At 61.7% G+C, this 57671-nt stretch carries 42 protein-coding genes (2 of these 42 cut by a window edge); 21 read left to right on the forward strand and 21 right to left on the reverse strand.

The features are described from left to right. Positions 1-2751: the 3' portion of an FG-GAP repeat protein gene (locus tag HYT87_10180; protein MBI2060127.1), read on the forward strand. Its footprint begins 1212 nt before the window's first position; the window shows 2751 of its 3963 coding nt (coding positions 1213-3963); the start codon falls outside the window, past its left edge; the stop codon is at positions 2749-2751. 1896 nt (positions 2752-4647) lie between these two features. Continuing rightward, positions 4648-7725: an RCC1 repeat-containing protein gene (locus HYT87_10185; protein MBI2060128.1), complete on the forward strand. Its 3078-nt coding sequence runs from the start codon at positions 4648-4650 to the stop codon at positions 7723-7725. A 177-nt stretch (positions 7726-7902) separates the two neighbouring features. On the opposite strand, the gene HYT87_10190 is transcribed toward HYT87_10185, so the two are convergent. After that, entirely contained in the window at positions 7903-8157 is a 255-nt protein-coding gene (locus HYT87_10190; GenBank protein MBI2060129.1) for a hypothetical protein, read from the reverse strand. On the opposite strand from HYT87_10190, the gene HYT87_10195 reads away from it, so the two are divergent. The 3 genes from HYT87_10195 to HYT87_10205 are packed head-to-tail and all read left to right on the forward strand — an operon-like array spanning position 8156 to position 10250. Beyond that, the gene (locus HYT87_10195; protein MBI2060130.1) at positions 8156-8479 is read left to right on the forward strand and encodes a hypothetical protein; all 324 of its coding nucleotides are present in this window, start codon (positions 8156-8158) and stop codon (positions 8477-8479) included. The two genes, HYT87_10190 and HYT87_10195, sit on opposite strands and share 2 nt — an antisense overlap. Further along, positions 8469-8654 carry a hypothetical protein gene (locus HYT87_10200; protein ID MBI2060131.1) on the forward strand — a complete coding sequence of 62 codons (186 nt, stop codon included), beginning with the start codon at positions 8469-8471 and terminating at the stop codon, positions 8652-8654. Before HYT87_10195 ends, HYT87_10200 begins: the two co-directional genes overlap by 11 nt. 54 nt (positions 8655-8708) lie before the next feature. Further along, on the forward strand, positions 8709-10250 hold the full coding sequence (locus HYT87_10205; GenBank protein MBI2060132.1) for a hypothetical protein: 1542 nt from the start codon (positions 8709-8711) through the stop codon (positions 10248-10250). A gap of 337 nt (positions 10251-10587) precedes the next feature. Here HYT87_10205 and HYT87_10210 read toward each other — a convergent pair whose 3' ends face one another. Then, the gene (locus tag HYT87_10210) at positions 10588-11538 is read right to left on the reverse strand and encodes a hypothetical protein (protein MBI2060133.1); all 951 of its coding nucleotides are present in this window, start codon (positions 11536-11538) and stop codon (positions 10588-10590) included. Between the two features lie 65 nt (positions 11539-11603). Here HYT87_10210 and HYT87_10215 point away from each other — a divergent pair, with 65 nt between their 5' ends. Together HYT87_10215 and HYT87_10220 are read left to right on the forward strand one after the other, a co-directional pair. After that, positions 11604-11792 carry a redoxin domain-containing protein gene (locus HYT87_10215; GenBank protein MBI2060134.1) on the forward strand — a complete coding sequence of 63 codons (189 nt, stop codon included), beginning with the start codon at positions 11604-11606 and terminating at the stop codon, positions 11790-11792. 30 nt (positions 11793-11822) lie between these two features. Beyond that, complete coding sequence (locus tag HYT87_10220; protein MBI2060135.1) at positions 11823-12101, forward strand: peroxiredoxin; 279 nt, start codon at positions 11823-11825, stop codon at positions 12099-12101. A 118-nt stretch (positions 12102-12219) separates the two neighbouring features. On the opposite strand, the gene HYT87_10225 is transcribed toward HYT87_10220, so the two are convergent. The 5 genes from HYT87_10225 to HYT87_10245 all read right to left on the reverse strand — a co-directional run bounded on the left by HYT87_10225 (position 12220) and on the right by HYT87_10245 (position 14775). Continuing rightward, on the reverse strand, positions 12220-12651 hold the full coding sequence (locus HYT87_10225; GenBank protein ID MBI2060136.1) for a hypothetical protein: 432 nt from the start codon (positions 12649-12651) through the stop codon (positions 12220-12222). Next, on the reverse strand, positions 12648-12875 hold the full coding sequence (locus tag HYT87_10230) for a hypothetical protein (GenBank protein MBI2060137.1): 228 nt from the start codon (positions 12873-12875) through the stop codon (positions 12648-12650). The genes HYT87_10225 and HYT87_10230 overlap by 4 nt, the downstream gene beginning before the upstream one ends. Positions 12876-12879: 4 nt before the next feature. After that, on the reverse strand, positions 12880-13089 hold the full coding sequence (locus HYT87_10235) for a hypothetical protein (GenBank protein ID MBI2060138.1): 210 nt from the start codon (positions 13087-13089) through the stop codon (positions 12880-12882). Positions 13090-13168: 79 nt separating this feature from the next. After that, the gene (locus HYT87_10240; protein MBI2060139.1) at positions 13169-13354 is read right to left on the reverse strand and encodes a hypothetical protein; all 186 of its coding nucleotides are present in this window, start codon (positions 13352-13354) and stop codon (positions 13169-13171) included. A 557-nt stretch (positions 13355-13911) separates the two neighbouring features. After that, positions 13912-14775, reverse strand: coding sequence for a 3-hydroxybutyryl-CoA dehydrogenase (locus HYT87_10245; GenBank protein ID MBI2060140.1), 864 nt, complete (start codon positions 14773-14775; stop codon positions 13912-13914). Between the two features lie 271 nt (positions 14776-15046). Between HYT87_10245 and HYT87_10250 the strand changes: the two genes are divergently transcribed. The 5 genes from HYT87_10250 to HYT87_10270 all read left to right on the forward strand — a co-directional run bounded on the left by HYT87_10250 (position 15047) and on the right by HYT87_10270 (position 22478). Next, complete coding sequence (locus HYT87_10250) at positions 15047-15469, forward strand: hypothetical protein (protein ID MBI2060141.1); 423 nt, start codon at positions 15047-15049, stop codon at positions 15467-15469. Between the two features lie 95 nt (positions 15470-15564). Beyond that, complete coding sequence (locus HYT87_10255) at positions 15565-18216, forward strand: fibronectin type III domain-containing protein (GenBank protein ID MBI2060142.1); 2652 nt, start codon at positions 15565-15567, stop codon at positions 18214-18216. Beyond that, positions 18186-19178 (forward strand): hypothetical protein, encoded by a 993-nt coding sequence (locus tag HYT87_10260; GenBank protein MBI2060143.1) that lies wholly within the window; start codon positions 18186-18188, stop codon positions 19176-19178. The genes HYT87_10255 and HYT87_10260 overlap by 31 nt, the downstream gene beginning before the upstream one ends. 17 nt (positions 19179-19195) lie before the next feature. Then, complete coding sequence (locus tag HYT87_10265) at positions 19196-21511, forward strand: carboxypeptidase regulatory-like domain-containing protein (GenBank protein ID MBI2060144.1); 2316 nt, start codon at positions 19196-19198, stop codon at positions 21509-21511. 58 nt (positions 21512-21569) lie between these two features. Then, on the forward strand, positions 21570-22478 hold the full coding sequence (locus HYT87_10270) for a LytR C-terminal domain-containing protein (GenBank protein MBI2060145.1): 909 nt from the start codon (positions 21570-21572) through the stop codon (positions 22476-22478). A gap of 104 nt (positions 22479-22582) precedes the next feature. On the opposite strand, the gene HYT87_10275 is transcribed toward HYT87_10270, so the two are convergent. From HYT87_10275 to HYT87_10290, 4 genes are all read right to left on the reverse strand, one after another. Further along, positions 22583-23629 (reverse strand): hypothetical protein, encoded by a 1047-nt coding sequence (locus HYT87_10275; GenBank protein MBI2060146.1) that lies wholly within the window; start codon positions 23627-23629, stop codon positions 22583-22585. A 441-nt stretch (positions 23630-24070) separates the two neighbouring features. After that, positions 24071-24274, reverse strand: a complete 204-nt coding sequence (locus HYT87_10280) for a hypothetical protein (GenBank protein MBI2060147.1) — start codon at positions 24272-24274, stop codon at positions 24071-24073. A gap of 191 nt (positions 24275-24465) precedes the next feature. Further along, the gene (locus HYT87_10285) at positions 24466-27069 is read right to left on the reverse strand and encodes a GAF domain-containing protein (protein ID MBI2060148.1); all 2604 of its coding nucleotides are present in this window, start codon (positions 27067-27069) and stop codon (positions 24466-24468) included. Positions 27070-27081: 12 nt separating this feature from the next. Then, a complete protein-coding gene (locus HYT87_10290; protein MBI2060149.1) occupies positions 27082-28101 on the reverse strand; it encodes a response regulator in 1020 nt (339 codons plus the stop codon). Between the two features lie 372 nt (positions 28102-28473). Between HYT87_10290 and HYT87_10295 the strand changes: the two genes are divergently transcribed. Next, positions 28474-29079, forward strand: coding sequence for a hypothetical protein (locus HYT87_10295; protein ID MBI2060150.1), 606 nt, complete (start codon positions 28474-28476; stop codon positions 29077-29079). Positions 29080-29085: 6 nt separating this feature from the next. On the opposite strand, the gene HYT87_10300 is transcribed toward HYT87_10295, so the two are convergent. Beyond that, positions 29086-31503 carry an RCC1 repeat-containing protein gene (locus HYT87_10300; GenBank protein ID MBI2060151.1) on the reverse strand — a complete coding sequence of 806 codons (2418 nt, stop codon included), beginning with the start codon at positions 31501-31503 and terminating at the stop codon, positions 29086-29088. Between the two features lie 3151 nt (positions 31504-34654). Next, entirely contained in the window at positions 34655-34864 is a 210-nt protein-coding gene (locus HYT87_10305; protein MBI2060152.1) for a hypothetical protein, read from the reverse strand. A gap of 572 nt (positions 34865-35436) precedes the next feature. Between HYT87_10305 and HYT87_10310 the strand changes: the two genes are divergently transcribed. Together HYT87_10310 and HYT87_10315 are read left to right on the forward strand one after the other, a co-directional pair. Beyond that, on the forward strand, positions 35437-40806 hold the full coding sequence (locus HYT87_10310) for a sigma 54-interacting transcriptional regulator (GenBank protein ID MBI2060153.1): 5370 nt from the start codon (positions 35437-35439) through the stop codon (positions 40804-40806). 104 nt (positions 40807-40910) lie between these two features. Next, positions 40911-42023 carry an IS110 family transposase gene (locus HYT87_10315; GenBank protein MBI2060154.1) on the forward strand — a complete coding sequence of 371 codons (1113 nt, stop codon included), beginning with the start codon at positions 40911-40913 and terminating at the stop codon, positions 42021-42023. A 507-nt stretch (positions 42024-42530) separates the two neighbouring features. Here HYT87_10315 and HYT87_10320 read toward each other — a convergent pair. From HYT87_10320 to HYT87_10335, 4 genes are all read right to left on the reverse strand, one after another. Continuing rightward, a complete protein-coding gene (locus tag HYT87_10320) occupies positions 42531-43946 on the reverse strand; it encodes a sigma-54-dependent Fis family transcriptional regulator (GenBank protein MBI2060155.1) in 1416 nt (471 codons plus the stop codon). A gap of 236 nt (positions 43947-44182) precedes the next feature. Further along, entirely contained in the window at positions 44183-44746 is a 564-nt protein-coding gene (efp, locus tag HYT87_10325; GenBank protein ID MBI2060156.1) for an elongation factor P, read from the reverse strand. A gap of 134 nt (positions 44747-44880) precedes the next feature. Beyond that, positions 44881-45273, reverse strand: coding sequence for a hypothetical protein (locus HYT87_10330; GenBank protein ID MBI2060157.1), 393 nt, complete (start codon positions 45271-45273; stop codon positions 44881-44883). Between the two features lie 206 nt (positions 45274-45479). Next, positions 45480-46718: a serine/threonine protein kinase gene (locus HYT87_10335; protein MBI2060158.1), complete on the reverse strand. Its 1239-nt coding sequence runs from the start codon at positions 46716-46718 to the stop codon at positions 45480-45482. 277 nt (positions 46719-46995) lie between these two features. Here HYT87_10335 and HYT87_10340 point away from each other — a divergent pair, with 277 nt between their 5' ends. Further along, entirely contained in the window at positions 46996-47391 is a 396-nt protein-coding gene (locus HYT87_10340) for a hypothetical protein (GenBank protein MBI2060159.1), read from the forward strand. Here the strand turns inward: HYT87_10340 and HYT87_10345 are convergent, their stop codons facing one another. Together HYT87_10345 and HYT87_10350 are read right to left on the reverse strand one after the other, a co-directional pair. After that, a complete protein-coding gene (locus HYT87_10345; protein ID MBI2060160.1) occupies positions 47392-48936 on the reverse strand; it encodes an MFS transporter in 1545 nt (514 codons plus the stop codon). Between the two features lie 71 nt (positions 48937-49007). Next, the gene (locus HYT87_10350) at positions 49008-49640 is read right to left on the reverse strand and encodes a hypothetical protein (protein ID MBI2060161.1); all 633 of its coding nucleotides are present in this window, start codon (positions 49638-49640) and stop codon (positions 49008-49010) included. A 116-nt stretch (positions 49641-49756) separates the two neighbouring features. Here HYT87_10350 and HYT87_10355 point away from each other — a divergent pair, with 116 nt between their 5' ends. Further along, positions 49757-49987, forward strand: coding sequence for a hypothetical protein (locus tag HYT87_10355; protein MBI2060162.1), 231 nt, complete (start codon positions 49757-49759; stop codon positions 49985-49987). Positions 49988-50119: 132 nt separating this feature from the next. After that, entirely contained in the window at positions 50120-51667 is a 1548-nt protein-coding gene (locus HYT87_10360; GenBank protein ID MBI2060163.1) for a fused MFS/spermidine synthase, read from the forward strand. Positions 51668-51670: 3 nt separating this feature from the next. Here HYT87_10360 and HYT87_10365 read toward each other — a convergent pair whose 3' ends face one another. Then, complete coding sequence (locus HYT87_10365; protein MBI2060164.1) at positions 51671-52168, reverse strand: hypothetical protein; 498 nt, start codon at positions 52166-52168, stop codon at positions 51671-51673. A 432-nt stretch (positions 52169-52600) separates the two neighbouring features. On the opposite strand from HYT87_10365, the gene HYT87_10370 reads away from it, so the two are divergent. Continuing rightward, positions 52601-53953 (forward strand): hypothetical protein, encoded by a 1353-nt coding sequence (locus HYT87_10370; protein ID MBI2060165.1) that lies wholly within the window; start codon positions 52601-52603, stop codon positions 53951-53953. A 43-nt stretch (positions 53954-53996) separates the two neighbouring features. Further along, positions 53997-55172: a hypothetical protein gene (locus tag HYT87_10375; protein MBI2060166.1), complete on the forward strand. Its 1176-nt coding sequence runs from the start codon at positions 53997-53999 to the stop codon at positions 55170-55172. A gap of 126 nt (positions 55173-55298) precedes the next feature. On the opposite strand, the gene HYT87_10380 is transcribed toward HYT87_10375, so the two are convergent. Further along, a complete protein-coding gene (locus HYT87_10380) occupies positions 55299-56363 on the reverse strand; it encodes a hypothetical protein (GenBank protein MBI2060167.1) in 1065 nt (354 codons plus the stop codon). Between the two features lie 300 nt (positions 56364-56663). Between HYT87_10380 and HYT87_10385 the strand changes: the two genes are divergently transcribed. Then, positions 56664-57671 carry the 5' portion of a hypothetical protein gene (locus tag HYT87_10385; GenBank protein ID MBI2060168.1) on the forward strand. Its footprint extends 1095 nt past the window's final position, so 1008 of the gene's 2103 nt are visible here — the first part of the coding sequence; its start codon is at positions 56664-56666; its stop codon lies beyond the right edge, outside the window.

Genomic DNA, 57671 nt, shown 5'->3' on the forward strand with positions numbered 1-57671 from the left:
GTCGAACGTCGAACATCGAACAAGCCGTTCACCTTCATGTTCACATGCACCGAGGAAATCTGCGTCTATTCGTGCGCCTTGGACGGGGCGGCTCTTGCGATTTGCGCCTCACCCTTCACGGTCTCGTCGCTTGCCGACGGGGCCCACACGCTTTCCGTCCGGGCGAGCGATCCCATGGGCAACTCCGACGCAACCCCCGCCACATTCACATGGACCGTCGACACCACGCCGCCGGAGACCGCGCTGAGCGCCGTAGCGGGGCCTTCAGGCTCCGCTACGAGCGTGGCGAGCGGCGCGTTACTGAACAAGACCGAGATCACCTTTACCTTCTCCTGCTCCGATACGAGCAACGGGCAACGGGCAACGGGCAACGAGGCATGCACCTTCCAATGCTCTCTCGACTCCGCTCCATTCTCCCCCTGCTCATCGCCCACAACCCTCAACTCACAACCCGAAGGTGCCCACACCTTCAGCGTCCGCGCCGTCGATCCCGCGGGCAACGTTGACTCCACACCGGCAGAATTCACGTGGACGCTCGACACCGCCCCCCCGTCCGGCGTGTCCGTCTCCATTAACTCCGGGGCCACAAGTTCGACTTCGCTCTCGGTAAGCCTGTCCCTCTCGGCCGGCGGCGCGGAAGAGATGCAAATCGCCGCGGACGGGACGCCCGATACCGAGCCATTTGAGAAATACTCGGCCACCAAGGCCGTTATCCTTCCTGCCGGCGACGGCACAAGGATCGTCAAGGTCGTTTTCAGGGACGCCGCGGGCAATACCGCAACCGCGCAAGACGATATTCTCATGGATGCCGGCCCCCCCGGGTTCGGGGGGATAGCGTCTGCGACGGTCAACTGCTCGGACCGGATCGATCTCGCGTGGACGGCGGCGACGGACGCCGTGACTGCGTCGTCAAGCATCGTCTATGAGATCTGTCGAAACACCGTGTCAGGAGCATGCAGCTCCACATGGACCGCGACGTACACAACGGCCGCGGGAGCGACGACTTTCACGGCGACCGGTCTTGCACAAGGGACTCCCTACTTCTTCGTCGTCCGGGCGCGCGACCAGTTGGCCAACGTCAGCGCCAATACCGAGCAAGCATCCGCCACCACTTCTACTCTCTCCACACCGGCGCTGCTCAGGCCGATGGCCGACACGTACACGGGCACGAACAAGAAGCCGACCTTCACATGGACGACCGCGAACTGCGCGGACCAGTACGAACTCCAAGCAGACGACACATCGAATTATTCGAGCGCCTTGGAAATCAACGAGACATCCCTTGCGTCGGCAACCTTCACCCCCATATCGAACATGCCGACTTCCCTCGTTCAGCCCGTCGGCACTCGCTACTGGTGGCGCGTGAGGGCCAAGGACAACCAAGGCAACGTGTCCGGGTGGAGTTCGGCGAGAATTGTGAACGTGGGCCGGTTCGAGAACGATTTCAACGGCGACGGGTATGCGGACTGGATCGTCGGCGCCTACGGGCACGACGCGGGCGCAGGGGCCGGGGCAAACCGCGGCCGGGCGTACGTCTACCTCGGCGGGGGAACGCTGGACGGCACGGCGGATCTCACGCTCAGCGGCGATGAAAACAACGCGCGCTACGGCTTCTCCGTGTCGGGGGCAGGCGACGTGAACGGTGATGGATACGCGGACTGGATCGTCGGCGCCTACCTCCACGACGCCGGCGGAACAGACCGGGGACGCGCCTACCTCTACCTGGGTGGAAGCGGACTCGATGGGACGCCCGATCTCATGCTCAGTGGCGACGAGAACAGTGCCCAGTTCGGAATCATCGTAGCGCCTGCCGGAGACGTGAACGGAGACGGGTATGCCGACTGGCTTGTTGGAGCCTCCGGGCACGACGCGGGAGGCACGGATCGAGGCCGCGCCTACCTCTACCTCGGGGGAAGCGCCTTGGACGGCACGGCCGATCTCACGCTCAACGGCGACGAGAACAGCGCCAATCTCGGGATCTCGGCCTCCACGGCCGGCGACATCAATGGCGACGGGTATGCGGACTGGCTGGTCGGCGCCTACTTGCACGACGCGGGGGGCACGGATCGGGGGCGCACTTACCTCTACCTCGGGGCAAGCGGTTTGGACGGCACGGCCGATCTGACATTTTCCGGCGACGAAAACAGCGCGAAGCTGGGCAACTGGGTTGCCACGGCCGGCGACGCCGACAACGACGGCTACGCGGACTGGCTGGTTGCCGCCTACCAGCATGACGCGGGGGCCGGAGCCGCCGCCGACCGGGGTCGAATCTATGTCTACCTTGGAGGAACGTCGCCTGACAGCTCCGCCGATTTGATTCTAAGCGGCGATGAGAACAGCGCCGAATTCGGCGTGACCGCAGCGTCGGCAGGAGATGCAAACGGCGACGGTTTCAGCGAGTGGATAGTTGGAGCATGGGCCCATGACGCCGGAGCCGGGGCCGCGGCGGACCGGGGACGCGCCTACGTGTTTCTCGGCGGCGCCTCGCTGGATGGCACGGCCGATCTTGTGCTGAGCGGCAACGAGAACGGCGCGTCGCTCGGCGATTCCGTCGCCTCGGTTGGAGACGCCAATGCGGACGGAAAGGCCGACTGGCTCGTCGGCGCCGACGGGCACGATGCGGGAGGCGGCGCGAGCGCCGACCGTGGACAGGCATACGTGTACCTCGGGGCGAATCCGCTCGACGGCACTTCCGACCTCACCCTGAGCGGCGATGAAGACCTGGCCTCCTTCGGCCTCTCGGTGTTCTAGATGACAACGTGTCATTGCGCTGCTATCCGCCGACCGGCGGAGCCGCGGCAATCTCGCGTGAAGCTTCCACTACTCCTCTTCCTCTCGTGCGCCCTGTTGCCGACATTGCTTTCCTGCAACCGCAGGGTTCCGGATGAGGACAGGGGCAGCCCCGTTACCCTCACAATTCCCCTGGCGCCGGAGCAGGCCGTGTTCCTAAGCGGCGTGTTGGACGATGTGGCCGCTGATGTCGTCCTGAACGACGAGACCGTCGCCACCGGCATTCGTGGCGGCATCGGAAGTGATGCTCAGCCTGGCGTCCGCGGGGGCATCCGCGGCATCGCTCTTCGACGGGCTCATGGCAAACGTGAAACCGCTCGTGCCGATCCCGTCGAAGCAAGACGCCAAGCGGACGATGAAGGCGCTTTTACTTTCGCCATCACCTTTTTCCTTCCCCCCAACTCGCCACTGGCCACCAGCGACTCCCCACTTCCCCTCACCTGCCGCCTGCGTTCGATCGCAAACCCCGACCTCGTCTACCTCGAAACCAAGACGGTTCTGGAATGGGCTGCGGACAACGGGCAGCCGGAGACCGGCGACGCATTTGGGATCGACCTGCCCGACGACGATGGCGACGGCGTTTCCAACCTCGTGGAGGTCGCCTCCTCGTTCACCCTGAGCGTCGTCGAAGGGGGCGCTTCGACGGGCTCAACACGAGCGGCGCTTGAGCAAGCATGGGCCGCAGCCACTGACACGGAGCGACGACCCACAGCCGCCGACCTCCAAACCGCCTTCCAAGTCCTCGGTCAGAACCTTCAGACCAAGCTCAACCGGGAGTCTAAAACGTCCGGTCAAGACTCCCAAACTCTTGGACCCCTGAGCCTTGAAACTCCCGATTTTTCCCCACCGGAGACCACGATCACCAACGAGGCCCTCGCCAAGCGCCCGAAATGTCTGGTGGGCAAGGAACTGACGTTCGTCCTGAAGTGCTCCTATCCGGCGCATGACAGCCAATGTACGTTCCGCTGCTCGCTGGATGGTGGGGAATGGAAGCCTTGCGTATCTTCGGTCACCCTGAGCGTGGTCGAAGGGTCTCATGTTCTTTCCGTTCGGGCCGTGGATAGCTTGGGAACCCCTGACCCAACGCCTGCCGAAGTCATTTTCGCCGTCGTGTCCAAGTTCGGCCCGGGCGACCCCCTCTTCCCCGGCGAGACGGCCGAGGTCATGGTCTCCCCGCAGGGAGGATCGGTGTCGGCGGACACGGGCAATGTGAGTCTCAACTTTCCTTCGGGCGCGCTGAGTGCGGACGCCACCCTTACCGTTACCAAGCTCGACCCATCAACTTTCCCCTCCCCCTCGACGGGGGAGGGTGCGGGTGGGGGTGGTCCTATCGGATCGATTTACGAATTCGGCCCCGAGGGAACGGTGTTCAACGCGTCTGTGGAGATGAGGTTGGCATATCAAGATGCGGATGTTCCTTCCGGAGTCGACGAGGCCAAGCTGGCCTTGGCGACCGAGGTGAACGGAGCCTGGCAGGTGATTCCTGGGTCGGGCGCCGATGTCACCCTGAACGAGGTGAAGGGCTTGGTCGACCATTTCTCCCGGTTCAGCCGGATTCAGGACACCACTCCACCCCCCGCGCCGGACCCTGCGAAGCTCACTGTGACAATGAATCCACCTGGCGCCGGTGATGCCCTGAGCGGGGCCGCGGGCGCGGTGGAGGCCTTGGCCGTGGTCCGTGTGTACAAGGATGGTCTCCTGACGACCTCTATCGGTTCCGGGCAGGCCACGGGCAATGGATCACTGATCGCGATTTCGATCGGTGACAATCAGGCGGATGCGAACAACAAGATTTACCTCATCGCCGTAGACAAGGCGGGCAACATGAGCCCGGTAACAACCATGACCAACGACATCATGCCTCCGGACACGTCTTTCGTAGGGGCGGGCTTGCCCGCCCTCCTGAGCAACTCCATTTCCGCAACATTCACCTTCACGTCCACCGACACGACGGCGACTTTCCAGTGTTCCGTGGACAGCGCAGCCTATTCCACCTGCCTCAGTCCGCTCGTCCTGAGCGTGTCGAAGGACGGTCTCCACACCTTCGGCGTTCGCGCTGTAGATCAAGCCGGCAATCCGGACCCGACCCCCGCCTCCCACACCTGGACTCTGGATACGACGCCTCCGAACACGCTCTTCGTAGGGGCGGGCTTGCCCGCCCTCCTGACCAATTCCACGTCCGCCTCGTTCTCCTTCACATCCAATGATACGGCTGCCACTTTCGCGTGCAGTCTGGATGGTGCGACCTTCGCCTCCTGCACCTCGCCCAAGACGTACACCTCAATCCCGGACGGCCCTCATACCTTCCAAGTGAAAGCAACAGACCAGGCCGGCAACGAGTCCGCTGCCGCCTCATACACGTGGACGATCAACACGATCCCACCCGACACGATACCCCCCACGTTTGCGGGCCTGGTCTCCGCCACGGCGGTCTCCACTTCCCAGATTGACCTCACGTGGTCCCCTGGCTCCGACAATCTCAGTCCCGCCTCGGATATCACCTACGAAATCTGCCGGGCGACCGGCGCCGGTGCCTGCACATCGACCTTCACCGCCACCTACATCACCTCCGCGGGTGCGACTTCTTACAGCGTCCCGAGTCTCGCGTCCGGCGTCCGCTATTATTTCGTCGCAAGAGCCAGAGACCAAGCCGGCAACATCGACGCCAACACAACCGAGAAATCTGCCCTCACATGGTCAAGCGGAGTAGTCCAGGCAATCAGTGCCCACCGAAGTTTCCACACCTGTGGGCTCCTTTCTGACGGAACGGTCAAATGCTGGGGAGTTAATTCTTTGGGTCAATGCGGAAACGGAGCGACAACGCTCCAGCAGACGACCCCTGTGGCTGTTAGCTCGCTTACGGGCGTTGTGACGCTGGGGGCTGGGGGTGGTGGTTCCGGCAGCGCGAATGGTCACACATGTGCGGTTCTGTCCGATGGCACGGTCAGGTGCTGGGGGGCGAACAGTGCTGGCCAACTGGGCGATGGGACAACGTCGCCTCGGACCACTCCCGTCGCTGTCAGTGGCCTCGCCGGTGCCGTCACTGTCGCGGGCGGATGGAAGCACACCTGTGCTGTCATTTCGGACGGTTCGGTCAAGTGCTGGGGGTACAACCTCCAAGGTCAGCTTGGGGACGGGACGACAGCTAACGGATTGACTTCTGCGGCTGTCTCGTCGCTCACCGGTGCTGTTGCAGTCGGGGCAGGGAGCAGTCACACGTGCGCGCTGGTATCCGACAGCACAGTGAAATGCTGGGGATTCAATGGTTATGGTTCCCTGGGGGATGGAACGACAGCCGATAAGCTCACCCCCGTCGCGGTGTCGGCTCTTTCCGGCGTGATGGCCTTAGCCATAGGGACTTTCCAGACCTGCGCGCTTCTTTCGGACGGGACGGTCAAATGCTGGGGACGCAATGAGTCTGGTCAGCTTGGGGACGGGACAACAGTCAACACACCCACTCCCGTCGCGGTTAGCAATCTTACGGGGGCAACGGCCATAGGCGCAGGAAACATTTACACCTGCTCACTCGTTTCCGATGGGACGGTCAAATGCTGGGGGTCCAATAGCTTCGGTCAGCTCGGCGATGGAACGAATGTTGACAAGGCAACTCCTGTTGTCGTCAGCGGCCTTACAAGCGCAATGGCCGTCACAGTTGGGTACCAGCACACCTGTTCGCTCCTATCGGACGGGACGCCCAAATGCTGGGGATACAACTTTCTCGGCCAACTAGGCGATGGCACCACGGCGACCAAGCCGACGCCCGTCGCCGTGACCTCTCTCGCCGGCCCGCTCGGCGTGAAACTCCCGCGCCTCCACGAATCCACCGCCTCCGGCGCCCCCGCCCGCCCCTTCCGTGAAGGGATCCGTACGGGTGGCAATAGCATTTCAGGCAACACATGCGTACTGGTTTCAGATGGAACAGTGAGGTGCTGGGGATCCAACGCTGACGGGCAGCTTGGCGACGGAACAACCGTTGACAAGACAAGACCCGTAACGGTGTCTTCTCTGACCAGTGCAGTTGCAGTTGCCACCAGGGGCCCTTCCGTGTGTGCGCTGGCATCGGATGGCAGCATCAAGTGTTGGGGAAAGAACTCATCCGGCCAACTGGGAGACGGGACATCCGTGAGCAGAACTGTTCCCGTGGCGGTTTCCGGGCTGACCGCGGCTATCGCGATCAGCGCGGGAGGCTCTCATGCCTGCGCTCTAGCGTCCGACGGAACCGTCAAATGCTGGGGAAGCAATGCTGGAGGTCAACTCGGCGATGGGACAACGGTGAATTCACTCACGCCGTTGACCGTAACTGCGCTTGTGGATGCCATCGCTGTCAGTGCGGGGCTCATCCACACGTGCGCGCTCCTCTCGGATGGTAGCGCCAAGTGCTGGGGGGATAACCCGTACGGTCAGCTTGGCGATGGAACGAATGTTGACAAGGCAACTCCTGTGCTGGTGTCCACACTAACTTCTTCGATCTCGCTCGCGTCAGGTGGTTCCCACACGTGCGCCTTGGGATCGGATGGGACCGTGAAATGCTGGGGAGCCAATGGCAATAATCAGCTTGGAGATGGGTCAACCGGTGCATCGGGAAGAACCCCCGTGACAGTTACTTCGCTGTCAAGCGTGGTTGCGATAACTGCCGGCGGCTCCATCTCGATAGCTGGCGACCATACATGCGCGGTGATCTCGGACGGAACAGTCAAGTGTTGGGGAGCGAATTGGAAAGGGCAGTTGGGTGACGGCACGACGGCCTTTAGATCAACCCCCATAGTAATCTCCGGACTTTCGGGCGTTCTTGCCGTCAGCGCCGGCTTCGACCATACCTGCGGCCTTCTGGGCAACGGCTCCGTCTTGTGTTGGGGAAACAACAAGTACGGCTCGCTCGGCGACGGGACGACGGTGAATCGGTTGACGCCCGTCCCGGTGACCAACCTGCCGTGATGTATGTGATCTCGGCACTCGATATTGCGAACCGCCCCGGTATCGAACCTACCGTAAGGGGTGATGGGGTGGGGATGAGACTCTTCGGTAGGCGCACCCTTCACGGGTGCGTCCTCAAGCGCAGGCTGAAGCCTGCGGCTACCATGGGGTAGGGGGGTGGGGATGAGAGAAAAGTCGTCAGCGAGACGTCAAGCGCCGGATCGTCTCGATGTACTCGCCCGCAGCTCGAAGGTCCCGCTCAATGATCTTGGCCGAGATAACTTCCATGTATCCCGCCGCAACATGTAAGCGAGAATGAAAGTTCGCAAATTTCCCCTTTATGTCTTCCTTCCGGATTTCAGGGACACGCTTTTCCAAGTCGATCAGATCCTCCTCCTTGCGGTGCGTCCCCGCCGTAATCTTCTTGTGGAAGCGGTCCTGCCTCGTAGCCATGTCGCACTCAACATCAATTCGTAGGGGCGCCCTCCAGGGCGCCCGATCGGGCGGCGTAGACGCCGCCCCTACGCGGAGGGAAACGTCCGGTGTAAAACCGGACGCTACCGGAACCTCCTTCACCGATGACGGCGAGGCGTCGCCTTGCGACGCCGAGCAATACGTCGGCTTCATCGCCGAGGACGTGCCGAACCTCGTCGCCACGAACGACCGCAAGGGCCTCTCCTCCATGGACCTCGTCGCCGTGCTCACGAAAGTCGTTCAAGAACAACAAAGACAGATCGAAGAACTGCGAATGCGCATCGAGAAGGATGAACGCTGATCCCGAAGGAACCGCGGATCACCTCCCTTCCGCGGTGCGTAGGTCCCAAACCGCAAGAGACGAACTGGGGCGCTTCTCGGAGAGCCCGAACGAGACCGCCTCCGACGCCATCCGATGGGAGACGCTCATGAACAACCTGGGGGCAGGCCTGACCGCGCGGACTGTACCCGCATGACAACGGCAAGATGGCATCGCTTCGGCGGACCCCTATGCGTGATATGCTACCACCGTGTGGCGTCGAGCACTTGCGGTTGGATTGATTCTCGCGGGGTGTGAGTCGGCCCAAACGGGGCCGCTGCCCGACGGGACCGAGTTGGAGATATCGGGTCAGCTTGTCGCCGGTTCGGCGGTGGAAGGAGTGCGTACCGGCGTGCGTGGCCTGACGGAAACGGAGCCGATCCCCGGCATCACAAGACCGGATGAAGGAGCAGGGACCTCACCGCGCCGGACCGGTAGGGAAAAGCGGCAATCGAGCTTCGAGGCCGGACAGCCGCTGCCGGACTACGGCCTCTTCTGCGTCACTTTCGAAGAGAACCCCCGCTCAGGGAAGGGGGCGGCGAACAAGCAAGGCCGTTTTGAACTGAAGATACAGGCTGCGGGGATTCCATTCGGATGTTTCGTTGTTGATCCGAGCGGAAAACGCATCGCAGACCTCTTCTTCGTCGGGGATAGACAACTCTCCTCCGGGGATCATGAGCTCACGGGCGCGATGGTCTTCGATCGCCATCAGAATCTGGGCCGGGTATGGGTTGATTTTTCCACCGCGGTTGCCTTGGCAGGCACTCCCCTCGAAACCGGTCCTTCTCCACCGGCCGAAGAAGATGCCTGGGATCCCACCGGCACGTGGGCGTTTGCTGAATGCCTCGACATCGCCGCAGACAAACCGTGCTCCGGCGCGGATCTCCTGCTCCACGCGGCGCTTTCCGCCACCTACCCCGCACTGTACTATCATCGGATTGAGGGACGCGACGACTTGACCGGGAAACGTAGATACCTATTCGACATCTGGCACGACAAAGAGAGCTACGTCGCGTGCGGTCAAACGGAGGGGATGAGCCGCCAACAGGCCCGCGACCTTCACGGGTTGGAACTTGATCCCGAAGTGAATACGACCCCCTTCGGTTTTCTCGGCGAGCCGCCGGGGCCGAACAGTTGGGATGCGAATGACTCCTGCGTGGGACCGACTGACCTGAAAGGAACGATCGGACGTTGCGTCTCCGTGACCGACCCCGGGTTACAGGCACTCTGCTACAAAAGCTGCTGGCAGAACTACGACTCGCAAGGATTGGCCACGTGTCATCGGGCTCGGACGTGGAATGACGCGTACATACAGCGGCACCTGGAATCGCTGGAGAGAGGCGAGAGTCCCGTGTACGACCGAGCCGCCTATCTGACGCTGCTCCCTTTCCCTCAACGTTCCTTGATCTCGTCCCTGGGAAGCAATGCCTTGCACCCTGAGATGCGGTACCAGAACGGCCATACGTGGTCGATAGCCACATTATCGATCAATCCATCGTACTTCAAGGACACTTCGGGCCGTTACCGTCAGTGTGACATTGTTTTCAGCTTCCAGATGAATGCTTCGCGCTTATCCCCCGAGGATGCCCTGGCGACGGCCGTCGTGGGGGCCAACGTGTCCAACACTTCACCCGATTTTCAGTGGTGCCTCCAGTATGCGAGGCAAAGCCTTCCACAAATCGGCCTGAACCTTTCAGATCCCACCGGGACCGGTATTCGCTTCCGCACACGGCTCCGGCGGGTGAAGGAGTAGTTGTCCTCGACGGATACTGAAATGCGCCCCCCCTCTGCCGGTTCCTCGTGCTCGTGCACGGTGTTGACAACTGCATCGCAACTGCCGGGGGCCTTGTGCTGATGCAGTGACACACTGTTATGCTCGAATGCCTGGAGGGGTGAAGAGATCGGAACGGATCGTGATTGCGGCACGCCCAACGCAGGCGTTCGAATCTTGACGAAATCCTCGAAGTTCACGCCGCACAAGTTGTAACTTCTCTTGGCCGTTTCACAGCCGACCCTTCGGAAAAAGGGGCCAACCATCGTAATGCAAGGATTTCGTCCGGACCCTCACGGAGGGTGTGGGTTTCGAACGGTCAGTACTTCGTGCCGTACGGTTCGGCTTCGATGGAGAACTTGACGTCCGGGTTGGCGGCGACGGCGTCGAGAAGGGCATCGACTTCCTTCACGTAAAACACCGGCGCGATGCACATCTCATTGGTGTCCGCAGACGGACCGAAGCCGATGGTCTCGGGGACGTCATCGTTGGCAAACTGGCATTCGAACTTCAGCTTGGCTCCCTTGGACTTCCTAAGGACCAGCGGATCGGGGAAAACCTGCAAAGGCGGGGCGGCCCAATCGTTGTTGAAATAGACCTGAGTTTCCTGACCATCTTCCACTTTCCAGATGGTGAACGTCTGGCCGTGGCGATGCATGTGGGAGGTCATGAGGAGGACGGCGACGTCCTCCTGAGGGTTCCATTCGCCGGTGGTCACCGAAGTGCCCTTGTAGGGAACGGCAATCTGGATTGAACCCGGAAGTTCGGGGCGCGCGAGGAAGTGCATTTGCTCGGGGGGCACGACTTCGATCTCGACCTCCGTCTCCCCGTAGGTGATCTTGTCGGAGGTGTTGATCCAGTGGCCGTTCAAGACCAGATGGCTGTTTGCCGGGATGAAAACGCCCACGGTACTTCCGGTGTCGATTCGGACGTTGCGGTAGATCGAGCCGACGAGTGTGTTCGAGCCGGCGATGAGCGCGAGTGAAGGGCCGCTGAAGAGATCGTGGGGCCCACCGGACGGGGGATTGGACTCGGAGTCTTGCCAATGATTCACGAGAAAGTGATGGCAGACCTCGCCTTTCTGCCGGACTTCCAGCCGGAGAATGGCGCCGTCTTCGAGATTGCCCATGGGCATGGCTTGGTAGACTTGGCGGTCGGAATACGGTTGAAGTTCGACGGGTCCGAGTTTGAATGTGTAGACTTGACCGCGCGGTCGGTTGGCGTCCGAACACGAGACGAGCAGTAATCCCCAGAAGAGAAATCGCCTCACTGGTTTCGAGCGTACTCATGGTGACCGCGGTTGTCAACATATACTGGCGGGAGTAGACTGTGCGGGTGAAAGTCTGGCAACTGATCAGATATCTGCTGAGCCCTCATGGGAAGGAGGAGACGATGGTGAAGGTGGGAGAGGCGGCGCCGGAGTTTGACGCGCCGGATCACACGGGAAAGACGAGGCGTCTTTCGGAGTTCAAAGGAAAGAAGGTGGTTCTGTGGTTTTATCCGGCGGCCGACACACCTGGGTGAACGGCCGAGGGTTGCGGGTTCCGCGACAAACTGAACGACTACGAGAAGCGAGGCGTCCAAGTTCTAGGGATTTCATTCGACTCGGTTGAGTCCAATGCCAAGTTCGCGCAGAAGTACAATTTCAATTTCCCGCTCCTGTGCGATACGGAGCGACGGGCCGGCCTGTTGTACGGCGCGTGCGACTCGAAGGAGGCGGGCTATGCGAAGCGGATCACCTACATCATCGACGTGGCGGGAAAAGTGACCCACGCGTTTCCGAAGGTGGATCCGCGGATCCACGTCGAGGAGATTCTAAAGGCAATAGGCTGAGCCGTACGGGAGACCCCAGAGTCCGTAGAATACCTGCGCTTCTGCCGCCGGATTCCATCATCGCGCCGGGCGCCGCCTGCCGCAAGCGCTTGTTCGGCGGCCCCTTGTACCGATAGGTTCATGGCAGCAGTTCCAGTGCCCGAGTGAACCCTCGTCCGATTCGGATCGCGCCGAAATCGCGCCGATCCGTCGTCAACACCCTGTAGACGTCCCGCCGCTCGGCCACGGCGGCCACCGTGCCGTCGACCAGCCCTATGTGGAGGTCCCTGAACCTGGCGTCGAACTCCAGCGCGCGAACGATGTCGGATGCCAGCGGAAGTTCGTATTCGTACCGCGTCCGAGCATCGAAGACGTCCGTGATCAACCTGCGCATGGCGCTTCGGTTTTCTCGCAGGAAGTAATCCACTTCCGCCAAGACGAGCCCCGGCACGATGACTACCCTTGCGGAGGTCAACACAGCTTCGTAGTCCGGGAAGCTCGGACCACCCTCGCCGGTGCGGGCCAGCGCACGAAGCAGCCCGCCGGTGTCGGCGATGACAGGCGCCGTCAATCTTCCAGGCCGCGGAACAGCTCTGACTCATCCCCGAGCTTCGTGTCCGTGGATTCGAACAGACGTGTCGAAGGAGGACGGCGCCCCGAGTAGTAGCGCGCAGCGACAACGCGCAGGCCCTTCCGGACCAGGTCAGAGGCGGAGAGCCCCGCGGTTCGCGCGCGCTTCAGAGCGCGTAGGTCCTCCTCGTCGAGACGAATCGTTGTCGAAATCAACCTTGCCATACATTCACCATACAACAACCACGGCGAGAAGACAAGGGATCGCGGCGGGAGTGGCCGCCCCGAGATCCTTGTCCGAGTACGCGCAGATCATGGTTCTTGGGTCGATCCGTGCCTCCACGCGAATGAGATCCTGAAGGCGCCGGGCGGGTAGCGGCCTCCAAAGCCATCTGATCGGGCTCTTTTTCAACGGCGCGCGCCGCTCGACGATATCCACTATTGGGGATACCCTTTCCCCCTGGCGCCGGCGCCAAATCGCAAGCGACTCTCCGGCCCCAAGAATTCCTGTGGAGGATTTATCCCTTCCGTGGCTCTCGGTCGGCTGATTCGGCGGCTTTGCCCTCTCGATACCGTGCATAAAGAAACGATCCGACCAGCCCGGCCAGTGCCACAATAATCGCCGCCATCCCCTGGGCATCCTTGTCGTGTGCAACCAGGTAGAAACCTCCGAGAATCGTGGCCCCGGCCAGGGCAAAACCCATCCATTGGCCGCGACCCTTTGATTGTATGTAGCGAGAACCTGGGGAGGCGGGATAGGGCCTTGGAAACTGAATTCTTGGAGCTGAATCTGTTGAATCTGAGTCTGCGAAGCCGCGCTAGCGCTCGTTTTCGGTTGCTCGCCCGGCATATTGCCGCCTTCCGACGGCATGACCTGGATTGGAGTCAGGCGACCGGAGACGGCTTGCGGGAAACAGGTGACGGGCTGGCTACGTACGCGAGGCCCAATGCTTTGAATGTCGTTCCCAGGTCAGCACCAACTGTTTTCCAATCGGTTGAGAGGGCCTCACTCGTGCTCAGTGGCACGTAGCGCGCTATCGAGGTCCCTGGTCCGAGGGTGCCCCAGAAATCGAGGACGCGTCCAAAGCCGTGAATTGCAGGGTGGGCTGAAAAGAGAGTTCTCACGCAGTTCATTGGATGATAGTATCAGAAATGATCGCGCCGGGGAATAGTGGTATGGCTGCGGATACAGGGTAGGGAGTGACGGACGATGCGGGCCTTACTTCCAGGAGAACGGGTGCGCCTTGGCCTGAATCCAGTCCTACTTCGGGTACCGGTAGAAGCCGCGGCCGGTTTTCTGGCCGAGGTGGCCGGCGTCCACGTATTTGCGGAGGAGCGGGGCGGGGCGGAACTTGGGATCGCCGATCTCGTGGTGCATGACTTCGAGGATGGCGAGACACACATCGAGTCCGATGAGATCGGCCAACGCGAGGGGTCCCATGGGCTGGTTCGTACCAAGCTTCATGGCCTTGTCGATGTCCTCCGCCGTGGCCAAGCCTTCCTGAAGCGTGTAGATGGCTTCGTTGATCATCGGCAGGAGGATGCGGTTGACGATGAATCCGGGTTGCTCGACACATTTCACGGCAGTTTTGCCGAGTCTCTCTGCGAGATCTTTCGTGAGCATCTGAGTTTCTTCGCTGGTGTCGAGCCCCGGAACAATTTCCACGAGCTTCATCAGGGCGGGCGGGTTCATGAAGTGCATGCCGACGACCTTGTCCGGTCGCGACGTCGCGGCGGCAAGCTTGGTGATGGGGATGGAGGAGGTATTGGAGGACAGCACGGCATTCGGACGCAGAGTCTTATCCAGCTCTTTGAAAATCGAAAGTTTCAGGTCCACTCTCTCCGTCGCAGCTTCGATGGCGAAGTCACAGGCTTGCAGGTCGGCAATCTGCGAGGTGGATTTCAACTTCTGCTGAGCGTCTTTCGCCTGTTGTTCGGAGATGACTTTCTTCGCCGCGAATTTGTCCAGCGACTTTCGGATGGCCGCCATCCCCTTCTCGATTTGCTTCGGGGCGACGTCGTGGAGAACGACCGAAAATCCGGCGGTCGCGCAGACCTGCGCGATGCCACTGCCCATCTGCCCTGCGCCAACCACTCCGATGGTACGAACGTCGATCAAAGTCATCTGCCTCCGGGCATGATAGTCGCGCGGTTCATTTAGAGCAAGCCAGCCATGGATGGTGCGGTACTTGCCGCAACGGGCGGAGCGTGATGCGGAGCCTTGGAATGGCAAGTGCCAGCCATGGATGGTGCGGTACTTGCCGCAACGAGAGCGGCCCATGGATGGGCGGCGTTGGGACGGCAAGTGCGATGACGGCGACCCATCGAGTGCCTCTTCGACGCTTGACTTGGGGACTCAAATCGTCAACAACTGCACGAAGCTGGAGGCCTGAGTGATGAGACGAAAACTGATGGTCATGATTCTCGTGACGGCATCGTTGGCGGCGTGCGGCGATGCCTATGAGGGAACGGATTCGAGCCCCTGCACGGTGGTTGAAGCATCATTCGGTGTGATCCAATCGGAAGTTTTCTCGAAGTCGTGCGCGTTTTCCGGATGCCACGGGCGCGGATCCAAGAATGCGGGTCTGAACCTGGATGCGAACGGTGGCGACGTTTATGAGAATCTGGTCGGGGTTGATTCAACGGAAGTGACGCTGAAACGCGTGGCTGCGGGGGATCCTGAGAACAGCTACCTCGTCAAGAAACTCGAGGGCAAGGACATTGTGGAGGGCCGTATGCCGCTCACGGGCGCCAAGCTCCCTTCGTGTAAGATCCAAGCCGTTCGGGACTGGATCGCCGCCGGCGCGCCGAAGAACTGACCGGTATCGCTTTCCCGCGGCGGGTATGGGGCGAAAAGGGGAGCCAGGCTTCCCCACCGACTTGATTGGTTCATCCCGTGTGTTAGTATCACCTCGTGTTATGTGGGGTTAGGAGCGGGCTGCGCGGTGTTCCCGGCGCACAAGTCGCCTTGGCGCGCCTTCAACCTGTGCGTTTCGGGTCGGTTCTCTTTCTGAGCTTCCTCTTTTCGGCCTGCGGGGACGGAGGTTCGCCGCCACCTGACCTCCCATCCGGAGAACCGCAAGCCGTTTCCGCTTCTTCACCCGACCCGCCTGACACGATGGCCACCTGTCCCTCCGATGCCTCGGATGGAAACAGCGTGTCGGTGGGTTTCTCCTCACCCGTTTCGGGTGCGGCTTTCTTCTGCAAGTTGGACAACAAGGCAGCCGTGCCGTGCGCCTCGCCGTTCGAAACGGGTCCGCTCGCGGTGGGCGCTCACAGCTTGACCGTGGGATCGCGGGACGGGAACGGCAACACGGATCCCACGCCGGTCACCTGCCAATGGTCCGTGGCGCGGGATGCAAACTCGGAAGGGACCAAGCCGCCGTCGGCCTCTGATCTGGGCGCTCCTTCAAGTGTGAACATCGTGCCGGGGAATGGGTCGATGACCCTGAGTTGGACGGCCGTCCCACAAGCTGTGAGCTACGAGATTCTCTACAACACCCAAACCTTTTTTGTGGGACCGGAAGGGGGGGTCGTCACCGCTTCGAAGTCGGTGGTGACGACCGCCACCCAGGTGACGATTGCGGATCTTTCAAACGGAACGAAGTATTTCTTTGCCGTTTTTGCGATCGATTCGGCCGGAAAGAAGAGCGGAGCCTCCACCGAGGTCAGCGCGACGCCCGTTGCACCGGTGGTCACGGCTCCCACCGATACGACCGCGCCGATCTTCCTGGGATTGACGTCGGCCGCCTCCCTTTCCAGCACCCAGATCAATCTCGCCTGGACGGCCGGGAGCGACAATGTGGCCGCTCCAGCGGACCTCAGTTACAAAATTTGCCAAAGCACGACTTGGGGGGCGTGTCAGACGGCGTTCGCGGCGACGTACACAACGACGGCGGGGGCCACAAGCTATTCGGTGACCGGTCTTACGGCCTCGATGCTTTATTACTTTGTCGCGCGCGCGCAGGACCCTGCGGGAAACACCGATGGCAACACGATTCAAAAGAGCGCGACGACGCAGGCCGGTGCGGATACGACACCGCCGACGTTTTCCGGGATTTCCTCGGCCACCGCGGTTTCGAGTAGCAAGATCAATCTTGCCTGGTTCGCGGCCTACGATGGCGTCACCCTGACCAGCGCCCTGGTGTATGACGTTTGCCAATCCACAACATCAGGCTCATGCGCATCGAGTTTCGCAGCCACCTATTCCAGCTCGGCCGGCGCGACGGCTTACTCCGCAACCGGCCTCACTCCGGACACCCCTTACTACTTTGTTGTCCGCGCGAAGGACACGGCGGGCAATCGCGATACGAACACCGTGCAGAAAAGTGCAGTGACGAGTGTGACGCAGGTTGCCCAAGCAGTGACCGCCCACATGGGGGGCCACTCTTGCAGCCTCCTGGCGGACGGCTCGGTGAGTTGTTGGGGAATCAATACCTACGGCCAACTTGGGGATGGTACGACCGTGAACAAACTCACCCCTGTGGCCGTGAGCGGCCTGTCCACTGCCTTGGCGGTGTCAGGGGGCGACTCACACACCTGCGCCCTTCTTTCCGACGGCACGGTGAAATGCTGGGGATACAATTTCTACGGTGGGCTTGGGGACGGGAGCACGGCCCACAGATCGACCCCGGTGGTGGTGAACAGCCTCTCGGGCGCGGTGGCCGTCGCGGGGGGTGGATCTTACACCTGTTCGCTACTGTCCGATGGCACGGTGAAGTGCTGGGGGTACAACAACTCGGGCCAGCTTGGGGACGGGACGACAGTGGGCAAATTGACGCCCGTGGCCGTGAGCAGCCTCTCGGGTGCTGTGGCCGTTGCGGGGGGCGGCACTCACACCTGTTCCCTTCTTTCCGAGGGGACGGTGAAATGCTGGGGGTACAACAACTCGGGCCAGCTGGGGGACGGGACAACAGTGTACAAATCGACGCCCGTAGCCGTGAGCAGTCTCTCGGGCGCCCTGGTCGTCGCAGAGGGCACCTCGCACACCTGTTCTCTGCTTTCCGATGGGACGGTGAAATGTTGGGGGTACAATGTCTCCGGCCAGCTGGGGGACGGGACGACGGCGGACAAGTCAACCCCGGTAGCCGCGAGCAGCCTCTCGGGCGTAGTGGCCGTTGCGGGGGGCAACAATCACACTTGTTCCCTCCTTGCGGACGGAAAAGTGAAGTGCTGGGGGCGCAATGATTTTGGCCAGCTTGGGGACGGGACGACGATGAACAAGTCAACTCCTGTGACCGCGAGCAGCCTCTCGGGCGCCGTAGCCGTCTCAGGAGGTGTCTATCACACCTGTTCCCTTCTTTCCGAGGGGACGGTGAAATGCTGGGGGGGCAACGGGTACGGTCAGCTTGGGGATGGGACGCTCGTGAGCAAATCGACCCCTGTGACCGTTCCCATAACCGGGGGAGCGCTCGGCGTGATTTCGCCCAACCTCCACGAATCCGCCGCATCCGGCGCACCGGCGCGGCCCTGGCGGGAGGGCTTGAGCGGTGGAATGGATCATTCTTGCGCGATCCTTTCGGATGGCACGGGACGATGCTGGGGGGAAACTACTGGTACCAGTTAGGCGAAGGGAACTGGGCCTACGACGACAAGTCCGTCCCCGTAGTGGTGACGAGCCTGAGCGGCGCCGTGAGCATCACGGGAGGGGTCTACCACACTTGCGCACTGATCGCGGATGGTACGGTTCGGTGCTGGGGGTATGGGTCCTCCGGCCAACTCGGGAGCGGGGGAACCTCGTCGAATGTGGCTCCGACGGCGGTCTCTTCTCTCTCCGGCTCGAGCGGAGTCTCAGCGGGCCAGATCCACACCTGCGCGCTTAAGTCCGACGGTACGGCCAAATGCTGGGGGAACAATCTGTACGGTCAACTGGGTGACGGAACGTCAACCAATAGAACAACGCCCATAAGCGTCACCTCGCTGACCGGCGTGCTGGCGATCTCGGCAGGGGGTTCTCATACGTGCGCCCTGCGCGTCGACGGAAGCGCCATGTGCTGGGGGGCCAATGACTACGGACAGGTAGGCGATTCGACGTCGGCGAACAAGAGCGTTCCCACCGCCGTAACGTCCCTCTCCGGCGGCGTCGCGGTGGTCGCGGGTGGCAGTGGGTCGTGCGCGCTCTTGGCCGACGGCACGGTGAAGTGCTGGGGACGCAACAACTATGGTCAAATCGGAGACGGTACAACGGTGGACCGTCTGTCACCCACCGCAGTCTCGGCCCTCACGAGCGCCACCGCCGTCTCCGGAGGCCAGTCCCACAACTGTGCCCTGATTTCGGATGGATCCATCAAGTGCTGGGGGTATAACGCCTACGGTCAGATCGGAGACGGCGCCTCCGTGAACCGCACGACGCCCGTTGCCGTTTCGGGGCTGAACTCCGCCGCGTCCGTAACCGCGAGGGGTTCTCATTCGTGTGCCCTGCTTTCAGACGGGACCGCAAAGTGCTGGGGCCGAAACAGCTCGGGCCAAGTTGGCGATGGAACGTCCATCCAGCGGCTGGTCCCCACTCCCGTGACAGGGTTGCCATAGCCGATGAAATCAAACAGATGAATCGTCTGGACGCGGGCGCCATCCGAGTATTGTTCTGGGTCGGCATGGCGGTGGTTTCCTGCAAGATTGACGCCTCCAGCGTGGTCAGCGAATCGTTGGTCTACGGGAAGATCACGGATGGCGATGGGAATCCCCTGGGCGGAGTGCAGGTGCAGGCTCTCCTCGGCGGACGGATTGAGAAGTCTGCCTTCTCGATGACGGTTGACGATCCTTCCTCGATCGAGGATGATACCGGCGCCTACCGGGTCTTCGGCGTGCCCGGAGGAGACGTCCAAATCCGATTCACCCGGGAAGGATTCGCGCCGAAATTCCACAGCATCACACTCGCGCAAAAGAACCTTCGATTGGATACCACTCTGGTACCGATGGATGGGCGTCTGAAAATAAACGTTCAGAGCATTATCGGTCCACAGGCCGGCGCCAAGGTCATTGTAAGCCACCCGAACTACGACCTGGCATCGCCGTCTGCTTCTCCTTCGCGGGGCATCGAGGCGCGGCGAGCGAGCCCTCGCACGCGCTCCACGGGATCGGATGGGATCGTGAGTTTCGACGAATTGCCCGCCGACGATGGCTTTGTCGTCACCGTGCCGGACGTGGACCTCGACAACGACGGCGTGGGGGACATGGAGGGGGGCAAGCAAACGGCCAACCTCATGAAATCTTCGCCCTCCGTGGCGCGCTCGCTCAACTTTTTTCTCAACAAGAAGGTGACCTACACGGGTACGCTTTCCGTTCAGGTGTACGGCGTATCGGGGCCGGTACCTGCGGCGACCGTGACCCTCGTGAACTCCGAGCACGGTCTGACCACGGAACGCAAGACGAACGAACTCGGCGTGGCCGACTTTTCGTCCCTCCCCACCACCACGGGCTACCAGATCTACGTCAGTCCTCTCGACACGGACGGCGACGGCGAATTCGACTACGAGGCTTACATCCACCCCATCAACGACCTCAACGAATTCGGCGACAGTCCGGGCGTCGCGTCCACCTTTGCCCTCAACACCTACACGGGAACCACGGTCAAGGTCCGGCTCAAGCGGGCGGCCACGTTTCGAGTGGTGTACACGGACATCGGGGCGGACGATGCCGTGGCGCCGGGTGACAAGATCAGCATTCTTTTCTCGCATGAGGTGGAGAAGTTGAGCGTGGATGAGCCCAATCAGGATCTCTTCATGGCCGCCGATCTGAACCGCGATGGATCATTCGACTGTTCGGTGGACTCGGCTTCCTCCTCCGAGTGCATCCCGTTCAAATCGGCCTTGGACAGCAGTCCCGGAACGAAACTGACGATCGAATTTGTGGAGAAGCCGCGCGCGGGGTTCCGGTACCTGCTCGATATGGGATTTGTGTCCTCGACAGCCGGACAACTCCTACAGTGGGACGATCCCACGAATGCCTCCCTGATGTTCTGGGTGAGGTCGGGTGCGAGCAAACCGACCAGCCCGACGATAGCCCTCTGCTCGGTCTCGGCGCTCAGTTGCAGCACCCCCGTGGCTACGGCGATCAATTACAACACCGTGCCGGATCTTCAGTGGCCCTCCGTTGCCGGCGCCCTCGAGTACCGCTTGTACGCCAAGAATTCGAAGGGCGTTACGGGGTGGGTGCGCCTGGCCTCCTTCGCGCCGCGCTACCCGGAGGGCACGGAATTCATCACGGACAGTCAATACACCATGCCGAGCGTGTTTCTGATCTATCCCACGCTGCCTACGAGCATCTTCGGCGGGTCCACCTCGGTCACGTATGCGGTCACGGCCGTAAGCTCGGATGGAATCGAAGGCGACATCGATGCCTCCCGCGCGTTGGTGCTGTCGGACAAGGTGGCGCCGCTCAACTTCGGCACGATCATGACTTCCACGGACCAGAGCGTCGTACCGGGGCAGGATGGGTCAAAAATCAGGGCCAGCAGCAGTTCCGCCGACAACACCAAGTCCACGGATACGGGGGTGACTCCTCCCACGGACTCAAAAAAAATCCAGGTGATTGTCCGGACCTTCCTCGAACCGATGAGCGGTTCGGTAAGCATCGATGTCATTGAGGAGGGGACGGCGGGCTGTCCCGCCTCGGGCGCAGCCAATGTGGAGTCGCTGTCGAAGCCGAGCTGGGTGTGGGGGCCGTTGGCCATGGAGGGGGTCATGGACATCACCATCGGTTCGAACAGGGACAACTCGGGTGACTGTCTCTTGTTGAAATTCGACGGGATCAGCGACGCGTCTGGAAATCGGGAATCGTTGACGACCCCCACCTCGAATCCCAACCCGACCTACGGCTTTCTGGTGTGCAGCGGGGACGTCTGCATCTATCAGCTGGATTGAGATGAGGCCGTCTCGAAGGCGGAGCGCGCGGCGGTGGGCCGCCGGTGTCGCTTGCGCTGTGGTTCTGGGTGTCCGGGCCGCTGAGGCATCCGCACAATCCAGCACGCCGACACCGGTATTTGTCGTGGATGGCTCGAACAAATTGGTTTCGATGGATCGGGTGAGAGCGGCCGTGGAGTCGGCGGGGTTCTCCTTGAACGGCATCCGGCCCGCGAAGAAGAAGACGGACAAGACCTATGTTCTGTGCGAAGAAAGCGCCAAGTCCGAGGCCGTGCGCCTGGTCGATCAACTCGGATTGAGCGCGGAGATTCTGACACGGGGGAAGATAAAGCAGGCTCCGATCATGCTCGTCCTGGGGGCCGACTGGGCCGATCCGCCCGGACCCAAGAAGACCGTTCGCAACACCAAGCGGCGCCGATCCCGATCCCTCCCTTGGATGGTTGGTCTTGCGGCAGGGTTCATTCCCGTCGGCTCGCTGACCCAGGACGAATTGGGGGAGCAATCTTCTTATTCCCAGTCGATGGACGTGGGGCCGGAGCTGACGATCGAAAGAGTTTGGGCGCGATGGATTTCGACGGGGTTGGCCCTGTCATCCCTGGTTACTTTCCATGCCGAAACGGAAAACCTCAATGAGCCGGAGGCCAGTTCGAATCTTGGCCAGCAAATCATGCTGGCTCCCTACCTGCGCGTTTCACTTCCGGTGGCGGATGAATACACGGCGTTTGCGAGGGGAGGGATCGGTCCGGCCTACTTTCGGCCGAACGGCGACGAGGAGACGCAAGCGGCAGGCTACTCAGGCTCGGCGGGCGTCGGTGCGATGTGGTCCGCGAAAAAAAAGAAGTCACTCCGCCGGTGGAGCGTGCTCGGTGAAGCCTCGGCGCACTTCACGCAGTTCTATCCCTACATTATCAACAGTTGGACACTCTACTACGCCCGGCTCGGCTTGGGCGTGGGCTATCGGTTCTAAGCTCGACTTTTGCCATTTTTTGAAAGGTTTATGTTGGTCATTATGCGTAGGGGAGGGTCTTCAGACCCTCCCGACAAGAGGGAGCATCTGAAGATGCTATTCTGTTAGAGGCTCTTAACTTCGCAGTAGACGGGGATGAGCCACTCGGGGCTCCGTTCTCCGAGGATCAGATCGGGTGTCAGCCGGGCGCATACGCCGGCGAACCGTCCCCCGATCACGAATATTCCAAGGTTGAGCCGGAGGTCCCCGTACTTGGCCAACCCCAACTCGCGCGGCGCGCGGAAAGGCGGGGGTAGCACCAGTTTCTGGAGAGCGCCTTCTCCGCGCCGGGCCTTTGCAACCAAGCCGAGCCACGATGCGCGATTCAAATGTGCCCCCAGACGGATTCCCTTTCCCTGGTTTCGATCGGCCGGCTTGTATAGGTAATCGTTCTGTTGGCGGATCGCCCGGTCCGCAGGAGGTCCGATGAGAATTCGGGGAATGTGCGGTTCCAGGCGTATTCGCTCTTTGGGCGGCAGCGAGTCGAGCGCCCATTGGAGGGACGCCTTGTGAAAGCCCGGATCGGAGTGGAAGGACCCGACGACGCAAATGGCTTTCGAGCGGTACGCCGCGAGGAAGGACCTGAAGTCGTGAGGCCGCGTGAAGATTTCGCGGGAAGTGGCGCGGCGGTAGATGATGTCGATGGGCGTTTTACCGCGGTAGAGCCGACCAGCCCGGAAATTCAGCTCTCGCGGATCGACCGTCATGCTGGGCAGGCCGCGGTCCACCAGGTAGACCGCGATGTTCGTTTGGTCCTGCCGCGTCTTAACTTCGCGGTAGTCCATGATGGCCACGAGAGGATTTGACTTCGGGCGTCGTCCCGAGGTCGCGCAAAACTGCCGGTAGGATTCGAGGAGGGTGTCCAGGAGAGCTTGTCTCACGGAGAGAGATTCGAATCGCCGGGCGTGCGAACCGAGGAACGGCCCCATGACTTCGAGGTAGTGGCTGTTCAATCGATCGGAATAATCGATGTAGGCCGTTCCGTCCGTGTTGATTTCCAGGAATTGAGGCCCTCGGGTCGTCCAATACGCATCAATTCTGGCGATGGGGACGGCGCGTGGGTAGCCGGCTGGCGCAGTTACAAACTCCTCTTGAAGCCGAGAAAATCCCATGCCTTGTACTCTTCTCTCCCGTAGCCTTTGGCGGGTGAAGGACTCCAAACCCCCGGCAACCGCGGAGGATAGCCGGCGGAGAAGGTTCGTTTCAGAAGCGGAGAGGACGAGGGGCAGTCCGAGCAGGGGAAGGGGTTTGTTGCCGTACTTCAGGCGGGCCGAATTCGGCGATCTTCGAAAGGGCTGGGCATTTCGAACCACGAAGCCCGCCTGTGCGAGGGGTAATACTTCGTGCAACCAGTACATGGTGATTTAGGAGTGGACAATTTACGGACAGGAATCCTTTCCCACGACCCGATGGATGGCGTGAAATCGGCGGGGCAAAGACTCGCGGACGCTCCAGCGCAGTGCTATCCGTATCTCCGTCGGATGGCACTCCCTGGAGAAAGAGAAAAGCCGCGCCCCAAGCGGAGCCTGGGGCGCGGGGAAGTTGTGACTGCCTTACTTCGGCTGCTCAGCCGGAGCTTCAGCCGGAGCTTCGGCCGGGGCGCCCTCAACCGGTGGGGCTGCCTGCTCCATCGGAACCGGGGCTACCGCCTCGGCAGGGGGCATCGTCGGGGGAGCCGAAGACTCCTCCGCTTGCTTGGTGCAACCGGCAACGCTCATGACAAAGAAGAGCGCCGTTGCGGAAATCAATTTCTTCATGTGGATTCCTCCTTCGTTGGAATATCGGCCGGGATTACCCTTGCCGACGGTGAATTGGGCAGGTCGAAACCCCCGGGGGGGTCAGTTGAACCAATTCTTGATGCTGACTCATTTATGACGCGGCGCATTATAGGTAGAGCCACTCCGGATGTCAAGCCTAACCGCGATAAAAAATTCCTGTTTTCAGGGCGTCACGAAACCGGGGCGGGCAGATCGATCCGGAACTCCGTGCCTTTGTGGGGATCACTTTCCACCGAAATGGTTCCCTTGTGCTTCGTGACGATCTGGTGGCAGATGTAAAGCCCCAGCCCGGTGCCCTGGCCTGCCGGCTTGGTGGTGTAGAACGGTTTGAAGATGTCCACCAGGATGTCTTTCGGAATGCCGCTGCCGTTGTCCTTGCAGAAGAAGATGACGGACCCGCCTCGACCGTCGTCCCGACGAAGGCGAGTTCCGACTTCGATCTTCCCGCCCTGATTCGGCAGGGCCTGGATGGCGTTCTGGATGATGTTAATGGCGACTTGTCCGAGCTGCGAGAAATTGCCGACGATCATCGGGAGTTTCTCTCCAAACGATTTCGTAATCTCGACGGGGCTGCGCTTGTACTTGTTGTAGAGCACGCGGAGGGCGTCCTCCACCACGTCGTTCAGGTTGATCATTTCCGTGTAGCTTTCCGATTGCCGAGAGAGATCGAGGAGACTCCGGATGATATCGCGCGCCCGCTGTTGCTCTTTAAGAATGAACTTGAGATCGTCTTTCACGGCCTCGACGTTTTCGCCCTGCATGGCTCTCTTCTCTTCCACGTCTTCGAGAATGCTCTGAATGAGGCTGTAGGCGCTGGCGAGGGGATTGTTGATCTCATGGGCCACGCCGGCCACGAGTTGTCCGATGGCCGCAAGGCTTTGGGAGCGGACCAATTCCTCCTGCGTCTGTTCCTTCTCCTTCAATGCCTCTTCGAGTTCGCGCGTCCGTTGCTGGACCTTTTCTTCGAGGTTGAGGTTGAGCACCTTGATCGTTTGGTACGAGATCGCATTTTGGAGCGAAACGGCCGTTTGGTTGGCGATCGTGCGGAGGAGGTCCATGTCTTCATCGGAGAAATGCCCGCCGTCCTTCCGTTCGCCCAGGATGAGCAGACCCTTCATCTCCTCCTGGAACAGGATGGGGAGGATCACGGTGGCTTTCACCGCGTCGAGTGCGGGGATGCACATGGGGCAGAATTCGCGGAGCCGGGGCGATTCGAGAATTTCATACGTGGTCAGTTCCCGTCGCATGGTTTTGAGGAGCTGCACCAGTTCCGTATCGGCCATGAGCACGACGTCCGACGCTTGCAGGGGCGCGTCCCCTTCCGTCATGACCACCTTGAAATCGCCGCCGGAGGACGTGGGGAGCAGGAAGACGCCGTGCGACAGATTCATGTATTTCACGAGGGTGTGGAGGACCTGGCGGAGGATCTCGGTGACGTCGAGAAGATGCGTGAGGCGCGAGCTGACGTCCTGGATCGCCTTCTGGTACGAGTAGTCCACCCCCATCCGCCGCGCGAGCCACCGGCTGAGGCGGCGTTGCAGCGGATACACGAGGATCAGAGTCAGCAGGAAGATGAGCCAGGCGAAGCCGAGGGCGTAGATGAAGCCGATCTTGTCGGCGAGCCAGAAGAGGATGACGAGATTCGCGCCGTAGATGAGAATGGCCGGGACCGAGGCAAGGGTGAAGGACAGGCCCTGCGTGAAGAGGCGGTCCATCGTGAAAAGGTCGAATCGGATGATGCTGTAGCCGACGGCGAGCGGGTAGGCGATGAGGAACAAGAAGAGAGGGCCGAGGGGGATGACCACGTCCGTGAAGGTCATGATCGCCAGCGGAATGATGACGGGACCGAAGGAGACCCACCCGCCGACGTTCAGCGCCTTCGCGCGCTGACGGTCCAGGCTCGTCGGTGGATGGCGCCACTTGTACATGCCCACCACGCCCAGGATGCCGAGGGAGGCCAGGGCGTAGAGATTGGCAGCGGTGCTGACGGTGCGATAGGTCGCGCCTCCCCTCATCGAGGCCAGCGCAAGACCGATCAACAGGACTGTGGACAGGGCGGCGATCGTTCCAAGCCACCTCCATCTGGCCTTGGCCGAGATGGCGAGCGGATAGGGAACGTGGAGGTAGCCGACGGCCACGGCGAGGGGAAAATAGCAGTAGAAAATCATCGAGAGCGGCACGAAACGATGGCCGAGGGTCAGGTCGTAGAGGCACAGTACGGCGGCACCGACGCCGTACATGATGATGAAAAACGGGAGGGCGGTGGCCACGTGATGGCGCCGGACGAAAATGACGAAGCCGAGGAGGAGGTAGATGAAGGCCACCCACGGAAGGACACCGATCGAGTAGAACCAGTCCCGAGCCGAGAAGTCCATCGTGGCGACGGAAACGGTCTGAATCTTTCCGTTTCGCCGGATGGAGTAGCTGACGCTTTGGGAGAGAGCGTGTGCGATTCCGATTTCGTCGTCAAAGTCTCTTCGGGACATCGTTCGCAAGGCTTTCCCATTGATCGTGAGGATTTGATCCCACGTTTTCAGTTCCGCTTCCCGCCCCGTCCATCCCTCAAATCCGGAGTAGAAGACCGAACCGGCGCGCGTCATGAGAAAACCCTGGAACGGTTTCCCAATCCGGCTGACGGAGTCGTACAGCCCCAGGACGGCGGCGGGCGCGATCACCGCCATCATGACGACGACGAGGGTCCATCGGGACCAGTGGGTGCCGTGGTGGGCGGGCGGATGAATGGGATCGTGCGGGGAGTGGACGTGTGAAGTCACACGACTCCCTTGCTAAAGCACGCGGAGGAGTTCGTAAGCCGTGACGGGCTTGTCGAAGCCCTTGATCTTCAGATCGGTGAGGGCACGGGCTTCCACCCGGCCGCTGACTTGCGCGTGGGCCGCCTCCGAGAGGAGGATCTGGCCGGGGGCGGCGGTGGATTCCAGACGAGAGGCCAGATTCACCGTGGATCCCAGGGCGGTGTACTCCTTCTTGTGTTGGGAGCCGAGCAGGCCCGCGACCACGCGGCCTCGAGCCACGCCCACGCCGATTCGGAGCTCATGCAGCCCGCCGTTGCGGTGAGACGTGAGCTCGGCGCTCATGGACTGAATTTTCTGCCGTATTTCCTCCGTGGCGCGGATGGCCCTGAGACAATCGTCCTCGAACGAGACCGGCGCGCCGAAGATGGCCATGATGCCGTCCCCGATATGCTTGTCGATGATTCCGTTGTGCTTCATGATCGTCTCGCCGATTGGGGTGTAGTAGTGGCTTTCGAGGTCGCGGGAGAGGGCTTCGGGCTCGGCCAGTTCGCAGGCCTGCGTGAAACCGCGGATATCGACGAACACGATCGTGGCGTCCTGCCGCCGGGGATTCAGGAGCTTCGGGTTCCGCTGGATGTGCTCGAAAATCTGGGGCGACACCAGTTGGCGCAGTTTCTTCTTGAGATAGAAATCGCGGATGCGGATCCGCAGTTCCTCGTTTTCGAACGGCTTGGTCAGGAAACCGTCGATCCCGTGGTTGGTGGCGTCGATGGCGCTTTCGAGGGTGGCGTAGCCGGTGAGGACGATGCGGGTGAGGTCGGGGCGTATGCCGCCGATCTGTTCGAGGGTCTCGATCCCGTCCATCCCCGGCATTTTCAGGTCGGAGATGACGATTTCGATGCCCGGCTCGGATTGAACCATCCGGACGGCCTTGCCGCCCTCTTCGGCCAGGTGGATGGCATAGGATTCTCGCTGGAGCGCGCGGTGGATGCTCCGCCGCACTCCCTCTTCGTCGTCGACGACCAGCACTCCGATTCCGGCGGAATCTTCCATGGTGGTGGGAGTATACCCCAAAGCGGGGCGTGCGTCACCCCCGGAAGCGGGGCGAATTGACGCAGTGCGTCAACAGGAATGGGGTCATGTAGGAATGGTGCCATGGAGTCATGTAATCATCGGGTCATGTGTTCATGTTCCCATGCGGCCATGGGGTCAAGTGGCCGGCGTAGCGCCCCGGGCAGGAGGGGGACCGGGGCTCGCCATTGCCGCCCGAGGGATCTACAATGGGCCGATGCGGTTCCGCACGGCCATTGTCGACGAGCAGGATATTCGAGATGCGCGCCGTTTGACGGACGAGGACAGGGCGAGAATCATGCGTGAGCTGGCAAGATGGGCCGATCCACTGTGGAAACTTCCAGAGGAAAGAACATGGGGATTTTCGAGACGCGACTTGAGGAGACGTTCCAAAGGGCCGTCGGCGCGCTAGAGAGAAAACATTTCCGCTTCTTTCTCATTGGCGCGGTTGCGCTGGGACACCGTCTTGTTCCCCAGGCCACGCAGGACGTCGACATCATCGTCGACCCGATGCCTTTTGGACCGGAGGCCGTCCTTGGCTCGATGCTCGGGGCCGGATTCGATCTCGACACCTCGAAGCATTCCAAGGAGGGCCTGCGCCGTTTCTTCGCCCAAGGGCGCTTCATCCGATTCTACCGCGACGTGCACTGGGTGGACCTGTCCGTGGTGACGACCGGGCAGGACCGGCGTGCGCTCGACAACGCCACACCTCTGAAGGTATTCGGCCGCAGGGTTGCGGTTGCGACGGTCGAGGATTTGCTTGTCTACAAACTGCTTCGGGACGAGCCGAAGGACATCGAGGACAGACACTTGATCATGAGCCGCCGGCTGCCGGAACTGGACCTTCGTTACGTGGAGGAAGCGGTGGTGGGGACCTACGATCCGCGAGCACGGCGGTTGTGGGCAAAGCTCAAGGCGGAATATCGGCGGAAGAGGCGACGCCGCGCGGCGCGGGAATGATTCGTGTCAGGGGAGGTTTTGCACTTGGACGGGGGTGGATTTGTTGGTCGTTGTTCCGTCGCCGAGTTGGCCGTTGGCATTGTTGCCCCAGCATATCACTGTGCCGTCGGAAAAGAGGGAACAGGTGTGATATTCGCCCCCCGCGACGGCCACACCGCCCGAGAGGCCGCTCACGGCCACGGGGGTCGATTTGCTTGCCGCCGTCCCGTCCCCAAGCTGACCTTCGAGATTGCGCCCCCAGCATTTCACCGTGCCGTCGGAAAGAAGGGAACAGGTGTGAGATTTGCCCGCCGCGATGGCGACAGCCGCGCTCAGCGTGGACACAGCGACGGGGGTCGATTTGTCCGCCGTTGTCCCGTCCCCAAGCTGACCGGAGAAATTGTACCCCCAGCATTTCACCGTGCCATCGAAAAGAAGGGAACAGGTGTGATAGTAGCCCCCCGCCACGGCCACGCCGCCCGACAGGCTGCTCACGGCGACGGGGGTCGATTTGGGCGCCGCCGTCCCGTCCCCAAGCTGACCGTAGAGATTGTACCCCCAGCATTTGACCATGCCGTCGGAAAGAAGGGAACAGGTGTGATAGTAGCCCCCCGCCACGGCCACACCGCCCGACAGGCTGCTCACGGCCACGGGGGTCGACTTGTCCGCGGTCGTCCCGTCCCCAAGCTGACCGTTGACATTGCGCCCCCAGCATTTCACCGTGCCGTCGGAGATGAGGGAACAGGTGTGAGAGTAGCCCCCCGCCACGGCCACGCCGCCCGACAGGCTGCTCACGGCCACGGGGGTCGATTTGTCCGCCGTCGTCCCGTCCCCAAGCTGACCGAAGTTATTGATCCCCCAGCATTTGACCGTGCCGTCGGAAAGAAGGGAACAGGTGTGATTGCCGAGGTGGGCGGTGAGGCCTTCGCGGAATGGCCGGGCGGGGGCGCCGGAGGCGGTGGATTCGTGGAGGCGGGGGAGTTTCACGCCCATTGGTCCGGCGGGCATCGAGACGGTTACGGGTGTGGACTTGTCGATGGTCGTCCCGTCCCCAAGCTGACCGAAGTTATTCCGCCCCCAGCATTTCACCGTGCCGTCGGAGATGAGGGAACAGGTGTGAGAGTCGCCCCCCGCCACGGCCACGCCGCCCGACAGGCTGCTCACGGCGACGGGGGTCGATTTGGGCGCCGTCGTCCCGTCCCCAAGCTGACCGTTGCTATTGATCCCCCAGCATTTCACCGTGCCGTCGGAAAGAAGGGAACAGGTGTGATAGTAGCCCCCCGTAACGGCCACGCCGTTCGACAGGCTGCTCACGGCCACGGGGGTCGATTTGTCCGCCGTCGTCCCGTCCCCAAGCTCACCGTCGCCATTGTATCCCCAGCATTTCACTGTGCCGTCGGAAAGAAGGGAACAGGTGTGAAGGTAGCCCCCCGCGACGGCCACGCCGTTCGACAAGGAGCTCACGGTGAGCGGAGTGGCCCGATCGGTGGTGGTCCCGTCCCCAAGCTGACCGTTGCTATTGTACCCCCAGCATTTCACGGTGCCGTCGGAAAGAAGGGAACAGGTGTGAAGGTAGCCCCCCGACACGGCGACGCCGTTCGACAAGGAGGTCACGGTGACCGGAGTGGCCCGATCGGTGGTGGTCCCGTCCCCAAGCTCACCGTCGCCATTGAACCCCCAGCATTTCACCGTGCCGTCGGATAGGAGGGAACAGGTGTGATCGCCGCCCCCCGACACGGCGACGCCGTTCGACAAGGAGGTCACGGTGAGCGGAGTGGCCCGATCGGTGGTGGTCCCGTCCCCAAGCTGACCGAAGTTATTCCGCCCCCAGCATTTCACCGTGCCGTCGGAAAGAAGGGAACAGGTGTGTCGGTAGCCCCCCGCCACGGCGACGCCGTTCGACAAGGAGCTCACGGTGAGCGGAGTGGCCCGATCGGTGGTGGTCCCGTCCCCAAGCTGACCGTTGCTATTGTACCCCCAGCATTTCACTTCGCTTGAGGCGGACAGGCTACAGGTGTGATTGCAGAGGTGGGTGGTGACGGCCACGGCGGCGCCGGTGGTGGACCAGGTGAGGGCGGATTTTTCGGTGGTGTTGGTGTCTGAGTTGCCGGCCTCGTCCTTGGCCCGGACGACGTAGTAGTAACGGGTGGCCGCCGAGAGGCCGGTCGTGTCGTTGTAGCTTGTGGCGCCGGCGGTGGAGGTGTACGTCGCGGAAAACGCCGAGCATCCGCCCGAGGTGGCCGATCGACAGATGTCGTAGACAATGGCTCCGGAGGCGCTCACGGTGTCGGTCGCGGCCGACCAGGAGAGGTTGATTTGGGTTGTTGACACGGCCGTTGCGCTCGTGAGTCCGCCGAAGGTCGGCGCGGACCAGTCGTTGGTCCACGTGATGTCCAAATTGTTCGCCGTGGAACTGCCGTTCCCGGCGGCATCCACGCAGGCCATGTATCGGGCGTAGGTGGCATCCGCGGCGGCGGCGCCGGTAAGCTGGCAGGCCGTTGCGCTCGCGCAGGCCGTCCCCGTCCCGCTGCTGTACGCGCTGTCGGTTGTGTACCACCGGCAGGCGGTGGTGCCGGAGACGGCATCCGTGCTGGTGAAGACGATGTCCGTATTGGAATCGTTCGCCGTGTCGTAGTACGTCGCCGCCGCGTCCCCCTCCACACTCGTCAGGGTGAGCGGCGGGGCGGTCCAGTCGTTCGTCCACGCAACGGCGACGTTGGTGGCCGCGTCGTTCGCGTTCCCGGCACTGTCAATGCAAGCGATGTATCGCGTGTAGGTCGTGCCCTCCGTGGCCGCCGCCGTGATGGTGCAGAGGCTTGTGGACGCGCAGGTGTTTGCCATCGAGCCGTAGGCGATGTCCGTGGTGTCCCACTTGCACGTGGCGACGCCGGCGGAGTCGGTGGCGGAGATGGCGATGTCGGTGTTCGTGTCATTGACGGCGTCGTAGTACGTGGAGGCGGTATCCCCTTCGACATTCGTGATCGAGATCGAGGGAGGGACCCAGTCGTTCGTTTTGGACGTTGAGCCGCCTTGGTTCCCGGCGGCGTCGGTGGCGGTGACGTAAACGGTTGCATTGGTATTGTCGCCGATGCTGATCGCATCGAAGACGCCGCTCGCGGAGGCCGTGCCCTGACCGAGAAGCGCGGTGAGAAGCGCGTCGGCCCATACTTTCACAGTAGATGAGGCTTCCACGGCACCCCCTGCTCCGCTCACCGTATCGTTTGTTCCAGGATTATTCTGTGAAATGGTGAGCTTCGCAGGGTCCGGGGCGGAGGGGGCGGTCGTGTCGAGGGTCCAGGTGTATGAAGTCGTGCCTGGGTTTCCGGCGGGATCGGTGGCTTGAACGGTGAAGGTGTAAGAGCCGTCGCCCTTCGACAGGCTCAGGGCGAGCGGGGAGGAGCAGGTTGCGTACGAACCGGCGGCGCCAGGTTGATCGAGTTTGCAGGCGAAGGAGCAAGAGGGCGGGGCAAGCCCCGCCCCTACATCGGAACAGGCAAGAGAGAAGGAGACGGAGACTTGATTACTGACGGCTGAAGGCTGAGAGCTGATCGCTACAGTGGGCGGTGTGAGGTCGATGGTCCAACTGTAGCCCGCGGGGGTCCCGTCGGCATTGCCGGCGGGGTCGAGGGCCCGCACACTGAACGTGTGTGCTCCCGCCGTGAGGGGTGAGAGGGTGAGGGGTGAGGCGCAAGAGGCATAGGAAGCAGAGTCCGCGGAGCACTCGAACGAGCACCCCCCACCCGAACCCTCCCCCGCGGGGGGGGAGGGGCAGGAAAAGGTGAATGAGCCCGAAGTCTGATTGCTGACCGCTGACGGCTGACTGCGGATCGCTGTTTCAGGCGGTGTCGTATCGACCGTCCACGTGAACGAGGCCGGTGTGGGATCCTTGTTGCCGGCGGGGTCTACGGCGTAGACGGAGAAGGTGTGCGACCCTTCGACGGCGCTCAGGGTGAGCTGACTTGTACAGGGAGAAGGGGTGCCGGTGTCGAGTTGGCAGTAGAAAGAGCAGGACTGAGGGCTGAGGGCCGAGGACTGAGCCGAAGAATCGGAGCACGAGAACCCAAAGGTTGCCGTGGTCTTGTTGCTGATAGCTGACGGCTGTACGCTGATGGCTGTCTCGGGCGGGATCGTGTCGGTGGAGGGGGGCACGACCGCCCAGGTGTAGACGATCGGGTTTGAGGTTTTTCCATCCGAGGCGGTACCGCGAACGGAAAGGGTGTGGTTTCCCGCGGCAAGGCCCGTGAAGGTAATGGGGCTTGGACAGGCCGCGAACGGCCCGCCGTCAAGAGCACAACTGAGGAGGCAGGTTCCGTTGCAAGCGAAGGAGAATGAGGCCGTCGTGTCCGTGGCGGCTTTCGGGGTTTCCGTGAAGCTTACGCTCGGCGGATTCTCCGCGCTCGGGGTTGAAGTCCCTCCGGAATCGCCGGCAGGCAGTTTGACGAGGAAAACCGCGTTCGCCGCCGAACCGACGACGCCCCCGCCGGTCTTGGGGCGGACCGCGAAGCTGTGCGCGCCATCGGCAAGGCCCTGCCAGACATAGGTGGCTTCGCAGTCCGCGAAAGCTCCTTTGTCGAGAGAGCACTCGAACGCGCACCCTGCCGCGCGGTCGCAGCCGAAAGTGAAGACCACCGAGGTTGTCGCCAAGGTTACCCCCGAGCCGCACTTGTCCGTTCCTGCCGCCACGCACTGGAAGTTCGCTATCGAGGGCGCGGAGAGGACGGCGGCATCGACCGGGAGCGCAACCTGGACGTTCTGCTTGATCTGGATTTCAGCGGCGAGATCCTTGGCCGCGCCCTCGAGTTGCGGCTTGAGAGCAGCGACGATCCTGGAAATCTCCTCTTCCGTCAGCGGCCGCGTGTCTTTCGTGGGGTCGATCCCGAGATCCGGGGCTTTTTCCATGGCGAACGCCTGGACGAGGTTGGGCAGGCCGGACTTGTTGTTGGAGGGCATCGCTACGTCGATGGGGTCGATGGGGGCATCCTGTATCCGGCCTCCGCTCACCGCCACGGAGGTCTCTGCCTTCAGGAGCGATATTTCAGGGTGGCCGGGGAGAATGAGAACGACGACAAACACGTGCACCCCTTCGGAAAGCGCCAGGGGCAAGGTGAGTTCCGTGACGAAGGCAAGCGCGTTCGGGCTTCGGGGCTGCCTGCCGATCCTGTCTCCAGAAAGTTCTTGCCTGGGCGGCGCGCCTGGAACCGGTTCCGGTTCCCCTCCGATCGCTCTCCTTCCCGCGCGAACACCGCCCATTGCGCCCGAGAGGATCTCTCCTCGGACGCCTTGGCCCACCATCTCATCGTCCACGCTCACGTCCACGGTTGCCGCCCGCACGCCCTGAAGCATCGCCGCCTGCTCGGACGTGAGAGGAACGGCCACGGTGACATCGCGGGCGCTTTCGCCGGCGGGATCAACGGAAACTCTTTTCTTCTTCTTGGACTTCCCACACCCGAGAGGTCCACATATCGCAAGGACGAGAAGCGCGAATACGATGGTCGGCCATCGGCGCGATCGGCCCTCTGCTCCCATCCGGCTGCGGGGATTGTACATCATGCTCACGGCCGATGACACTCGTCTTGCTCTTTCGTTCCGGGTCGCATCATCTCGCGCTGAAGGCCGCGAACGCGAGCCACAGAAGGGCCCACGGACCGATCTCTCGGCCGAGAAACAAAACACCCTTGAATACGGTCTTGGTCGATCCTGTCATGCGATACCTCCTTTGCTCCATGAACCTGACGTTGAAATCATGCGCGATCCCGCCGGCCAACGGCCCGACCGACTCCATCGGGACCTCATCGTCGTCAGGCAATGTGGTTGGGCCTCCATGGGAGCGATCGTGGCAGGCCATGCAATAGGGACCGTCTGAATAGCGCGGTTCACCCGGAGAAATCTCCCTTCCGCATTTGAGGCATGCGCACACCCAAGACTTCTGCTTCCTGTTTTCGAGACTCGGTTCCACGCCTCCCCCCTTTCGGTTATGTCTTTCCGTGTTGCTTGGTTGTTGACTTTCCATTGCACTTGTCTTGGAGAGAGCAACGGCCATGCCAGCGGGCGAGGGATGACCGTCGGTCCACCGAGAACGAGGTCGTGGCACGAAGCGTGATTTGCGAATGGAATTGCACATCTTGTTTCCGTGTGCCGGGGGCGTGGCTTCGGTCGCCGGACTGCGCCATTCCTGAGCGTGGGCCGGAAGGCGTTGTTGGAGAAGTGTCCCGACTCGTACCCATGTTGTGCCGAACCCCGTTGAAGGGATGGAGGAAGACGCCGACCGCGCGCTTTCGATTCAATTATAGATACATACAGTCCAGGACAGGCTCCGTCCGGAAAAAAGACGGCGCCGTATGGATTGAAAACGGCACCCGTTCCCGTAGAATCGCGCGGATGGGAGTCGTTGTGCTGGAGAGATTTGAAGTGCGCGAGATATTGGGGGAAGGACATTTCGGCAGGGTCCACCGCGCGTTCGACCGAGTGCTGAAGAAGGAGGTGGCCCTCAAGGAATTTTTTCCGGACCCGTCGGATTCAGGCGGGGAGTCGTCCAAGCGCGAAATGGAGTTCCTAGCGCACCTGAGCCATCCGGCGCTCGTCCGAGTCCACGATTTCCTGATCGACGAAAGTTCGGGGACCCACTATCTGACTCAGGATCTGGTCCGAGGAGAGAGGCTGTCGGACTTTCTACTTGCCGCTGATTGGGAAGCCCGGCTGAACGTTTTCATCCAACTCCTACACGGCCTTGAGTACCTGCATCAGCGAGGGGTGATCCATCTGGACATCAAGCCCTCCAACGTGCTGGTGTCGATTCCGACGGCTCCGGGTCTTCCTGAGGCGCGGATCCTTGATTTCGGCGTCGCCGAGAGGATGGATCCTACCCGCCGGAGGGCGCTCATCACCGGAACGTTCCCCTACGTCGCGCCGGAGGTTGTGCGGGGCGATCCGGTGGACGGCCGCGCGGACCTTTACTCGTTGGCGCGGATCTACTTCGAATCGTTGCGGCCGCGGCCTTTGCCGGCCGGAGATGGAGCTTCGGACCCCGCCGGTCGGGACGGGGACGATCTGGAAGCGATGATCCGTGAAACGCTCCGCCGAAAGGCGCCCGAGTTGGAGGATTTTCCCGAGGAGATTCCGCTCTACTTTAGGGAGATTCTTGTGTCGCTTCTCCAGCCCAATCCGCGCGGACGGTTCTGGTCCGCCAACGAGGTGGTCCGGCGGATCAACATGCGGACGGGCCTGGCCTTCCCGCTTGAGCCGGGCCGCGTGCGGCTTCCCGACAAGACGAGCGCGATTCTCGCCGGCCGGACGGCGGAATTTGAGACTCTTTGCCGGTGGTTTGAACAACACCTCCAAGGGGCACGGGCGCTTTCATTTGCGGCCGTGTTCGGCAAACCGGAAACCGGCAAGAGCGCATTGCTGGACGAATTCCGTCGCTGGGCCGAGCTTCGGGAGATGGAGGTGATCAGTCTGCAACATCCCGATGACGGAGTGGGGGATCTTTTTCGACGAGCCGCAAAGGATTCCGACCTCGAATCGCTTCGGCCCTTCGCGCCGTTTCTCAAGAACGTCCTTCCCGGTCCCTTCGGAAATGCGCCGGACCCTCCCGTCATCGAGGCGAGTCCCGATCTCCAGCAGGCGCGCGCCTTCGACAAGTGGACGGAGGCCCTGCGCGTTTTGCTCGATCGTCGGCCCGTCGCCATCCTCGTGGACGATGCGCATCTGAAGCCCCCGCTTGCGGATCTTCTGCTCCGGCTCGTCCATCGATTACGCGCGCCGGGCGGGATCTCGGACGTTCCGGGCCCGGCAAAGACTTTCATCAGCGTTCACCCCCACCCTGACCCTCCCCCGTCGAGGGGGAGGGAGAAAGAGGGTGAGGCGCGCTCCTTCTTGTCCCTTCCCCCCTTGCGGGGGAAGGTGAGGATGGGGGGTGCTGAACGATTACAGACTTTCATTCTGTTCACGGCTGCGGCGGAGGGATTCATTCCGCCCCAGGCCGCGCCGGATTGGAGCCTCGGCTTGGCGGCCTGGACCAAGGGTCAGGCAACGGGTGTTCTTTTGCGGTTGCTTGGTGTTGACACCGTGCCGGAGTATTTGTTGGAGCGGCTCGTGGGCGCGACCGAAGGGGTTCCCGGTCTGTTCGTCGAGTGTGTGCGAAGAATGGCAAGCGACGTCCTCCAGCCCGGCGAAAACATGGAGGCCCAACTGGACGCGCTTGACCCGAGCAGGGTCGACGGCATTCTCGATGCGGGCGCATGGTACGGCGGAGAGATCAAGGCCCTGCCCGGTTCGGAACAGGACGTGCTGGCTTGGCTCGCCGTTGCCGCGGCGGAACTCCGTTCGGAGGATCTTGAACGCCTTGAGCCCTCCGTGGCCGGGAGTTCGGTTGCGTTGCTGCGTCGGCTGGAGAGTCTGGGTTGGGTACGATCGGGTCTGCATGGGTATCAGCTTGCCGGGGACCTCCGTCGGGCCGCGGTCGACCGAGCGCTTGAACCGGGCCGGCGCCAGGAAATGCATTTCCAGATTGCGCGGCGCTGGCGGGAACTGTCCCTGCATCATGCGCGAACGGGGCTTGGTCATGACGGGGCGGCTCTCGCGCAGGCGGGCCATTGCTTCCGGGCCGGGCGGGCGGAGACGGCGTTTGAGATCGCCGCTCCCGAACTTGCGTTGAGGCTGCGCCTGCACCAGCCGGAACCGGTCCTCCGGTTCTTGGAGGAGCATCGAGAAGCCGCCGGTCGCCTGCCCCCCGATCCTGGCCGGATGTATCGCAAGCTCCTTGCCGAGGCTTCCTTCCTCACCTCCAATTTCGCGGCCGCGGCCGCGACCTACCGGGACTTCGCAAGCCAGGGCCTTACGCCCGAAGAACGCGCGGAGTGCACGGCCGGGCTCGCCCGTTCGCTCCGCTTCGGGGGAAAGCTTGCGGAGGCCGCGGAGGTGATCGAAAGGTCCGGATCGGAGATCCGAGGCGATTCACCCTGGCGGCCGGAGCTGGACGCCCTGTATGCCGACATTCTCCTCGAACAGGCTCGATACCCGGAGGCGGCGGCCGTCTGTCGGCCCTACCTCGACGGAGGCAGACCCTGCGGGCCGGACGAAATTCTCGCGTTCCGGCACGTGCTGGCCAAGACGCATTTCTACCGACGCGAAACGGAGCAGGCGATCGCCCTCTTCAAGCAAAACAGCCAGGAGAGTCGGAGGTCCGGCAGGCTCGCTCGACATGCACTCTCTCTCAATTCACTTGGGGCCGCGTACCTTCTGGCCGGGGCGACCGACGCCGCCGTCGAATCGCTTCATGCGTGCTCGGTCCTAAGCCAGGAGATCGGCGATCTTCGCGGCATGGCTCTGGCGCATGTCAACCTCGGCGTCTCGTACCAGAAGACGGGCCGTTCCGAGCTGTCCGCCGAACACTATGAAAAGGCGCTCGCCATCTCCCGCGGGATCGGGGCCCGAACGGAGGTCGCGCGCATCTTGTACAACCTGGGCATGCTCCGTTGCGCGGTGGGCGATCTGGAAGGCGGCGAAGACGCCCTGGCTGAGGCCGCGTCCCTCTGCTCTGAATTGGGCATGTCCCATCTGGAGGCGAAGGTTTGTTTCGAACGGGCGGGTGGCCTCTTGCGACGCGGAGATCGAGCCCGCGCGCGGGCGGAGTGCGAGAAAGGCGAGGCGCTCTATGAAAAGCTCCGAATGCCGACGGAGCTGCTGGAGATGCGGCTCAAGCGGGCGCAGGTTGAACTGGAGGACGGCCGAGGGGACGAAGCCACGAAGATCATTGAAACCGCGGGAGAGGAGGCGAGTAAGTCACCCACGCCGTGGCTGCAAGCCCGCATCCTCTACCTGAAGGCCAGGCTCGCCGGCCGGCGCATCGACGTGGCGCGCGATTTGCTGGAACGTTCGATGGTGAAATTGGAGTCTTCGGATCGAAAGGATGAGGATCTGAAGCGTCTTGTCATGGAGGAGTTGGGCAGGCTGTCTTCCCCCGGCGGCGCGAGCCGAGAGCCGCCGGAAGCGGGAGGAGCCGCGCCCGAGCCGACCGGGGAGCGAAGAGCGGGAGGACCGGAGTCGGAGGAGCATGGGGAAACAACGCGCATTCCTCTCCAACGGAGAAGGGCGGACACCCTGGGTCTGACGCTCTTGGAAATCGCGCGCAAGATCAGCTCCCCGTTGAATGCGGAGGGCGTGCTGGTGGAAATCGTGGATTCACTTCTCGCCTTCACGGAGGCCGATCGCGGGTTCCTGTTGCTGATGGAGAAAGGACATCTGGACGTGCGGGTGGCCCGATCGAGGGACAGGAAGGACATCCTGGACCCGGCCGAGAAGTTCAGCCTGACGGTAGCCGAGGAGGCCTTGAAGGAGCGGCAACCGGTCGTCTCCATGGACGCCGCGAGCGATCCTCGGTTCAAGGACTCCGCCAGCATCTACCAGCTTCAACTGAGGTCCGTCGTCGGCATCCCATTCTTCGTGGGCCGGGAGCCTTTGGGGGCGCTGTACCTCGACACCCAGGAGGGGGAGGGACGGTTCGGCGAGGCCGATTTTCCGCTGCTCTCTTCCCTCGGCGAACTGGCCGCCGTGGCCATCCACAAGGCCGATCTCACGGCTCAGCATATTCGTGACCAGCGTGAGCTTAGGAAGACCGTCCGGGAACTGCGGGAAGCCAAGAACAGGGTGGACGACCTGGCCCGGAGTCTCGAAGATTCCAACCGCAAACTCGAGGACAAGGTTGCGACGCAGGAGGGTGAATTGGAGGAAGCCCGGGTTCGCCTGACGGCCTTGATCCACCAGGAGCAACCCAAGTATGGGTACGACCGAATCATCGGTTCAAGTCGGGCCCTCCGGGACGTTCTCCTCATGGTGGACCGCGCCGTTGAGAGCCGCGTACCCGTCTTGATCGAGGGCGAAAGTGGAACCGGCAAGGAGCTGGTCGCGCGCGCCATTCATTTCAATTCTTCCAGGAAGGAGAAGCCCTTTGTCCCCATCAACTGCGGGGCGGTGCCGTATGACTTGTTCGAATCCGAGTTGTTTGGACACGTAAAGGGCGCCTTCACGGGGGCGGATCGCGACAAGCCGGGCCTGATCGAAGTGGCGGCCGGAGGAACCCTGTTCCTAGATGAGATCGGGGAGATGCCCCTGGGGCTCCAGGTGAAGATGCTCAGAGTTCTCCAAGAAAGCGCGGTGCGGCGCATCGGAGGCGTGGCGGAGGTTCCGGTCGACGTGCGCATCGTGGCTGCGTCGAACAGGGACCTGAAGACGCTCGTCTCCGAAAAGAAAGTCCGCGAAGACTTCTATTATCGCCTGAGCGTGTACCGTATCACGGTCCCGCCGCTTGGCCGGCGGAAGGAGGATATTCCACCCTTGGCGGAGCACTTCTTGAAACGAATTGCCGAGGAAGAGGGCAGGCCGGTGAAAAGCATCTCCCAACAGGCCTTGTCTCTTCTGGCGGGTTTCCATTGGCCCGGCAATGTGCGGGAGTTGGAGAACGCCGTGAGGAATGCCGCCGTGGCTTGCCGCTCGAACCGGATCGACGTTCAGGATTTGCGGCACAAGCCCGAGCTGTTCGGGGAGTCCGCCTTGATTTCAGCCTCCGGAAATCGAAGGCTCCGGGATCTTCTCCGAGAAGTTCAGAAGAAAGCGATTGTGGAGGCTTTGCGAAGAAGGGACGGCAACATCACCCTGGCGGCTCAAGACCTCGGTGTGGGCCGATCTCTCCTTTCCCTTTGGGTGAAGAAGTTTCGACTCAAGTCAAAGGCCGCCGCGGAAAGGACGGGTTAGATTAAATGAACGAGCCAGCAACCGGCGTGATTGTTTGGTATACGCGGGTTACGCCTCCGATGAAGGGGGCGCCTATCCGCAAAACAACACGGAGGTACTGGCTCATGACGGAAGATAACAGAATTTTGGTGGGATTGGATGTGCATAAGGATTCGATCGCGGTGGCGGTGTTGCCGCCGGGATCGGACCGTGTGACCGAGGCGCCGTCGATCTCGAATGACCCGGGCAGCCTTCGGAGGCTGGCCGACCGGTTGTCGAAGGGAGGAGCCTTGGCGTTTGTGTACGAGGCGGGACCCTGCGGCTACGAGGTCCACCGGCAGATCACTGGGATGGGACATGCCTGCGAGGTGATCGCTCCGGCGCTGACCCCGGTGCGTCCGGGCGACCGGGTCAAGACGGATCGGCGGGATGCCGAGAAGTTGGCGCGATTCTACCGGGCGGGAGAGCTCACGCCCATTCGGGTCCCGACGCGAGAAGAGGAAGCGGCGCGAGACTTGGTGCGGATTCGGGAGGATGCCCTCTCCGATCGGCTTCGGGCGCGTCACCGGCTCGGAAAGTTTCTGCTTCGGCAGGGGCGTATCTACCGGGAGACGAAGGCGTGGGGGGTGGCCCATCGAGCATGGCTCAAGAAAGAGCGGTTTGAGTTCGATCCCTTGCAGCGGACCTTCGAGGGCTATATCCGCGCCCTGGAGGAAACCGAGGCCCGTCTCGCCGTGCTCAGTCAGCAGGTGTTGGACTTGGCCGAGCGTGAACCCTACCGCGAGACGGTGAAGGCCTTGCGGTGTCTCAAGGGCATCGACACGCTGGGCGCGATCACGCTCAGCGTTGAGGCGCAGGAGTTCAGGCGATTTGGGAAGGCGCGGGCGTTCATGAGTTACACGGGCGCGGTCAGTTCGGAGTACAGCTCGGGCGAGAAGACCCGCCGGGGGAGCATCACCAAGGCGGGCAACGCCCATCTCCGGAGAATCCTGGTCGAGGCGGCTTGGAGTTACCGGCGTCCAAACTTGGAAGGTCGATCCTTGTCCGAGCGCCGGAAAGGCTGCCCGCCCGAGGTCGTGCGGATCGCCAAGAAGGCCCAGGATCGGCTGACTCGGAAATTCGCCCGGATGGTCGGCCGGAGCAAGCCTTCCCAGGTGGCCGCGGTCGCGGTGGCGCGCGAACTCTCCGGCTTTGTCTGGTCGATCGCCCGGCACGTTCCGGAGGGGAAGACGGCCTGATGCACGGCCTATCCTTGGGAGAGTCCCGGCCCCGGAGGCCAGGCAGCGGAAAGGAGAACCCTCGGCGACACTATGTGCAGTGGATGAGAGATCATTCATGACGCACGACTCTAGATCGAGGCAGCTCCCGACGAATCACCATCATGCGCCTCTGTCCCGCCTCGGCGGGATAACACGCGAATATCAGTTTGATTCACCGTCGCAAACCAAGAAGAAAAGAAAAAACACGCTCAGCGTTGACCGGCTCGTTCAAATCAGTACCGCGTTGAGTAAGTCCTGCAAGATTCCCTGTACGGGCTTCCAGCGTCAACACGGTACATACGCCCCGCCGCCATTCGGAAATTCAAACGGAGAGCGGGGCTACCGCACCGCGACCAAGCCCGAAGTATTTGCGGAACTTGTTCAACGCGGTACTAGAGGCAGGTCAGAAATGGGGGCCATGGATTCATGTAATCATCGGGTCATGTGGACATGATTCGATGACCACATGGTTCCATGATTACATTCCTAGGAGAGTCCGTACTCCTTGAGTTTGCGCTGGAGTGTGCGGAGGCCGATGCCGAGGGACTTCGCCGCCTGCGTGCGATTTCCCTCCTGGGCGGAGAGAGCGGATTGGATGGCCATTTTTTCGATCTCCTGCATCGTCAGTCCCGGAGTAACCCTGAAACCGTCGGATTCGGATTCGTTCGCCGCTCCGCGAATCGGATGGGGAAGATCGTTGACTCCCAGGGTGGGGGAGTGTCCCAGCACGACCATCTGTTCGATGACGTTACGCAATTCGCGGACGTTCCCCGGCCAGCGATAGTTGACCAAGTGCTCAAGCGCGGCGGGCTCCACGCTGCGAATGGTCTTGTGGTTTTCCTCCGAGGTGACTTGGATGAACGCTTCCACGAGCAAGGGGATGTCTTCCTTCCGGTCGCGGAGAGGAGGGACTTCCAAGGTAATGACTTTCAGGCGGTAGAGCAAATCGTCCCGGAATTTTCCCTGGTCCACCAGGGCCTCAATGTTGCGGTGGGTGGCGGCAATCACTCGAACGTCCACGGAGATCGTCCGGTCGCCGCCCACGCGCATGAACTCGCGCTCTTCGAGGACGCGGAGGAGTTTGGCCTGCATGGTGTGGGGCATTTCGCCGATCTCATCGAGGAACACGCTTCCCCCATGGGCGAGTTCGAACCGGCCCAGTCGTCGTTCATAGGCCCCGGTGAAGGCTCCGCGTTCGTGCCCAAACAGTTCGCTCTCCAGGAGGGTTTCCGGGAAGGCGGAGCAGTTGATCGCCATGAAGGGGCGTTCCCTCCGGGGCGAGAGCGTGTGCAGGGCGCGGGCGACGAGCTCTTTGCCTGTTCCGCTTTCGCCCAGAATGAGGACGCTGGCTTTCGCGGGGGCCACGCGGCGGATTCGTTCGAAGAGTTCCCGAATGTTGGCTGACTGCCCGATCACGGCGGGAGAGCGGTGCTTTTCCGCGTCGTGCCAGAGGTGCATCAGCTCTTCGTGCTTGCGGGAATCGGCGAGGATCTTTTCGATGCGGACGAAGAAGTCCCGGAGATCGACCGGTTTGGCGAGGTAATCGGCGGCGCCTTCTTTCATCAGCTCCACTGCGTCGTTGATGTTGCCCTCGGTGGCCACCATGATGACCGGGAGATTGGGGTGGGTCTCGCGGACGACCTTGAGGATGTCGATGCCTTTCCGGTCCGGGAATTCCGCGTCGCAGATGATGAGATCGAGATCCGCCGCCTTCAGGACTTTGAGCGTTTCCCTCGCCCGTTCCGCTTCGAAAACGCTGTAGCCTTCCGAGGTCAGCGCGCGGGCGATGCTGAGCCGGTCGTCGGCCTCGTGAAGGGCGACGAGGATGGACTGGGCGGCCTTGGCGCCCACCCGGGGGGGCTTGGCTCGGACAATCGCCTGGGTTTCTTTGTCGTTGTTCATCTTGGAGCTGTCAGCAATCAGCCGTCAGCCTCCGGTGCAGGGGATGTGGTAGCCGCAGCCTTCAGGCTGCGTCCGGGACGCGGGCTGAAGCCCGCGCCTACCGGTCTCCCGCATTGGCCATCGATAGACTGTCCGCTGGATGCTGATGGCTATTGTAGCCCCTACCGCCCTTCCGAATCCAGGACGGCCCTCATTCGTAACGTGACACGGGACACGTGGCACGTGGCACGGTGACCCTACGCCTTGACGCGTTGGAGGAACGAATTGTCCCGCGTGTCGATCATGATCTTCTCGCCGGTGACAACGAACTGGGGGACTTGGACCATCAGGCCGGTTTCCAGCTTGGCGGGCTTCTTGGAGGCGCTTTGCGTGGCGCCGGCCAGGGAGGGATCCGTCTCGACGACCGTCAGGGCGACTTGGGTCGGAGGTTCCACGGCGGTGGGTTTCTCATCGCAGAAATCGACCGTTACCGTGGTGTTGGGAAGAAGATAGTTGGTCGCTTCGCCGACGATGTCCTTGTGGAGCGAAAGTTGGTCGAATGTCTTGCTGTCCATGAAGACGTAGTTTTCGCCGTCCAGATACAGATACTCCATGTCTTTGCGCTCCAGGACGGCGACGTCCACTTGGTCCTCCGAGCGGAAGCGGTGGTCCAGCGTGCGCCCGGTGGCGATGTTGCGGATTTTCGTCTGGACCATCCCGCGCCAGTTTCCGGGGGTGACGTGCTGGATTTCCGACACACGGCAGAGCTTTCCCTCGTAGTAAATGATCATGCCGACCTTGAGCTGCGTTGCGGGGATCATGAGGGGCGGGATAGTAGACCAGATGGGGTAAAGGATCAAGCGCCCGAATTGTCGGCCTTCTCCGCCGACCTTGCTTCGTCCGCCAGAGCGGGTTTCGCGAAGGTGGGAGCACCGCCCGACGTGGATTCCAGAGGTTATCGGGCTTGGGCCTTGCCTTCACGAGGCGTGAGCCATGCCAGCACAGCCGCTATTGCGAACAGAGCCGAAACATCACCCCAGAGGTGACCCCTGTTATGGTCGCCGTCGAACGACTGCACGGTCATGACCCCGCCGTGTACGATGCTGGACCAGACGGTGAACCAAATGAGACTTCGGTGTGCGAGGGGGTTACGGGCGGCGAGGATGAGAAAGACCCCGAGCGTGGCGTAAACGGCGAGGATCATTTCAAAGTAGTACGAACGACCCTCGGCATGCCACGACCAGCCGGACGGCCAGACGACCGTGAGCGGCCATAGGCCGAAAACAAAAGCCAGCCCGACAAGCACCAGAACGATGCGCAGATACTTGATGCGATCAGATTCAGTCATGGTCTTCTCCTTCGGATCATCATAAATCGCGTACTTCAGGAATCGCCTCTCGCGTGCGCCGGGAGACGAAAGTCCTTGAGGGATAATCCCATGCCATCAATGGCGACGAGTGAGCTAAGTGGACGAGGGAATCCCAGCGGCACGAACTTGCGAAGCGACGCTGGGGCGTCCGAGTGGAGCGCGCTGATAGCTGCAAACCGTTGCATCTATAGCTTGACCTTGCTCAGAATGTTCTTTCTGAACTCAGCCTGAGCTGCCTGTTTCTCCAGAGCTGCACGTTCTTCACGCTCCTGGCGGGCAGCATGCTCCCGTTGTCGCTCGACATAGCCACGGTTTGCAGCAGTCACGTAGTTCCTGGCGTGATTAATCAGCCGCTGCACGAGTTGCTCGTCCTCGCGGACGGCGATTGTCATCGTGTCTCCCCGAATCTCAAATGTTTCTGGTCCAAGGCCAATAATTGCGCCGCGCGCGCCGCGCGGCTGCCGAAACTCCTGCGACCACCCGGGTGGGGCATTCCGACTCAGCCTGAGAGTCAAGCTGCCATTGTTGTAGTCAAACCCGACAAGGGAAATGGGTACAAACTCAGGTGGCGTAGAAGCCGACAAGACTTGCCTACTGGCGGCGTCGTACTGCTGGAGTGCCACAAAGGCGTTCTTCCGCGCAATGAGTTCCTTCTTAATTGCCTCGATCGTGGGTGGCCGATTTTGGGGATTCTGCTGGATCATGGGCTCCACGATCTCATCGATGTAGGCGTACGGCGGGTTCACGTCCTTCACATGCTTGAACCCCGCGCCTTGCGGCACCGCCGTGGTGAACAACTCATTAAGCATGAGTCCGAGCGAGAATATGTCGGCACGGTGATCGACTTGGGCGCCTCTAGTTCTTTGTTCCGGTGCCGAATAAAGGAAATTCGCCATACGAGCGACAAGCTTCGTTTCAACGGCCGTGTAGATTTCCTCTACTTCGAAGTGTGCAATGCCAAAGTCGGCTACCACCGGAATGTTCTCGGGGTCATTCCACAAGATGTTCTCTGGCTTCAGGTCGCGATGCCAGACACCGGTGAGGTGTGCAGCCTCAACGCCGTCGAGTATTTGGGCAAAGACGCGCAAGGCCTCGTCCGGCTTTAATTGGCCCATCTGGGTCCGCAAAGTCCCAGCGTAGAGGCGCATTACGTAAAACGGACATTTCACACCGTGGTCTGATGTGGCGCCCGTGTCGAGTACTTTTACGATGTTTGGGTGATCTTGTATCTGGCAGAAAGCGACCTCGTTCTTGAAGCGTTTGAGTCGCTCTGAATTGACACGCTCAGGCGCCAGGCACTTGAGGGCGTACGTCTCACCGGCGGTGTTGGCCACCTCGTAGACGCGGCCCGCGCCACCTTCGCCGATAACCTTCGTGGCGCGGTAGGACTCGAAGGGCGTTTCAAACGACGTCTGTTTGATCACGATAGCGGTCGTGTGCGGCGAATCATTGATTACCTACCATTTTGCCCTGAAAATGCGCACTCTCGTTTTCGGGCAGTTTTGCCCGAAGCCGGCTATCAGCGATCTCACGGTGTCATTACAAGAGACCTATATGCCTGGTTTGACAAATAGGCAACGGCCAACTCGGCGACTTGTCTGCATGCGTTCACGCACAGGCAGGCGGGACGGCCGCCAACAAATCCACCCCCGTCCCGGTTCAGAACTTGCCGTGGTTTCTCATCGGGCGTAGGATGAGGCTGTGAGCAAGCCCGTTCTCGAAGTCGGTCTCACCACGCTGGAGGGCAAGAATACGCGCCTCCGCGCGGTGTTCGATACGGGAGCCTATCCTTCCATCGTTCGTGAGGACAGAATCCCAACAGGAGCCACGGTCATTCGCAGAGCCGAGCCCGCTGAAATGAGGACAGCGGCCACCGGAGGCAAGCTCAGAATCACGGGAGGCGTCATTTTTGTCATTGAAATCGGGGAAAAGTTGGTTCAGACGTATGCGTTGGTCTCTCCCGACTTGGCGCAGGACATGCTCATTGGGTCGGAAACCATGCAGGCTTGGGACATCACGATTCAGAACAGCAACGGTCGGACGAAAGTGATCGTCGGACGAGACCTTCGCGACCCGGATATCCAGGAAGTTGACTGATCAGATTCGGTTCTTGGCGACCTGGCCGATTCCGAGGACCAGGATCGCCGCCATCGCGTAGGCCCCCGCGAGAACGAGGGGCATGCTGCCCGGCGCGGTCCACGGGAGGAAAAGGCTCCCGCTTTCCAAGGGGCTGTGGACGATCCCGAACAGGGAGCATCCGCCCAACAGGAGCAGGCAAGCCGCCGCCGCCCGCGCGCGCCCATCGATCAGGAACGCGAGCGTCGATCCCCAGAGCATTGATGAGACGACGAATCCGTTCCCGAGCAGGAGCAGCCAGGTGTAGGTGTGGACGAATTCGCCGGTGAGGTCGGCAGACGATTTTCCCAAACTTCCGAAGGCCATTCCGAGCATGATGGTGACGAGCGTGGCGGTCACGGGGACGAAACAGAGCGCAACCGCGGGAGCATGGCGCGGCTCGCTCGCGCGGAACGCCTGGGACATGATTTCGATCCCGATGAAGACCAGAATCGCCGTGATCGCAACCTTGGGAATCACTTGAACAAATACGTCCAAGAGTCCGAAGCAGCCGCCGATTCCCATGGCGATCGCGACCGCCAGCGTGTAGCCCGCCTTCCCGCCCATGGATTTGTAGGCCGGGTGGCCGATGTAGGGTGTGTTCTGAATCACGCCGCCGAAGAGACCCGCGATCAGGGTTGCGAAGGCTTCGGTCAGAAGGATGCTTCTCGTCCCGTACTTGTCGCCCGCCACCGCCGCGCTCTCCGTTACGTCGATTCCGCCGACGACCGTCGTGAGCGCAAAGGGAATGGCGATGGGGAGGTATGGAACCGCGTCGCGCAATCCTTGTCCCATCGAAGGCATGAACTCGAAGAAATGGAACGAAACATCGGCGTGCAGTTCAGGGAATGCGGTTCCGGTCGTGATCCACTGGATGAGGTAGTAGAGCACGGTGCCCACGGCAACGGCCGCGACGGCCCCCGGAACACCCCAAGGCATCCGGATCTTGGCCACGAGAGCGGCGAGGATCACCACGAGCGCCGCAAGACCGGCTATGGGTGACTGAAAAAGATCCAGCGCGGGAATGAACGCGATCAGGAGAATCGCAACGGCGGCGATGCTTCCCAAGAGCCCGGCGCGGGGCACACGCGCACGGATCCATCCCCCGAACAGAGAAGTGACCAGTTTGAAAAGTCCCATCCACACCATGAGTCCCGCAGCCATGTGCCAAGCGGAGGCTGCCGCTTGTTCCAACGGCATCACGCCTTTCATCTTGAGAAAGAACGGCCCGATGGCGCCGAAGGTGATTCCGAAGGTGGACGGTGTATCGAGGCCGAGGGGCATGGCGGTGACGTCCGCACGGCCCTCGCGTTTCGCGAGTCGAAACGCCATCCACGTGTAGATGAGATCGCCGACGAGCACCCCGAGCGCCGTTCCGGGGATCATCCCCGTGACACTGTGGGTTGGGAACCCGTACACGTGGATCAGAATGGCCGACAGAACGATCAGATTGGATGAATTGTCCAGGAACAGCCCGAAGAACGCCCCGACGTCGCCGGGAGCGAGCACCGATCGAAGCGATTTCATGCGCGTTGACGCAATATAAGAGGTGACAGTATACTTGAATAGGATCAATTAGAGTATACTGTCACCCTTTATCAGAGGCCGAAGAAGGCGGGGGAGACGACGGTGACGGAGCCCTGAGGGGCCGGGAAAGTCCGCATGCCGTCCTGCGTCAGAATCTGCGAGGCGGCGACGGTGGACACACCGTCCACGCGATCCACCACAAAGCCCTTCAGCGATCGATCCACTTTGAGCAGGAGGATCTGGGCGGTTTCCAGCGGCGAGGCGGAGGCGGAGGACCGTCGGGACGCATCGAGCGAGAAGATTCCGATACGGTCGTGTATCCACCGAGGGAGACTCCCATCCGATTTCTTCATATCCCGGACATTGCGCACGCCCAGCACCCAGCCGACCTCGCAGGCGAACGGCTCGCCATCCACCATAAACAGGACGAACTGGTGCTCGGTGGCCCGGACTTCCGGCTCGGGGGGGGGGGAGTAGGAGTCGTGCCGGATTCCCGAATCGAAGACGGATTCCGGGCTCAGCGCGGCCTTGCGATACCACTCCAGAATCGTTCTCGTGCGGCTCTCGGCGGCCAGGCGGTCGCCGGCGTTGCGATCCGGATGGTGTTTGAATAGAAGACGGCGCACTTCACGCTTGAGTTCATCGCGCGTAATCCGGCGGGCCTGGAGCTCCCGCTGAAGGGTCTGAATTTCTTCCACCGTCATGAAAGAGCATCGGAAGGCGGCGGCGGACCTTTAGAGAAAGCTCAAGCATCACAATAACTTGAAGGGAACTTAAGAACCCCATCCAAATTCCGATCATTAACCTTGAGAGGTAGAACATGACTTTGGGGGCCATTACAGGAGCCAGTGTGCTTTCGCCGCAGCTCTCGTTTTTCACGAGCAGCTTCGGGAATCTGTTTTCGGGGTCTACGCAGTTCACGCCGAATTTTCTGGAGGCGTCCACCCTCAGCACGCTCGGTATGACCAACTCGGAACTGACGGGTCTTGCCGATCCGATGACGCAGCTTTACGCCGGTTACGTCGGCACGATTCTGAACACGTTTGCCTGACTACAAGCTTTCGGCTATCAGCAGTCAGCTTTCAGCATTCGGACAAAGATAGGCTCGGGACGCGGGCGTCTCGCCCATCGTCCTAATCCGGGACTGGCTCCGCAAGGCTTGCGTTTGATCTATAATGCGGCGATGACGAGCCAAGAGGGACCGGCTTTCGGGCGTACACGGACCGCCTTCATCCTCTCAACGGTTTTCATCGCGGGCGCCGCCGTCATGGCGATTGAAATTCTGGGGAGCCGCGTCCTCGGTCCTTTTTTCGGCGCCACGCTTTACGTTTGGGCGGCGCTCATCACGGTGGCCCTTGTCGCGCTTGCCGTGGGTTACTTCGCGGGCGGGCGCCTTGCCGATGGACGGCCCCACTCCCCTCTGATCGAGACCCTCACCTTTGCCGCCGCCCTCGCGGCCGCCGCCATCCCCGTCCTGCGCGTGGGTGTCCTCGAATGGACCGGCCCCCTCGGGGCGGTCTCGGGCGCGTTTGTGGCGACGCTCCTCCTGTTTTCGCCGGTCCTGTTCGCCTTGGGGATGGTGACTCCCATGGCTATTCGATTATCGGAGGGGGCCGCGGAAAAGGCCGGAAGCCGATCGGGAACGATTCTGGCCTTGTCCACGATGGGGGGGGTGTCGGGCTCTCTCTTGAGCGCATTCGTCCTGATTCCCCATGCAGGAGTCCGCGCATCGATAGGGGGTATTTCCGGGCTCCTCGCGCTTACGGCTGCGGTCGGATTCGCCCTCGGCCGGCGTTGGGCTCGGGCCACGGCTTCCGCGGCGCTGATGATTCTCAGCCTTGGGTTGGCGGTGCGATCCCGACCTCCTTCGATATCGGCTGTTGTGAGTGAGGGAATTTTCAAGGGGCCGCGGGTCCTCTACAACGGCGAGAGTTTCTACGGCCGGATCCGGGTGGTGGATTCGGGCCGATACCGGCTCCTCATGATCGACGCCTACGCTCAGTCCATGGTCGATCGATCGACGGGGGAAAGCGGGTATGCCTATGTGCGGGCCTTCGGCTCATTGCGCCCGATCCTGTCGCCGTCGGCTCGATCCGCGCTGCTCGTGGGGGGGGGGGCCGGGCATATCGCGTCCGAGCTGGCGGCCCAGGGCCTTCGTGTGGACATGGTCGAGGTGGATGGGAAGATCCTGGACGTGGCGAGGAAATACTTCGGATTTCAGGAGAGGGGCGAGGTGTTCGTTGAGGATGGCCGAAGTTTTCTGAACCGGACCGACCGCGTTTATGATCTCATCGTTCTCGATGCGTACGCGGGCGGTTGGGTCCCCGCTCACCTGGCGTCGAGGGAATGTTTTCTCGATGCCCGCCGGGTCCTGAAGGGCGACGGCCTTTTGGCGGTCAACTGGGTGTCCACGGGTCGGATCGGCGCGGAGCAGGCGTCGGTGTATCGAACCCTGAGAGATGTTTTCCCTTCGGTGCGGGTCCATCGCCTGGAATCGTCCGGTCTCGCCAATTTCCTGTATTTGGCGTCGGCGGCGGCCGGCGGGGGGCCTGCCGGAGACGGTTCGATTTTCACACCGGAGAATGATGTCACGGCGGAGATCGTCGCGATGTCCGAGGGAGAGATTTTGACCGACGACCGCAATCGGACCGATCTTCTCCAGACGCCGAAAGCCGAGGCGTTCCGGAATACGATGGTCCGCCTGCTGGGCGAGTCGGTCTTCCTGGACTGAGTCCTACGATCGCGTAAGGACTACGGCCACCGGGCCGGCCGAGCCGAGCAGAAAGCTCAACCGATTTCCCTGCATCTCGACGTTCGTGGCGACGAGTTGCCGCCCGCCGGAAAAGGAGAAGAGGAGCGCGTTCGCGTTGAGCACGCGGAATCGCACCGCTCCGCCCAGGCCGGTGACTCGGACTTGCGAGAGCGTCCCATCGCTCGAAAAGGTGAGGGACTGTCCGGCGACTTCGCGGAATCGCCCGTTGGGATCGGACTGGACGGAGATGCCCGACCACTTCCCGATCACGCGGGTTGCGAGGTCATGCTGCTGGGAAAGCAGGGTTTCCGCATTCTGGAGTCTGGCTTCCAGCGCGTCCGCCCTGGACCGAAGTTCGGAAGACGACGTCTCCAAGGCCTCGACCCGTTGCGACAATTTGCGGACTTTCGTTCGTGTGCATCCTTCGAGCGGAATCAGGGCCGTGCCCAGGAAGAACATGATCAGTGCTTTGCGCAGCATTGAAGCCTCCTTCACCAAAGATCCAGCCAATGGGGGTTTCCTTTTCTTGCGGTTGCGCCCCATTCTACGCCGAGCCGCGAGCATGACAACCAACATTTGTGGGAAAGGTCTTCTCATCTCGCCCCTCGTCTTCGAGGCCGAAACCCTACCCTCCATGGCACGGGGTTCGGCCTCTACCGGCGCACCCGTTGGGGTTTGAGCAGCGGTCCGTCTGGACCCCACTTCACGATAAAAGTGTCAATTAGTAACGCACATGTTACATAGAAAAACGTCTTTTCTATTCGCATGTGAGTACAGTGTACTAATTATGTATGCCCGTGTGAGTAGTTTCGATTAGATATGTGAATGTTATAAATTAACGTGTGAATCTATATGTGGACCTTTACTTGCATGTGGGAGGGTGTGGAAACTTTCAACCGTGGGGGTGATGCGATGAACAAGATACTTCAGCGGGAGATGTTGCTTCCTCTTATCATGATCGCCGGCATCGTCGGCGGTGCCGGAACGGTCCGGGCGGCGGAATCGTCCGGTCAACCCGGGCGCTGCAACGCGGCTGCCCAAATTGCATCCAAGAATGCGGGCAAAGGGGGGATCACGGCATTGCACAGGGTGGGTTGTCAGGATCCGGCCGGAGCCGACGAGGGGGGCGGCTCCGGTTCGGGTTCAGCGACGATCGGTCCCGACGGCGGAAAGGTCCTGAGCACGGATGGGATGGCTGAACTTTTTGTGCCGGCGGGCGCGTTGTCCGCCTCATTGGAGATCTCCGTGCGGGCGGTGTCGTATCCGGACGGGGAAAAACTCGAGTTCGTCACCGCGGCCTACGACTTCCAACCGGACGGACTGACCTTCGCGGTGCCCGCCACGCTCACGCTGCACTATGATCCGTCCCGTCTGCCTCGTGGGGCGACGGAGAACTTGATGAACGTCTATTTTCAGCACACGGACACGGGGAAATGGGAAGGTCTGTATGGGAAGGCGGACACAGCCACACATACCGTCACGGCGAACGTTCCCCACTTCACCACGTTCTCCGGAGCGCCCGACCGCCATATTCTCATCTACGCCATCTCCAACCGGACGGACAGCACCGCCTTCGGCACGATGTGGTACAAGGACCCTTCCGATTTCAGCAAGTTGATCGGCGACCTTTCGTCGGCGGGCTTCAACCGGATGGATGCGAGGGATGAAGTCGATCTCCCCGAGCTCGATGCCACCACGATCTCGCGCTATCGGCAGGTCTGGGTTCTGGAGGGGGACGGGGATGCCACCATCGACGTGACCGCCGCAGAACGAGACCTCCTCCTGCAATACTATTCATTCGGCCGCAGCGTGTGGATCTCGGGCGAGAACAACATGAATCAGACTTTTCTCGGCCTCGGCGGCGAGACGAATCTCTACTGGTATGAGGATACGAATTTTCTCATGCAGGGTTTCGGGGTGGACAATCCGGGCACGATGATCCTGACGAACGACGTCACCTACACGTACGCCGCGCACCCGCTCTTCAACAAGATCGATTGGATTTCGTTCAACGGGGAGACCGGGCGGCTGACGACCACCAATCCCGCCCTCCAGTGGGTGGTGACGTACGTGAACCAGTTCGACGGACCCGATGCCCCGGCCGGAAAGTACACCGGCATGGGCGTGCTCGATGAAAAAGGCAAGGGGGCTGGTCGCGCGGTGTTCGATGCCGGCTGGGTGTTGGGCTACTCGTACTTCCGGCTGCACGCCGGCGACGACAACCCTGCCTTCTGTGTGAACATGGCTAATTTTTTGGCCAACTGATCACATGTTCCTTTCATTCATCGTGGGGGTGAGGGGAACCCTCATGAGACTGCGCACTTCGGTGAAAGATGCCATGCTGTCACTATTCCTCCTCGTCACTCTGGGGGTCTCCCCCGTTCAAGCGATGATGGACGATGAGGACGACGACCTCCAGGGGTTTGACGAGGAGGCATCCCTCCCGGAGTCCGACTCCGGCCGCGACGCCCTCTGCGCCGGCCCGCGCGAGCCCGGATCCAGGACCAAGGACCGGAAGATGAGTGACTCACAGTCTCTATCCGAATGTCGAGGAGCGGAGGGCTTTTCCGGAGGCGGCGTGCGGGGTCCCGAATCCGCTCTCCTTGGGCCGGAGGGCGGAACCCTTTTCAGCCGAGACGGGCGCGTGGAGCTTCGCGTTCCCTCCGGCGCCTTGGACTCCTCGGTCCGCATCACGGTCCGCCCCGTGGCGTATCCCGCCGGGGAGAACCTGGAGTTTGCGAGTCCTGCCTACGATTTTCAGCCCGACGGCCTCCGGTTCGCCGTGCCGGCCCGGCTGACGGTTCGCTACGACCCCTCGGACTTGGATCGGGTGGTGGACCGGCTCCGCAACGGGGGATTCCCGAGGACCGATGCCGTGGATGAAGCGCTTCGGCCCGATCTGGACTCGGCCACGCTGTCGCATTATCGGCAGGTCTGGATCGTCGAAGGGGACGGCGATCGGACGATCGACGTCACCGCCGCGGAGCGCGACCTCCTGCTCCGGTTCTATTCCACGGGTCGGGGAGTATGGATCTCAAGCGAAAATGACATGGACCGCCCGTTCATCAGTTTTGGAATGCCCGAGACGAACCTCTCGTGGTACGAGGACGCGAATTTCCTCATGCAGGGTTTCGGGGTGGAAAACCCGGGGGACATGATCCTGACGCACGACGTGGCCTACACGTTCAATCATCCGGAGTTGTTCAGGCGGATTGACTGGCTGTCCTTCAACGGAGAGATCGGGCGGCTCACGGGAACGAATCCGTCGATCCGATGGGTGCTGACGTTCGCCAAGGCCGCCGACGGTCCCGATATCCCCGCCGGAACGTACAACGGCATGGGTATACTCGATGAGCGCGCCACCGGCGCGGGACGGGCGGTCTTCGATTCGGGGTGGGTGCTCGGCTACGCGTTCCACCGGCTGCACCCCGGCGACGACAATCGCCGATTCACGCTGCGGGTCGCACGCTGGATGGACAACTGAAAATGGAATCCGATCGAACCGGGAGCGGAGTGTACGCGACGAGACTGTTTTACGTGGAAGCGGGATTCTACGCCGTTTTCTTCGGATTCATGGTTGCCGCGATTGCCGTGGCGGCCTGGTGAGAGCCTACAAGCCCACGCCCAGCGAGAAACGAATTCCCGAACCCTCCCGCGAATCGGCCAGCGTCCCCTCCGGGGCGAGCCAGGCCAACTCCGCGCGCATCACCGCCCTCCGTCCGATGGAAATCGACGCTCCTCCGCGAACGGCGTAGCCGAACGCAAGCGCGGTCTCCCCGCCCGCCTGCGTCCCCTCGATCGTGGCGGCGTTGCTGAGCGAGACAACCTCGATCACCGGTCCCGCCCCGAAAAAGGGACGGACCGCGCGCGCATGGCCCGTCTCGTGGAGGAGGGTCAGCCCGATGGGCATAAGGCTCAAACGTCCCTCCGTCGGTTCGTTCGACCGGAGATCGATCACGCTGACGCTTCCCGTGTAGTAATCCGTGTTGAGTTCGACGGCCCACGGGTTGGACCACGCGTAGCCGAGGGCGGCCCCCCCCCCGAACATCTGGCCGAAGGTCTGCCCGATCCGCCCGCCGGGTGAAAGCACCGCGCCGTACGCCGTGGCGCGGAGCCCCTTGCGGGAGGCTTCCTTGGGCGGCTCGGTCGCGGATTCCGCCTGAGCGTTGGGCGGCGCGGGCGGAGGGATTCGATCGAGCATGGCATTGAGTTTCGTTTCCAGCATCGACAGTCGGCGATCGAGCATCCCGACGCTCGCCTCGAGATTCCGGAAAGGCTGCCGGAGATCCGCCTCCAGGTCCGACGCCGGCGTGAACGCGATGTCCTCCGACAAGTCCACCGCCACGTCGAAGGCCGCCGTGTCCTCGACGCGCGCCATCGGAAAGGCGCCCAAAATCCGGCTGATCTCCCGCGCCTCTTTTTCGTAGGGCTCCTTGTAAAGCACGCCGTTCAGAAGTCGCGCTGAAAAGGGCTGGAGCGAATCGATCCGGAACCCCCGCGCGCCGAGTTTGGCGTTGACCAAATCGATGGAGTCCGATCGAACCGCCGGGGAGACGAACAGGGTGATGTGGAGCGAGGCGGAGGGAGGCGTCGGGGCGTCCGACGCCGGTTCCGCGCGGCCGACACGGGCGAACGCCAATGCAGCAATCAGCCAAATCCAAAAGAATCCAGTCATCCTCACCAAGCTTTCGCCATTCTCGCCCATGCCGGAGCGACTTGCAACTGTGATCTGGATCACAGGGGCAATGTATCAGAATATCGGTTATTCCAGAGTGTTATGGGCTGAATAACGGTGTGAAGATACCTTCACAAGATGCTCGATATTTCCCCCTATTTCGCGAGTGAGAGGTGGTTCTGAGCGGTATGTAATCCATCGCCAATAGTATTTACATAACGTATTGAAATATCATGAAATAGAATGCGATCGGCAACGAAAAATCACAACGTGGAAGAAATCTTGCTTATTTCTTAGCAGATGGACAAGTCTATTTCCCTATCCGCAGGCAAAACGGCGAGTCGGAGTATCCTTTCGATCGTTTGCCTCGTCGGGCTGCTTCTCATGGCGCTGGGCGCTCCGGCCTGCCATCGGAAGGTGAGGAAGGATCGCCGGCTCCCCGAAGGATTTTCGACTTTCTCGGTTGAGCCGACGCTTGCGAAGGCGGGGGATGTGCTGAACGTTCGCGTGTCGGTGCAGCTCGCCGCTGCCAAACCGCCTGAAGTCCTTGTCACGGACAGACCCGCGGAGTTGGTCGCGGAGCCGTCGGAGGATTCCGCGTCGATCTGGACCTACGAGTACTCCTACACCGTCGCCGGTGACGAACCGGAAGGCGACGCCGAGGTGAGGGTGAGCTTCCGCGACCGACAAGGCGGAAAGCATGAGGCGGGCGATCAAGTCCGGTTCGATTTCACGCCGCCGAGTTTCCAGGTCACATCGCTCTTTCCGGGCCGCGCCGAGCGGCCGTGCGGAATTGTCAAGGGGTCCGGGGGGGGGGAGGATCGAGCGGCGTCCTACGCCGGGGATTCCTACGCTGAAGACAAGGTCGCCACGGTTCAGGTGGTCGCCACCGAGACGTTGACCGGACCGCCCTCGGCGAGCATCGCCGGGTCGCCCGCGTACGGGCCGGCCATCGGCGGCGAGCGGTTCAGTCTCGAAGCCCCCGTGGTCGTTCGTCCGCTTTCGGAATCGTTTCCCGGCCGGCTGTTTTCGAACGAGTCGCCGGTTGCGGTGAGCGTGGAAGGCCGGGATCGGGCGGGGAACGTGGGGCGGGCGGACGTTCAGGTGATTCCAACCGGCGCCCCGCGGTTCTGTCTGCATCTCACCCAGCCCGCGGAGGGTGTCTCACTGGCGGGGGAGATCACCGTGGCGGGCACGGTGGAGCCGAAAGGCTCGGAGGATCGCGTGGAGGTTTATCTCAACCGCGAACCGCTGGCCCGCGCGCGTTCGGCGCCGTTCCGCGAGAGCGGGAGACCCGGCGTGAGCGCG

Source organism: Nitrospirota bacterium (assembly GCA_016180645.1).
Lineage (GTDB): Bacteria > JACPQY01 > JACPQY01 > JACPQY01 > JACPQY01 > JACPAV01.

Excerpts from the sequence above, each read along its gene's own strand:
- HYT87_10370 (MBI2060165.1), top strand. The coding sequence starts at position 52,601 with ATGAACAAGATACTTCAGCGGGAGATGTTGCTTCCTCTTATCATGATC.
- HYT87_10380 (MBI2060167.1), bottom strand. The coding sequence starts at position 56,363 with ATGACTGGATTCTTTTGGATTTGGCTGATTGCTGCATTGGCGTTCGCC.
- HYT87_10345 (MBI2060160.1), bottom strand. The coding sequence starts at position 48,936 with ATGAAATCGCTTCGATCGGTGCTCGCTCCCGGCGACGTCGGGGCGTTC.
- HYT87_10300 (MBI2060151.1), bottom strand. The coding sequence starts at position 31,503 with ATGGCCTGCGTGGATGCCGCCGGGAACGGCAGTTCCACGGCGAACAAT.
- HYT87_10315 (MBI2060154.1), top strand. The coding sequence starts at position 40,911 with ATGACGGAAGATAACAGAATTTTGGTGGGATTGGATGTGCATAAGGAT.
- HYT87_10245 (MBI2060140.1), bottom strand. The coding sequence starts at position 14,775 with ATGACTTTGATCGACGTTCGTACCATCGGAGTGGTTGGCGCAGGGCAG.
- HYT87_10275 (MBI2060146.1), bottom strand. The coding sequence starts at position 23,629 with ATGGGATTTTCTCGGCTTCAAGAGGAGTTTGTAACTGCGCCAGCCGGC.
- HYT87_10375 (MBI2060166.1), top strand. The coding sequence starts at position 53,997 with ATGAGACTGCGCACTTCGGTGAAAGATGCCATGCTGTCACTATTCCTC.
- HYT87_10350 (MBI2060161.1), bottom strand. The coding sequence starts at position 49,640 with ATGACGGTGGAAGAAATTCAGACCCTTCAGCGGGAGCTCCAGGCCCGC.
- HYT87_10310 (MBI2060153.1), top strand. The coding sequence starts at position 35,437 with ATGGGAGTCGTTGTGCTGGAGAGATTTGAAGTGCGCGAGATATTGGGG.
- HYT87_10195 (MBI2060130.1), top strand. The coding sequence starts at position 8,156 with ATGTCGCACTCAACATCAATTCGTAGGGGCGCCCTCCAGGGCGCCCGA.
- HYT87_10260 (MBI2060143.1), top strand. The coding sequence starts at position 18,186 with ATGCTGGGGGGAAACTACTGGTACCAGTTAGGCGAAGGGAACTGGGCC.
- HYT87_10200 (MBI2060131.1), top strand. The coding sequence starts at position 8,469 with ATGAACGCTGATCCCGAAGGAACCGCGGATCACCTCCCTTCCGCGGTG.
- HYT87_10290 (MBI2060149.1), bottom strand. The coding sequence starts at position 28,101 with ATGGAAGATTCCGCCGGAATCGGAGTGCTGGTCGTCGACGACGAAGAG.
- HYT87_10360 (MBI2060163.1), top strand. The coding sequence starts at position 50,120 with ATGACGAGCCAAGAGGGACCGGCTTTCGGGCGTACACGGACCGCCTTC.
- HYT87_10330 (MBI2060157.1), bottom strand. The coding sequence starts at position 45,273 with ATGACTGAATCTGATCGCATCAAGTATCTGCGCATCGTTCTGGTGCTT.
- HYT87_10230 (MBI2060137.1), bottom strand. The coding sequence starts at position 12,875 with ATGGCAAGGTTGATTTCGACAACGATTCGTCTCGACGAGGAGGACCTA.
- efp (MBI2060156.1), bottom strand. The coding sequence starts at position 44,746 with ATGATCCCCGCAACGCAGCTCAAGGTCGGCATGATCATTTACTACGAG.
- HYT87_10250 (MBI2060141.1), top strand. The coding sequence starts at position 15,047 with ATGAGACGAAAACTGATGGTCATGATTCTCGTGACGGCATCGTTGGCG.
- HYT87_10185 (MBI2060128.1), top strand. The coding sequence starts at position 4,648 with ATGCCTCCGGACACGTCTTTCGTAGGGGCGGGCTTGCCCGCCCTCCTG.
- HYT87_10295 (MBI2060150.1), top strand. The coding sequence starts at position 28,474 with ATGGGGATTTTCGAGACGCGACTTGAGGAGACGTTCCAAAGGGCCGTC.
- HYT87_10320 (MBI2060155.1), bottom strand. The coding sequence starts at position 43,946 with ATGAACAACGACAAAGAAACCCAGGCGATTGTCCGAGCCAAGCCCCCC.
- HYT87_10355 (MBI2060162.1), top strand. The coding sequence starts at position 49,757 with ATGACTTTGGGGGCCATTACAGGAGCCAGTGTGCTTTCGCCGCAGCTC.
- HYT87_10190 (MBI2060129.1), bottom strand. The coding sequence starts at position 8,157 with ATGGCTACGAGGCAGGACCGCTTCCACAAGAAGATTACGGCGGGGACG.
- HYT87_10365 (MBI2060164.1), bottom strand. The coding sequence starts at position 52,168 with ATGCTGCGCAAAGCACTGATCATGTTCTTCCTGGGCACGGCCCTGATT.
- HYT87_10280 (MBI2060147.1), bottom strand. The coding sequence starts at position 24,274 with ATGAAGAAATTGATTTCCGCAACGGCGCTCTTCTTTGTCATGAGCGTT.
- HYT87_10240 (MBI2060139.1), bottom strand. The coding sequence starts at position 13,354 with ATGGGTTTTGCCCTGGCCGGGGCCACGATTCTCGGAGGTTTCTACCTG.
- HYT87_10265 (MBI2060144.1), top strand. The coding sequence starts at position 19,196 with ATGAATCGTCTGGACGCGGGCGCCATCCGAGTATTGTTCTGGGTCGGC.